Source organism: Nostoc sp. CALU 1950 (genome assembly GCF_051172895.1).
Lineage (GTDB): Bacteria > Cyanobacteriota > Cyanobacteriia > Cyanobacteriales > Nostocaceae > Nostoc > Nostoc edaphicum_A.
Genome location: NZ_JBDNJQ010000035.1, coordinates 1 through 53901 on the forward strand (window position 1 = coordinate 1; position 53901 = coordinate 53901).

Annotated in this window: 44 protein-coding genes; 26 read left to right on the forward strand and 18 right to left on the reverse strand. The window is 42.3% G+C overall.

Translation table 11 applies throughout. From position 1 onward, the window contains the following. Nucleotides 1–108 precede the first annotated feature (108 nt). From ABF638_RS12290 to ABF638_RS12300, 3 genes are all read right to left on the reverse strand, one after another. Nucleotides 109–1605 carry an aldehyde dehydrogenase family protein gene (locus tag ABF638_RS12290; protein WP_435022989.1) on the reverse strand — a complete coding sequence of 499 codons (1497 nt, stop codon included), beginning with the start codon at nucleotides 1603–1605 and terminating at the stop codon, nucleotides 109–111. Between the two features lie 114 nt (nucleotides 1606–1719). Then, nucleotides 1720–2442, reverse strand: a complete 723-nt coding sequence (locus ABF638_RS12295; protein ID WP_435022990.1) for a cyclase family protein — start codon at nucleotides 2440–2442, stop codon at nucleotides 1720–1722. A 283-nt stretch (nucleotides 2443–2725) separates the two neighbouring features. After that, on the reverse strand, nucleotides 2726–6064 hold the full coding sequence (locus tag ABF638_RS12300) for a PAS domain S-box protein (RefSeq protein WP_435022991.1): 3339 nt from the start codon (nucleotides 6062–6064) through the stop codon (nucleotides 2726–2728). Between the two features lie 1113 nt (nucleotides 6065–7177). On the opposite strand from ABF638_RS12300, the gene ABF638_RS12305 reads away from it, so the two are divergent. From ABF638_RS12305 to ABF638_RS12325, 5 genes are all read left to right on the forward strand, one after another. Further along, nucleotides 7178–9721: a proteasome protein gene (locus tag ABF638_RS12305; RefSeq protein WP_435022992.1), complete on the forward strand. Its 2544-nt coding sequence runs from the start codon at nucleotides 7178–7180 to the stop codon at nucleotides 9719–9721. Nucleotides 9722–9774: 53 nt separating this feature from the next. Beyond that, a complete protein-coding gene (locus ABF638_RS12310) occupies nucleotides 9775–10599 on the forward strand; it encodes an Rpn family recombination-promoting nuclease/putative transposase (protein ID WP_435022993.1) in 825 nt (274 codons plus the stop codon). Next, entirely contained in the window at nucleotides 10589–10723 is a 135-nt protein-coding gene (locus ABF638_RS12315) for a hypothetical protein (protein WP_435022994.1), read from the forward strand. Before ABF638_RS12310 ends, ABF638_RS12315 begins: the two co-directional genes overlap by 11 nt. Beyond that, entirely contained in the window at nucleotides 10723–13698 is a 2976-nt protein-coding gene (locus ABF638_RS12320) for a molecular chaperone (protein ID WP_435022995.1), read from the forward strand. Before ABF638_RS12315 ends, ABF638_RS12320 begins: the two co-directional genes overlap by 1 nt. A 176-nt stretch (nucleotides 13699–13874) precedes the next feature. Then, nucleotides 13875–14966 (forward strand): hypothetical protein, encoded by a 1092-nt coding sequence (locus ABF638_RS12325; protein ID WP_435022996.1) that lies wholly within the window; start codon nucleotides 13875–13877, stop codon nucleotides 14964–14966. A gap of 102 nt (nucleotides 14967–15068) precedes the next feature. On the opposite strand, the gene ABF638_RS12330 is transcribed toward ABF638_RS12325, so the two are convergent. Beyond that, nucleotides 15069–15248 (reverse strand): high light inducible protein, encoded by a 180-nt coding sequence (locus ABF638_RS12330; RefSeq protein WP_069071239.1) that lies wholly within the window; start codon nucleotides 15246–15248, stop codon nucleotides 15069–15071. 322 nt (nucleotides 15249–15570) lie between these two features. Further along, nucleotides 15571–16299, reverse strand: coding sequence for a cytochrome b/b6 domain-containing protein (locus ABF638_RS12335; RefSeq protein WP_435022997.1), 729 nt, complete (start codon nucleotides 16297–16299; stop codon nucleotides 15571–15573). Between the two features lie 140 nt (nucleotides 16300–16439). Between ABF638_RS12335 and ABF638_RS12340 the strand changes: the two genes are divergently transcribed. The 3 genes from ABF638_RS12340 to trpD all read left to right on the forward strand — a co-directional run bounded on the left by ABF638_RS12340 (nucleotide 16440) and on the right by trpD (nucleotide 19651). Further along, the gene (locus tag ABF638_RS12340) at nucleotides 16440–17576 is read left to right on the forward strand and encodes a hypothetical protein (protein ID WP_435022998.1); all 1137 of its coding nucleotides are present in this window, start codon (nucleotides 16440–16442) and stop codon (nucleotides 17574–17576) included. 18 nt (nucleotides 17577–17594) lie between these two features. Then, nucleotides 17595–18476, forward strand: coding sequence for a DNA adenine methylase (locus ABF638_RS12345; RefSeq protein ID WP_435022999.1), 882 nt, complete (start codon nucleotides 17595–17597; stop codon nucleotides 18474–18476). 80 nt (nucleotides 18477–18556) lie between these two features. After that, nucleotides 18557–19651, forward strand: coding sequence for an anthranilate phosphoribosyltransferase (trpD, locus tag ABF638_RS12350; protein ID WP_435023000.1), 1095 nt, complete (start codon nucleotides 18557–18559; stop codon nucleotides 19649–19651). Here trpD and ABF638_RS12355 read toward each other — a convergent pair. Then, nucleotides 19581–20627, reverse strand: coding sequence for a retropepsin-like aspartic protease family protein (locus ABF638_RS12355; RefSeq protein ID WP_435023001.1), 1047 nt, complete (start codon nucleotides 20625–20627; stop codon nucleotides 19581–19583). The genes trpD and ABF638_RS12355 overlap by 71 nt on opposite strands. A 221-nt stretch (nucleotides 20628–20848) precedes the next feature. On the opposite strand from ABF638_RS12355, the gene carA reads away from it, so the two are divergent. From carA to ABF638_RS12380, 5 genes are all read left to right on the forward strand, one after another. Then, nucleotides 20849–22012 (forward strand): glutamine-hydrolyzing carbamoyl-phosphate synthase small subunit, encoded by a 1164-nt coding sequence (gene carA / locus ABF638_RS12360; protein WP_435023002.1) that lies wholly within the window; start codon nucleotides 20849–20851, stop codon nucleotides 22010–22012. Nucleotides 22013–22176: 164 nt separating this feature from the next. Next, complete coding sequence (locus tag ABF638_RS12365; protein WP_084227153.1) at nucleotides 22177–22542, forward strand: STAS domain-containing protein; 366 nt, start codon at nucleotides 22177–22179, stop codon at nucleotides 22540–22542. A gap of 580 nt (nucleotides 22543–23122) precedes the next feature. Then, entirely contained in the window at nucleotides 23123–23602 is a 480-nt protein-coding gene (locus tag ABF638_RS12370; protein ID WP_069071246.1) for a Mini-ribonuclease 3, read from the forward strand. A gap of 92 nt (nucleotides 23603–23694) precedes the next feature. Next, nucleotides 23695–24822, forward strand: a complete 1128-nt coding sequence (gene rlmB / locus ABF638_RS12375) for a 23S rRNA (guanosine(2251)-2'-O)-methyltransferase RlmB (RefSeq protein ID WP_435023003.1) — start codon at nucleotides 23695–23697, stop codon at nucleotides 24820–24822. 87 nt (nucleotides 24823–24909) lie between these two features. After that, the gene (locus tag ABF638_RS12380) at nucleotides 24910–25212 is read left to right on the forward strand and encodes a DUF1816 domain-containing protein (protein WP_181929125.1); all 303 of its coding nucleotides are present in this window, start codon (nucleotides 24910–24912) and stop codon (nucleotides 25210–25212) included. A gap of 308 nt (nucleotides 25213–25520) precedes the next feature. Here ABF638_RS12380 and ABF638_RS12385 read toward each other — a convergent pair whose 3' ends face one another. Continuing rightward, nucleotides 25521–26372 carry an alpha/beta fold hydrolase gene (locus ABF638_RS12385; protein WP_435023004.1) on the reverse strand — a complete coding sequence of 284 codons (852 nt, stop codon included), beginning with the start codon at nucleotides 26370–26372 and terminating at the stop codon, nucleotides 25521–25523. Beyond that, nucleotides 26369–27622 carry an aminotransferase class I/II-fold pyridoxal phosphate-dependent enzyme gene (locus ABF638_RS12390; RefSeq protein WP_435023005.1) on the reverse strand — a complete coding sequence of 418 codons (1254 nt, stop codon included), beginning with the start codon at nucleotides 27620–27622 and terminating at the stop codon, nucleotides 26369–26371. Before ABF638_RS12390 ends, ABF638_RS12385 begins: the two co-directional genes overlap by 4 nt. 90 nt (nucleotides 27623–27712) lie before the next feature. Between ABF638_RS12390 and ABF638_RS12395 the strand changes: the two genes are divergently transcribed. Then, the gene (locus ABF638_RS12395; protein ID WP_435023006.1) at nucleotides 27713–28534 is read left to right on the forward strand and encodes an acyl-CoA desaturase; all 822 of its coding nucleotides are present in this window, start codon (nucleotides 27713–27715) and stop codon (nucleotides 28532–28534) included. A gap of 320 nt (nucleotides 28535–28854) precedes the next feature. After that, nucleotides 28855–29907 (forward strand): fatty acid desaturase, encoded by a 1053-nt coding sequence (locus ABF638_RS12400; protein WP_435023007.1) that lies wholly within the window; start codon nucleotides 28855–28857, stop codon nucleotides 29905–29907. Nucleotides 29908–30003: 96 nt separating this feature from the next. On the opposite strand, the gene ABF638_RS12405 is transcribed toward ABF638_RS12400, so the two are convergent. After that, on the reverse strand, nucleotides 30004–30132 hold the full coding sequence (locus ABF638_RS12405; protein ID WP_257798020.1) for a hypothetical protein: 129 nt from the start codon (nucleotides 30130–30132) through the stop codon (nucleotides 30004–30006). On the opposite strand from ABF638_RS12405, the gene ABF638_RS12410 reads away from it, so the two are divergent. From ABF638_RS12410 to ABF638_RS12425, 4 genes are all read left to right on the forward strand, one after another. Then, nucleotides 30126–31205, forward strand: a complete 1080-nt coding sequence (locus ABF638_RS12410) for a fatty acid desaturase (protein ID WP_435023008.1) — start codon at nucleotides 30126–30128, stop codon at nucleotides 31203–31205. The two genes, ABF638_RS12405 and ABF638_RS12410, sit on opposite strands and share 7 nt — an antisense overlap. A 553-nt stretch (nucleotides 31206–31758) precedes the next feature. Beyond that, on the forward strand, nucleotides 31759–32454 hold the full coding sequence (locus ABF638_RS12415; protein ID WP_435023009.1) for an NYN domain-containing protein: 696 nt from the start codon (nucleotides 31759–31761) through the stop codon (nucleotides 32452–32454). Between the two features lie 95 nt (nucleotides 32455–32549). Next, the gene (locus ABF638_RS12420; protein WP_435023010.1) at nucleotides 32550–33260 is read left to right on the forward strand and encodes a response regulator; all 711 of its coding nucleotides are present in this window, start codon (nucleotides 32550–32552) and stop codon (nucleotides 33258–33260) included. A 5-nt stretch (nucleotides 33261–33265) separates the two neighbouring features. Further along, nucleotides 33266–34354, forward strand: a complete 1089-nt coding sequence (locus tag ABF638_RS12425) for a sensor histidine kinase (RefSeq protein ID WP_435023011.1) — start codon at nucleotides 33266–33268, stop codon at nucleotides 34352–34354. 488 nt (nucleotides 34355–34842) lie between these two features. Here ABF638_RS12425 and ABF638_RS12430 read toward each other — a convergent pair whose 3' ends face one another. Both ABF638_RS12430 and ABF638_RS12435 read right to left on the reverse strand, forming a co-directional pair. Next, nucleotides 34843–35724: a succinate--CoA ligase subunit alpha gene (locus ABF638_RS12430; protein WP_435023012.1), complete on the reverse strand. Its 882-nt coding sequence runs from the start codon at nucleotides 35722–35724 to the stop codon at nucleotides 34843–34845. A gap of 297 nt (nucleotides 35725–36021) precedes the next feature. Further along, nucleotides 36022–37248, reverse strand: a complete 1227-nt coding sequence (locus ABF638_RS12435) for an ATP-grasp domain-containing protein (protein WP_435023013.1) — start codon at nucleotides 37246–37248, stop codon at nucleotides 36022–36024. 649 nt (nucleotides 37249–37897) lie between these two features. On the opposite strand from ABF638_RS12435, the gene ABF638_RS12440 reads away from it, so the two are divergent. From ABF638_RS12440 to ABF638_RS12455, 4 genes are all read left to right on the forward strand, one after another. Continuing rightward, nucleotides 37898–39667, forward strand: a complete 1770-nt coding sequence (locus ABF638_RS12440) for a hypothetical protein (protein WP_435023014.1) — start codon at nucleotides 37898–37900, stop codon at nucleotides 39665–39667. 441 nt (nucleotides 39668–40108) lie between these two features. Continuing rightward, nucleotides 40109–40387 (forward strand): hypothetical protein, encoded by a 279-nt coding sequence (locus ABF638_RS12445; protein ID WP_435023015.1) that lies wholly within the window; start codon nucleotides 40109–40111, stop codon nucleotides 40385–40387. A gap of 274 nt (nucleotides 40388–40661) precedes the next feature. Next, nucleotides 40662–40994 (forward strand): hypothetical protein, encoded by a 333-nt coding sequence (locus ABF638_RS12450; RefSeq protein ID WP_435023016.1) that lies wholly within the window; start codon nucleotides 40662–40664, stop codon nucleotides 40992–40994. A 289-nt stretch (nucleotides 40995–41283) separates the two neighbouring features. Further along, nucleotides 41284–43632: a filamentous hemagglutinin N-terminal domain-containing protein gene (locus ABF638_RS12455; protein ID WP_435023017.1), complete on the forward strand. Its 2349-nt coding sequence runs from the start codon at nucleotides 41284–41286 to the stop codon at nucleotides 43630–43632. Nucleotides 43633–43955: 323 nt separating this feature from the next. On the opposite strand, the gene ABF638_RS12460 is transcribed toward ABF638_RS12455, so the two are convergent. Continuing rightward, on the reverse strand, nucleotides 43956–44987 hold the full coding sequence (locus ABF638_RS12460) for a hypothetical protein (protein WP_069071261.1): 1032 nt from the start codon (nucleotides 44985–44987) through the stop codon (nucleotides 43956–43958). Nucleotides 44988–45149: 162 nt separating this feature from the next. On the opposite strand from ABF638_RS12460, the gene moaA reads away from it, so the two are divergent. Further along, a complete protein-coding gene (gene moaA, locus ABF638_RS12465) occupies nucleotides 45150–46136 on the forward strand; it encodes a GTP 3',8-cyclase MoaA (RefSeq protein ID WP_435023018.1) in 987 nt (328 codons plus the stop codon). Between the two features lie 59 nt (nucleotides 46137–46195). On the opposite strand, the gene rpsD is transcribed toward moaA, so the two are convergent. Further along, on the reverse strand, nucleotides 46196–46804 hold the full coding sequence (rpsD, locus tag ABF638_RS12470) for a 30S ribosomal protein S4 (RefSeq protein ID WP_069071263.1): 609 nt from the start codon (nucleotides 46802–46804) through the stop codon (nucleotides 46196–46198). Nucleotides 46805–47267: 463 nt separating this feature from the next. Between rpsD and ABF638_RS12475 the strand changes: the two genes are divergently transcribed. After that, a complete protein-coding gene (locus tag ABF638_RS12475) occupies nucleotides 47268–47906 on the forward strand; it encodes a hypothetical protein (RefSeq protein WP_435023019.1) in 639 nt (212 codons plus the stop codon). Nucleotides 47907–48130: 224 nt separating this feature from the next. Here the strand turns inward: ABF638_RS12475 and ABF638_RS12480 are convergent, their stop codons facing one another. The 3 genes from ABF638_RS12480 to hetR form a co-directional block, all read right to left on the reverse strand. Further along, complete coding sequence (locus ABF638_RS12480; RefSeq protein ID WP_435023020.1) at nucleotides 48131–49228, reverse strand: TIGR03032 family protein; 1098 nt, start codon at nucleotides 49226–49228, stop codon at nucleotides 48131–48133. A 156-nt stretch (nucleotides 49229–49384) separates the two neighbouring features. After that, complete coding sequence (locus ABF638_RS12485) at nucleotides 49385–49450, reverse strand: hypothetical protein (RefSeq protein ID WP_435023024.1); 66 nt, start codon at nucleotides 49448–49450, stop codon at nucleotides 49385–49387. 283 nt (nucleotides 49451–49733) lie between these two features. Continuing rightward, complete coding sequence (gene hetR / locus ABF638_RS12490; protein WP_069071266.1) at nucleotides 49734–50633, reverse strand: heterocyst differentiation master regulator HetR; 900 nt, start codon at nucleotides 50631–50633, stop codon at nucleotides 49734–49736. 77 nt (nucleotides 50634–50710) lie between these two features. Between hetR and ABF638_RS12495 the strand changes: the two genes are divergently transcribed. After that, nucleotides 50711–50989 carry a hypothetical protein gene (locus ABF638_RS12495; RefSeq protein ID WP_435023021.1) on the forward strand — a complete coding sequence of 93 codons (279 nt, stop codon included), beginning with the start codon at nucleotides 50711–50713 and terminating at the stop codon, nucleotides 50987–50989. Nucleotides 50990–52333: 1344 nt separating this feature from the next. Here the strand turns inward: ABF638_RS12495 and ABF638_RS12500 are convergent. Both ABF638_RS12500 and ABF638_RS12505 read right to left on the reverse strand, forming a co-directional pair. Further along, the gene (locus tag ABF638_RS12500; RefSeq protein WP_435023022.1) at nucleotides 52334–52486 is read right to left on the reverse strand and encodes a hypothetical protein; all 153 of its coding nucleotides are present in this window, start codon (nucleotides 52484–52486) and stop codon (nucleotides 52334–52336) included. Next, nucleotides 52487–53901, reverse strand: a 1415-nt coding sequence (locus ABF638_RS12505) for an EamA family transporter (protein ID WP_435023023.1), incomplete at its 5' end; no start/stop codon positions are given.

Here is a 53901-nt window from a genome sequence, read left to right on the forward strand (position 1 = left end):
ACTTCTCGAAGAAGTCGGGGATCTAATTTTTCACGAATGATTTAGGATTGCTATATAGAATTGGTATTAGGAAGGATCAAGCCTTAACCCAAGCGTATTGGCCTATAACTAGCTGCGGTTATCTATCTGAGCGCGTTGCAAACTTCCAGAAAAGTCAACATAAACACTTTTCCACTCTGTAAAAACATCCAAAGCAGTAGTTCCAGCTTCGCGGTGTCCGTTACCTGTTTGTTTCACACCACCAAAGGGCAAATGTACCTCTGCACCAATAGTAGGGCCGTTAATATAAGTGATACCTGCTTCGATATCGCGCATGGCAGTAAAAGCTCGGTTGATATCGCGGGTATAAACTGAAGAAGAAAGACCATAATTGCTATCGTTGAGAATTGCGATCGCATCCTCAAAGGAGCTAACCTCAATTAATGCCACTACTGGCCCAAATATCTCTTCACGGGCGACGCGCATATCAGGAGTTACATCATCCAAAATAGTTGGTTGAAAGAAGTAACCGTTTTTCAGTGAGCCTTCACTGGCAATTTCTCCACCAATTAAAACTTTTGCTCCTTCCTCACGAGCGATATCTAAATACTTCCTCACCTGTTGGAGTTGTTTTTCATTGACTATCGGGCCAATATCTGAATTTGGGTCGGTGCCAGCACCCAAGCGTAACTTACTAGTCCGCTCATAAAGCATGGCGGTAAATTTTTCTTTGATATCACGATGCAAAATCAAGCGACTGGTAGCCGTACATCGTTGACCGGTTGTCCCAAATGCTCCCCACACTGCCCCATCAAGAGCAAGTTCTAAATCGGCATCTTCCATCACCACTTGAGCGTTTTTACCACCCATTTCCAAACAGACACGCTTGTGAGTGCGTCCGCAAGTAGCACCGACAAAAGCACCCGTTTCTGAAGAACCGGTAAACGATACCAAATCGACATTGGGATGCTCAACTAAAGCTTTTCCCGCCTCTTCTCCCACACCATGCACCAAGTTAATTACTCCTGGTGGTAAACCTGCTTGTTGGAAAATTTCAATCAATTTAGTTGCACAGGCGGAAGTATCTTCGGCAGGTTTGAGAATAACTGTATTACCACATACCAAGGCTGGCATAGCTTTCCAGCAAGGAATTGCCACCGGAAAATTCCAGGGAGTAATTAAGGCACAAACTCCTATGGGCATCCGCACTGTCATGGCGAATTTATTGGACATTTCCGAGGGTGTGGTTTGCCCAAATAATCGCCTTCCTTCGCCAGCACTGTAAAAGGCACAATCAATACCTTCTTGGACATCCCCTCTAGCTTCTGTCAAGGGTTTACCCATTTCCCGACTGATTAACTGGGCAAGTTCTTCCTTATGCTGGAGTAATATTTCCCCGACACGAAAGATGTATTCTGCCCTAGCTGGGGCGGGGACTGTGCGCCAACTGCGGTAGGCTTTACGGGCGGCGGCTACTGCTGTATCTACATCTTTACCTTGAGAACGGGGAAATGTGGCAACCACTTCGGTTTTGTCAGCAGGGTTGCGACTTTCTAGGGTTGCTTCTCCTCCAGCACTCAACCATTGGCCATCTATATAATTGCGGCAAGATAGCGGAGTTGTCATTTTGAAAATCTCCGGCTGATGATCTACTGAAACTTTGTGTATTAAGTTTGCTTGCTTTCTAGGTTATCCTCAAGTTTAGGAAATTGGTATGATCACCAAATATCGATATAAAAATTAAGGGACGAACGCCAACACCCCCACAGGAGAACCAGAACCACCACGCAATCTTAGAGGTGCGATCGCTAGAGTAGTACCTTTAGGTGGTAGTTGATCCAAATTTGTCAGATTTTCCAAGACAATGCGCGGTTGTTCTAAAACTAGGCGATTAATCGCAAAACTGTTATCCTGTCCAGGATCTACACCATGAGTATCAATTCCTACCCCAGCGATTTGCCGTTCATCCAGTAAAAATTGGGTTGCATCGCTGCCAAATCCGGGAAAGTGGGGAATACCTTGAGCATCATGATTGAGGAATGCACTTTTATCCAACCACTTTTTTTGCCAACCAGTATTCAGTAAAACTACGCAGCCAGAAGAAATTTCACCGTATTCTTCTTCCCAAGCCAAAACATCAGCAATAGTCAGGGCATAATCAGGATTAACCGCTGTGGCTTGGCAAATATTGATGACCACCGCAGGTACAACTAAAGATTGGGCTGGGTATTGGTCAATTCCCACGGCAGAACTATAAAAACTGTTAGGGGCATTGATATGGGTAGCGCTATGCTCCCCCAAGGAGAAACGCCGCAGGTAATAGCCATCATTATTTAGTTCAGCCACAGTTTCAAATTCTACTATGGGATCTCCAGACCATTGGGGAATGTCTATGTCAATTACATGACTTAGGTGGATAACCTGTGTGTAGGTGATACTATTTTGACTTTGGGGTTGTATCATCCCAGCCTTCTATTATTTGTACTCAGGGATTTTTTTCAAAGGTGCGATGCCTGGGTTGGGCTACGCCTACGCAAAGATAGTACTACCATTACAAAGTTTTTAAATCAATTTTCCTGCAACACTTTACTCTTAATTCCCTATATTATGAGAAATAATCCCCCCAATCCCTGAAATTTTCAGGTTTTTTGGGGGGGTTCAAATGTTGCAGCAAAAAGTGAATTAATCTTAGTTAACAACCAATAGGTTAGCTTTTGATTAAGTTTAGGTTAAGGTTTTGTAATATCTACGTTGAGGGTTGCTCCTGTAGTGGAATCATAACCACAAACTCAGAACCTTGTCCTGGTGATGAAATACACTGGATTTGACCACCATGTTTGTTGACAACAATCTGGTAGCTAATTGACAAACCCATGCCCGTGCCTTTACCCACAGGTTTTGTAGTGAAGAAGGGGTCAAATAGGCGTTTGCGTACTTCCTCAGTCATGCCTGGGCCATTGTCGGCAATGCTAATGATTACACGGTCTTCTTGAATAAAGCTGCGAATGCGAATTGTGGGAATGGGGCATTGGGCATTGGGCATTGGGCATGGGGCATTGGGTATTTGGAAAACTTTTCCCCATTCCCCAGTCCCTAGTCCCCAGCCCCCAATCCCCAGTCCCTCTTCTAAAACATCGATCGCATTTGTCAACAGATTCATAAATACCTGATTCATCTGTCCAGCGTGACAGACTATTGGTGGCAGGTTGCCGTACTCTCGGATTACTTGGATTTCGGGATTTCCTGGTTTGGCTTTCAGGCGATTTTGCAATAGCAGCAAGGTACTATCAATACCTTCATGAATATCCACTGCCTTTGTGCCGTCTTCATCATGGCGAGAAAAATTGCGTAAAGACAGAACAATCTGCCGAATGCGTTCGGCTCCCATGTTCATAGAATCCAGAATTTTGGGCAAATCTTGCTTGAGAAAGTCTAAATCAATGGTGTGGATTTGTTGGTGAATTTCTGGTGTTGGTGGGCAGTAACTCTGTTGATAAAGGTCTACTAAGTACAGCAAATCCTTAGTATATTCACGGGCGTGGGTAATATTGCCGTAAATAAAATTGACAGGATTATTGATTTCATGGGCAATACCTGCAACCAATTGTCCCAAACTGGACATTTTTTCAGTTTGAATCAGTTGCGCTTGAGTTTGTTGAAGTTTTAGCAGCGCCGCTTCTAATTGCTGGGCTTTATCTTGGGCAGTTTGGGCGGCCATACGACTTTGGGTGTAAAGTTTAGCTTGGTCAATGGCGATCGCTAGTTGAACTGTAACTGCTTGTAATAATTCTACTTCGTTGTCCAGCCAAGACCGGAAGCCGCTGCAATAACCACAGCTAAATGTGCCAATTTCACCAGATTGAGTGTGTACGGGCAGTGACATAAAGGCAGTGAAACCAAAATCCTGCAAAAAATGTCTTGCTATGGAATCGCCCACAGTCTCTACATCATTAATACGGATGATTTCTCCGTTCAAAGTTTTAGCTGCGATTAGTTCGATTTCTGCATTAGTTGCTTCTTGGTCGTTAAGTAGACAGGGTAAAAAGGAACTTTTCGCCTCATATACTTTATCCCAGTATGGTACATCGGCATCTTGCCGATACCAAAAGAAGGCGCAGCGATCGATTTGGAATAAGTTGTGAATCTCCTGCACTGCTGTTTCCACAATGTAATTGAGATCCAAGGAAGCTCGAATCTGATTAGAAAGACGATTAAGTAGTGCTTCCCGTTGGGCACTTTCTTTGAGTGCAATTTCTGCTTGTTTGCGCTTAATGCCAATAGCAATCTCCTGGGCGGCAAATTCCAGCGCGGTAAAAGTTGATTCTGCGACTGTTTGGTGGGAAAACATGGCTATCACCCCTACAGTTTCATCTTCAACAATTAAGGGATAGCCAGCGAAGGCAACCATACCCTCTCGCTGCGCCCACTCTTTGTTACCCACGCGGGGATCTGTCTGTACAGAGTTAGTGAGGTGGGGTTTGCCCTCTTCGGCAATCAAACCAATTTTGAATTGACCGACTGGCACACATTGATGGGGCCCATTGATATGGGTGTACATCCCCGAACTGACTTGTAACTCCAATACATTATCTTGTTTGTTCAGTATCCAGATCCGAGCAAAGGCTGCATCAAGATGTTCAACTAAAGCATCGGTGCAGCGGCGCATCATGTTCTGTAAGCTGTCACTCTGGGTAAGGGCCGCATCTACATCGGCACGAAAATTTGCTAAACGTGCCCGTTCTGCTAAAGCTTCCTCTGCTTGTTTGCGGTCAGTAGTGTCATAGCAAATACCAACGAAGTTTACAATATTACCATTGGCGTCTCTAATAGCAGATAAGTTGCTTGTATGCCATCGCCAACTACCATTTTTGTGTTTTACTCGATATTCAATTGCGTCTTGTTTTTCGCTTGTTGTCAAAAGTCTTTGTAAATAATCTGCACAAATTGGCAGGTCATCAGGATGTACAAGAGGAATAAAGGATTTACCTTCAACCTCTCCAACCTCATGCCCTAAAATATCAGTCCAGTTAGGAGAAACGTAGGAAAATATCCCCTCAATGGTCAGCGCAAAAATAATATCATGGGCGTTTTCGACAATGCTGCGAAACTTGGCATCGCTTTCTATTAATGCTGCTTGAGTTTTGTCGCAGATGTCGCGGACAAGAACTATAATTTGCTGGTCTGGTAATGGTAATAACCTAGCTTCAAAAATATTGTTTTTTTCTGGTAGCGGTAAGGTATATTCAAAACTGACTTCATATTGAGTTTCAAGTACTTGAGTTATTGCTTGCTGGAAGCGATCGCCTACACCAGTCGGTAAACATTCTCGCAAACTCTTGCCCTGACAATCTCCTGGTGGAATATATAGACTCTGATTCTTTCCTGGCTTGTAATCTAGGATAATTCCATCAGCATTGAGACGAAAGTAAAAATCAGGAAGCACTTGCAAAATTGCTGCCAACTCTGATGTTTTTTGGCTTAACTGTGCTTCAACTGCTTGGCGTTTTGTAGTTTCAGCTTCCAGTTGTTCTAGTGCTTTTGCTAATTCTGCTGCTTGTTTCTTTTGTGTAATTTTACGTAAGCGGCGAGAGGAATTCGTAGATGGCGAGTAGCTTTCTGTTAGGGAAGGTTGACATACCACTCTCGGCACTTCTGTTAGGTCAATACAATAACCGATATAACCAACAAAGCTACCATCTGCTGCAAATCTTGGCGCGGCTGTATCTAAAATCCAGTGATATTCGCCATCAGCCCGACGCAAGCGATATTGCCTCTGGAAGGAATCATGTACAGCAAATGCTTTTAGGTATATATCTTCACATCGCTGTCTATCTTCTGGATGGACACTACAAGTCCAGAGATTGCCTATCTCCTCTCCTTGCCCAAATGCAGATGTACCTGTTGTTGTGCCAGTAAACTCCAGCCAATTGGAATTGAAGTAACAGTAAAGTGCATTGTATCCAGACATCCAAATCATCAGAGGAGCGGTATCCGCCTGCTGGTAAAATACTTTTTCATCCTGTTGTATTTCTGATGGGGCAATGATGATTTGGTTAATGTAGCTCTGCACCTTTTTAGAAAACACTTTTGCCTGCCTGCTCTGCCTAAATTATGAAGTTAATAGTCTGAAAATATGATTTCTTAATACATGGATATAATCTTTTTCATGCCAACCTGCTAACGATCTTAATACTTTATTTATTTTTATATGTGCAGCAATTCCTCTTTTACTGTAAATAAATTTAAAAAATGCTGAAGTTATCATTAAGATTAAGTTGAGCATTTTTGGTGAATTTTAAACTCTATATGTCAGGAAGGTTGTTTGACTTTGTTTCTTCTTAAAATCACCGATAAATTCATCTTAGCTATGCAATTTCGTTGCTGAAAAACCCGATTGAGCTTCACTAAAACTACATGATTCTCTGTCAGGCGTTTATGTCTTTACAAGAAATTCACAATACTCCAAAATTTCATACAAAATAAATATTGATTTTTTATCGAGAAGAATTCAGCATGAATTAGAGTCATGGCAATACTTGTCGGTTAAGGGGAAAAGGGGAAGGTGGGGCCCCCTCTGGGGATAAGGGGCGGGGGAAAGGGGAAAGAAAAAACCTTTAACCTTTACCCTTTAACCTTTTCCCCAAACCCAATTCCGAGTTAAAAATCCAAAACCCGAGCAGTATTGAGAGTCATGGCGACTAAAAGCCGCGGCTAAACAGGCAAAACCCACCTCTGTAGGTTTAAAACTTTTTGCTTAGGCGGATTTGGCTTGTGTAGTAGCGAATTATATTCTAATACCCTTGGGTTAGCGCCAAAAGCCTTGTATCTTAAGGACTTATGCAAAAATTGTCTAAAACTCTTATTCCTTAAATCATGTGTATAAAAGGGTTTAATACCCACATCTTTACTAGGCAGTCTTTAATCATTTGGTGGTATAAAACCCCACTTTGCTGATTCTTACTCCTGTTAGCGGTAGCGGGGCGTTTAGCCCATTCTGACTTCTGAATTCTTTTTTATTTTTCCTAACAAAACCCAATGTTTCAAAATTGTCTTGACCGTTGAAAATGCTTCATCCCACAATCGCAAGTTAAATGAGAGAAATGCTAAATGTAATATCAACAGGTTGCAACAATGGCTATAAATCACGTTTTATATGTTATAAAGCTCACAGAAATTAATGTTAGGCGGAAACTACTCTATGGAACCAGATAAACTGGGCCGTTTTAAGGAGTACGGCGAATTCATCCTCCGAAAGATAGATTCTGTGCCCCAGTACCCTTCTAAACAAGAAGATTGGGTTCCAGCTAGTCTTGATGAGTGTCTCCTGCATCTGCGGTCAGCTGCCCAGAAAACTGTAGACCTGGCAACTTCGCCTGTGAAAATTGGTGTGATGGGGGAATTCAGTAGTGGAAAAACTCTACTTTTAGGCAGTCTAATTGGATATGCTGATGCTTTGCCAGTCAGTGAAAATCCCACTACAGGTAATGTTACCGCCATACATATTATCCCGCAAGACGATTTCGCAACTACACAATTAAGTAATTTTACGGTAGAGTATCTTTCTCATGAAGGAGTACATGAGTGTCTGCGCTTCATGTTAGGGGAAGCCAATAAACGAACAACAGCAGCAGGGCTTCCTCCGATACCAGTATCAAAACTCAACTCTGGCAACGATATTATTGGCTGGTGTGAAGAAGCATGGAATAGCAGTAACAATTTAGAGCTACGTTATTTACTCCGGGAGTTGGTATTATTCCTGCGGGCTTATCAAGCTTATGGGGAAGTTATGTGTGGTGGGCACTACCAGATTGATGCTATCACCGCCCGCGAGGGGCTACAGCTAGTCGAACAGCCAATGGCAATCCAAACTCTGAAATTTGAGGATTTACCCCCAGCGCATATCCGATTACCGAGTCCACCCCAAAGGCTACCAACAAAGTTATTGCAAAACAGTTTCCCACTCATCCGCCGCGTAGATATCGATGTGAAAATCTCACGGGAAATTTGGGATTTTGCAGGTGCAGCCAAATTTATTCTCATCGACTTCCCAGGGTTGGGGGCTGCTAATTCGGGGGCTAGGGATACCTTTTTGTCACTGCGAGAATTGGCAGAAGTGCAGACAATTTTGGTATTGCTAAATGGTAAATCGCCGGGGAGCGATCGCGCCAATAAAATCTTTACCATGATGCAGCAGCAGCGACCAGGACAAGACCTGAAAGATTTAATTCTCGTAGGTGTGGGTCGATTTGATCAACTACCCCTAGACAGCGAGGGTGGCGAAAGAGAACTTGACCAACTGATTGAAGATAGCCCACATTTCTACGAAGAAACGGTTTTCCAAAAACTCAAAGTTCTGCAAACTACCATTGACGGTGCAGAGGCGTTTACAACCCAAAAAGACCGGATCGTTTTACTATCGCCACTGTTGGGATTGGCTGAATTAGCAAAACGTTCTACTACAGTCAAAGCAGGATCACCAGATTTTTTGGCTAACTTGGATTATCCTGATTATCTAGATCGGTCTAAACGGCTACAAGATAAATGGGGACGCTTAAGTCAACGACTACTAGATGCTGATCCCCGTAGCTCTTTGGGCAAACAGGTAGGTTACTTTGGTCAAGATGGGGGTCTTAGTAAACTGCGGGAATTGATTCAAACCCATGTAGCTACTCATGGTTTAAAGCAACTGTATGAAGATACTCGCAGAGCTGCTGATGTGGTGAGCCAGCAACAAGATCACTTGAAAGACATCATAGATGAAATTCACGAGCAAGGCATTCCCACAGGAGACAGTCCCGCATTTATTGAGTTGCGCTCTGTGGTCGAAAGCTTGGATAAAATCTACAGAAATTTTCAAAAAGATTTAGGAACAGAACCACTGAAAGACCGGCGCGGTGTTGTCGTCAGCGATGTAGTTAAAGACGAACTCACTTTTAGAATCCTCAATTGGAACCAGTGGACTTTACTCTTCAACAAAGCCAACAATGGAGCGATCGCTCTGGCAGAATCTAAAGGTGCAGCCGGGAAATTATTTGATCGGGGAAACCGTGTAAATACTTCCCTTCCGACTAAAAGCGATGATTTTTATCCAGTTTTTGAGAAAACCGTTAAAGAAGTAGAAGATTTTGCCCGCGATCGCATTCATCAAGCAGTGGTAGATTTGTTAAACCAACTGTCAAATTATGTCGCTCCAGAACGCGAACAATTGCAGATATTTTTTCATCCAGAAATGGAGCAAGAAATCGAAGATAAATTTGGTTTTGAAGATGCTGATCTCTTTTACAAATTATTACTAGGATGCGATCCGAATGAATGGAAAGAAGCAATCATCTCGGAAATCAGTAGTAAAGACAAAACCGTTGCACCTGAAACCATCTTTCCTCTAGCGCGTCAAGACGAGAAACACAACGTTGGTCAAATCTTTGACTGGGCACCAGAAAAAAGCCAAGGTTTACCCAGATCGAGCAATCATCAACTTTTAGTCCTGCGGCTACGAGATGAAATCACCGCTAGCGCTAGCCTTCATCTTGTGCAGTATGTTAGCGAAGTTAATCAGCAAATTAATTCCGAATTAGAAGGTATTTTGGATCAAATTATTCCGAGTTTGCAAAACCTTTCCAAAAAAGAAACTTTGCTCAGATATCTAGCGGCTGGGGAATTAGCACCTGAGATCGCAATTCCTACTTGGTTGCAGATTATTTCAGAACTTGCTGCTGTTTCTTATTTAGATGATTTGAGATGAGCTAACTGAAAAAATGACTGATTGCGATCGGCTACGGAGATGAGGATGTATTTGTGAGACGTGATGCGATTTTTTATACAATTTTCAAGCGTGTCCCAGGATTGTTTTTCGAGTTAGTAGAACAGCCACCAGCCGAAGCTAGTAGCTATCGCTTTGAATCAGTTGAAGTTAAAGAACCAACGTTTCGGATTGATGGGGTATTTTTACCTCCACCTGATGCAACATCTCAGATGATCTTTTTTGCTGAGGTGCAATTCCAAAAGGATGAGTTACTGTACCATCGCTTTTTCACCGAATCCATGCTGTATATGTATCGCAACCCGTCGCTTTACGATGACTGGTATGGGGTCATTATTTTACAGTCTCGCAACTTGGAACCGGAAAACACGACTATTCACAGATCGTTACTGAACAGTTCCCAAGTACAACGAATTTATTTGGATGAGTTAGGTAATCCTGATGAGCAAAAAGTAGGTATCAGTTTGATGCAGTTGACTATTGCCTCAGAGACTCAAATGGTGCAAGAAGCGAAACGTTTAATTGAGCGGGTGCAGCAAGAACAGATAACTGTTTTAGCTAAGAAAGAGATAATAGATGTAATCACAACTATCGCTGTTTATAAATTTGCCAACTTAAGTCGTGAAGAGGTAGAGGCAATGTTAGGAGTTAAGTTAGAAGAAACTAGAGTTTATCAAGAAGCTAAACAAGAGGGGATGGAACTAGGATTAGAAATAGGAATCCAACAAGGACGAGAGCTAGCAAAACTTGAACTTGTACCTCAGTTCTTAGCTCGCGGTATGTCGATGGAAGAGGTTGCTAAATTACTTGATTTAACTATCGAACAAATCGAACAAATAAGACTGGCAAGTGAGCAATAATCTTCAACAGAAACTTAGTAACTGGTGGAATTTTCATAGCGATGCCTACGCTTTTTCATATAAAAGCGTAGGCATCTCCCTAGATAAAAAAGCGATCGCTCAACAGAATCATTTGATACTATAATGAACCCTTTTAAATTGAACAACTATACCGATCAAGAACCAAGCGAGAAACCACAAAAAAGATTTCCGGGATGGTTTGCTTTAGATTTTGGTACGTCAAACTCCACAGTTACACTCTTCGATCCAATTGAAGTACCGATCGCAGAAATTCTCCCCAAAGAACAAGAGATGCGGTTGCGCGATCGCTTATCACAATGGCTGAGTTCTCCCGCTTCAGTCGCTTTACCAGATGTCAGCGATGATGATTGGGCAAAGTTTATCATCGAAATTAGCAAAAATCTGGAGATAGAACCCAGCCGATTGAGTGAAGTATTTGAAAGTGACAATAAAGAGCGATTTTTGGAAGCAATTCGCCAAATTGAGCTTTCTTTAGGAAACAGCGAGAGGTTTCGCCGTGCTGTCAGCAAAAAACTTTACCAAATCTATCATGAGGTATTCCGCGTCCCTACCCTAGAGTCGCAAAATCTGATCCCAGTTGTGCTGGATATCGATCGCCGCGATACGGAAATTCCTAGCGAATTGGAAATTTCGCAGTTAGGGGACTTAAAACTGCGGATGGGTAGGGAAGCTAGAGATAACCGCAAAAAAGCGATCGCTCAAGGTACAAGCAGTTCTTTAAAGGAAATTATCAGCAGATTTCACCATTCACCCAAACGTTATTTTGGTCAGGAGCGATCGTTTTCAATTATTTTGGATGGTGAAGAAGAAATAATTACTGCTAATCAACTAATCCAATCTGCTTGGGCGCATTTAATCGAGTTAACTGAAGATTACCGCCAACGCGCCCAACGCAGATTTTCAGAAGGAACTTTTTTAACAGCAGTTGTCACTTACCCCACTGTCGCCCCACCAGTTGTTCGCAAGGAAGTTAAAGAATTTGTTGAGCAATTGGGGATCGATGATGTCCAAACTGCTTATGATGAAGCCGTTTCCGTGGCAATATTCTTTTTATGGCGAGAATTTGGCGGTAATCTGAATATTGGCATTGAGTCATTCAAAACTCGTTGCCGTCAAGTAGGAAATAAATGGTCACAAAATGTCCTAGTTTTGGATATCGGCGGCGGAACCACAGACTTAGCTTTAATTGAACTGACTTTAGAAGATAAAACTCCTACCTTTGCCGATTATGAAGACCGAGGTTTAGGAGGACGTTACTATAAACTTACTCCCAAACTATTAGGTTCATCCGGTCATTTACAATTAGGTGGTGAGTTAATTACACTGCGAATTTTTAGATTATTAAAAGTTGCGATCGCAGACTTTTTATTGACAGCAGTAACAATAGGTGATCTTGAAAGCGAAAAGCTAGAAGATTTAATTAGTTCTGAATTAAACGAGCGCTTTTTAGAACAAGGCCAATTCAAAACTGGTAGTCTTTTAAAATGTATAGATAAAGAGAATCCAGAAGGCGATATCGCTTACAAAGATGCCTTAGATACTGCCGAGAAAGTATTACCCACCCGTTGGCAACAAGCACCCCAACGCCTGCAATCATTTTATATCCTTTGGGATTATGCAGAAGCCGCTAAACTTAAACTTGGGCAAAAAGCACCAGCAGATAATTCTCTATTAACCTTCACACTTACTGAGCAGCAAATTTCCGAACTACTTACCCAAAGTACCGTTAAATTGCAAGTTCAAGATCCAAATAACATCTGCGTCACCCTAGACAACCATCAATTTGAACGAGCCGCCGTTGCAGGAATTAAAGAAGCGATCGGTATTGCTAAAGGATTGATGGAAAGTCGTTTGCGTCCCGATGATCTCACCAAAGATTCTTGGAATTCCCAAAAAGTTGATTGGTTAATTCTGTCTGGAAAAACTTGTAATTTAGACATAGTGCAGCGCCAAATTTACCAAGAATTTAGTAAGTCTCCATATTTTGTCTGGAATCCAGAACGAATTACCTTTGTCTTAGAATTTACCAAATTAGCTACCTCTGCCGGTGCTTGCTATGCCGAGAAACTGCGAAGATTAAGGTTCGATCCAGAAGAGTCTAAAAGCTTGCTGCGTAAGGGAGCCAACCAGCTAGAAATAGATGTTAAAAACCTGTTTTATTATTTGCCTTGTAACTTCAAACGCAAAACCCAAAGTAACGATTTACTTACCATATTTAAAGCTGGACAAGAACTCTATCAACTCGCACCTTGGGAAACTGTCGCCAAAGTTCGGACTGCATGGCAAGGGATACAATTAACTAATATTATTTACCGTCAAGACTACGAGGATGGAGATTTACGGCTATGGGGTAGCTTTGACGGCAAAAACCTCATGAATAAACTGGGAATGCAAGAAGCAGAGTTTCTGAAAAAAATTAAAGTCCAGTTTGAGATTGACCAAACCCTTGAGTTTAATGTGTTGCTTTGTCAAGGAAATCCCCATTATTTAATTGATATTCCTGGCATTGATTTGGAATCGGTAGTTTCAGAATATTCAGCGCTATTTACTGATGGTAAATTGAACTGGAATATTGCTGTGCAAGGCTTCAATAAAGACTTAAATGATGGTGATATTGCCGTCAATGTTATTGAGTCCGCAACTGTTGATCAACCAGATGCTTATCATCTTGTATTTGAAGTAGGAAATGATGGTAGTAAATTGTTCCAAAAATTTCACTATCTGCGCGATGGTGTGACGGAACCAGGAATTGGGTTAATTAGTAATCCCTTACCTCCTTTCCCGCAAACTGGCCAGCACACTTTCTATGTTTATCAAACAGATTCAGAAACCAACAGCAAAAAATGGATAAGAATTGGCGCACTCACCAAACCAGATGTGACAACAGATTACCCTTGCCAATATCGGGTAACTCTTGATGATCAAGGCATTCTGCGGATGCACGCTGGTGAAGTACCTTACTGGACATCAAACAGTCAGGAATGTCTAAAAGAAGAGGGATGCGTTTATCTTGCTGAATTAGAATTGCAACCCAATGAAGTTGATAAAGAACGCGATCCATTTTGCGGGATACATTAAACCTCTGTGTTCCTCTGCGCTAACCTTCTCTGCGAGACGCTTCGCGAATGCGTTCCTCTGCGTTGAAAAAAATTAAGATTTTTAAACGCAAAGGGGCGCGGAGTAAACGCAAAGATACGCAGAGGTTTGCCAAGTTAATTCGCTTCACATACAGGTAATATTTGGAGGTGATATTCATGCAGCACTTGCGTCAATTATTAGAGGTAGAAAACTCAGAGTTAGCCCGGTTACTGCGGTTTAGTTTGTATGGACTAGAGGCTACTTTAAATCAGGCTCGCACAGAATTTCCACTAGATCCTGGATCTGAAATATGCGATGAGGTGCTGCAAGAACTTCATAACCTGTTGCAACCTGAACCCCCACAGCAAAATATTGGTTGGGAAGATGCGCCAGCTGATTTAAAACTCAGTCACCTGCGGGAAGCTTTTAATTCTGACTCAGAACTTAATTATTATCTGGGTAATTCTCAACTGCAAAGCACAACGGATTCTGATTTGTGGAATGAAATTCAACGTAAACTGCTGCGAGTCCCAGAGGATTTGGCTACAACTTGGCGATCGCGCACCTTGGATTTAGCTCAAGAAGTTGGTGCGATCGCAGATAATTCTAACCTCTTTCAACTTCCCTTTATCCGTGATGAAATTATCTACCCTGGACTTAGTGGTACTGTTCAAACTCAGGGGCTGAGATTGTATCAACAAGCACTTTCAAATTCTCAAAATACCCAAGGGAATGCATCCGATTTACCAGCGGCATTCCTATTTTTATATATGAATTTTATCGAAATAGACCCAGATTTACATCATGCTTTAAAGAGCGTTTTTGGCTTTGATGTCGTTTCCTTACACTCCAAACCAGAACAACGACATCAATATATTGATGCTTTAAGCGATCGCTTCCAACGCACCCAAAAAGCTGAAAAAAACACTGATCCCCTGTCAATTCTCCGTGCTTGGATTGACATGGACGAAGCCATACATTCCCTAGTATTCGTACCACCAGCTGAACGCTATTCTTGGTGGGGTAAGCTACAGCACGAATCACGACGCATTCTGAAGAAAGTCACTGATGAAGCGATTAATGCAGGTAATGAAGTGCGAATTCGCCAATTATCGGGACTTTATGCAGATATCTGTGCTTCATCTAAGGATGACTTACAACTAGATTGTGGTGGTATTCCAGGCGAAGTCTTAACTTGTCTCCGAGTATATACGCGAATTAATCAAGAAGAATCTCCTGGTCGTGTAATATTTCGCTCATCACGGTAGTTGCTGGCGAGTTTTCTAATTCTTGAGATTATGAGGCAAGGCAGACAATTTTACTAGTCCTCGCCTTGCCTCATAATCTAATGAAGGTAAAAACGTTTAAATTTAAAGGATGCCCCAGAAGTGTAAAATCCCTTGACCAGAAAATACTTCAAGTGCAACGGCGGATAAAAAACCAATCATTGCAAAACGACCGTTCCAGTTTTCGCTCTGAGGAGTAAAGCCCCAGCGCAAAGCATTAGGATCTTCTGAAACTGAAGGCGTAGTCTTCTTAACGTCTGCCATAAATAATACTCCGAGCTTTATGTTGTAACAGTTATAACTGCATGTAAAGTAATGTAACAGATTTTTACGAGAATGCAACATAAAATCAAGTTAAAATTCAGCAGCATATATTACGGGTACGTAGTTTTATCTTAACAAGTTTGCGATCCCTACGGCGGCAAGCTACGCAGCAACAGCCAATTACCTATGACTCAATACAGTTCAGATAAGACCAAAAAACTTGTAGAGACGACGATTTATCGCGTCTTATAGAAACGGCGATTTATCGCGTCTCGAAAACCCACAATTTTGTACAATTCGCCCTTAACCCAAGCGTATTGACCTATGACTCACTACCGGGAAAAAATACAGGTAAGACAAACGCCGTCAGAATTCCACCCAGTACAATCACCTCAATAATTCTGAGGTAAAAATTGTTTTGCATAAAATTATTCATTCCCGCACCCAAGTTAGTTTGTAAACTAGTCAACCAAGCACGGAAACGACTAGACCATTCAGCAGGGCTATCTTCTGGGCGAAACTTCCGCGAAAACATAGAGAGTAACAACGGCGCACCACCCACCTTGGTAGACATCAAAACATGAATCGCCACACAGCCAACCATCACAACCCAAGCACAAAGGTGGAGTGAGTACCAAATATGATGTAGCTGTCCTGCTGGAAGCCACTCTTCCTTCATCATCCTGCCAGAGTTCACAGCCAAAATAGCGGCGATAAGCATGAGAGTATTTGCCAGACGTTGCAAGCTAACCCACCAAATCGGCTTGCCAACCTGGGTTAGTTGCCGCCAAGAATCAGATTGAACAAGGCGCTTTTGTCCAGCATGAAAACTATAGAGGGCAAAAGCAGGCAGAACAAGCAAAAAACATAATGCAAAAGTGCCGTGAATGCCCTGAATATCGCCAATTTGAGGAAATGGGATTCTGCCAAATCTGCGATCGTAAGTGTTGTAAACTAGAAACCCGGTAATAATTGCTGCGATAACTAAAATTCCACTTAAGCCGTGAAGAATTCGCAAGAACAAAGGTTGATAGGGTGCAGAACGGGGCATAAAATGAGCCTTGGTAGCTTACTTCAGAAAATTGTAGCCATTCAGGAGAAAATTAACTCTTGCTTGGTCATTTCTATGCTTTAATAGCCAATGCTGAACTAAACTATGGCAAAGAGAAATATTAAGAAAAATTTGAATATATGGCAGAAGTTCTGCATTTTACAGGATTTATCAAAGGAGTGACCTATAAAACTTACTTGGATGATAATTTAAGTAGGATTAGTTTAGATGTATTTGATGTCAATAAAGAAAGGGGTTATGGATTAATCAAATCACCTACAACTGAAATTGCTTATTCAAAATGGGTATCACCTAAGAGAACCCGAAGTTATCCATTTGCCAGAATTTATAATACATATAATTCATCGAAAGTTATAACTATTATCCCGGTGATTAAAGATGAAGGCAAAGATGGCGATATAGATAAAATTCAATACTCTACAATTTCTTGGATGAATTTGCTTAATATCTATATAGTACTTGCTTATTACGAAACAGCAAAAAAAAGTACTAAAAAAGGGCAAAGTAATAAGAATAAGTTGAGTGATCAGAAATTTGCTAATGATTTTGTTAAATTTCAAATCAGCGAGATATTAGCATATCGCCAAAGCGCACTTCATTGGAATAAGAATCTATTTGAAGAAAGATTTACACAAACTTTTGAAAAAGCTCTAGATTCTTATGATTCTATTTTTCATCAAACTGGAGTAATAATTCACTCACGAGAAGGATTAGATAAATATTTACATAAAATCAGAGAAGAGTTTGAGGAATTTAAGAATATTTCTCTTAAAGGTTCTCAGAGTGCTAGTAAGAGAGAAGCACTGACTTCTCATAAACTAGAATATTTAGTAGATGGATTAAAAGCAACTTTTAGTATTGAAAACTATCTTGGCGGAATTTACTATTTGACTCCTGATGAGATAATATTCGAGAACAACATGTATATCATACAAGAGTCAAAAAATACTTCAACAGCATCTTTGCCAAAGCTCCCTGATATTCAAGATGGTTTATTCAAGCTAATTTTATTTTCTAATTTAGATTCTTTAATATTGAATGATCAGGAAGTATCATTTGTTACAAAGCTCAAGCTTACAGGTAACAATGTTATTGGTTCTATTGTCTTTCCAGATGCATCACTAGAAGAACTAGAATATTTTTTAGAAGTTAATATTAAGATTTTTAATACCAATCAAAAACTAATTATCAAAAAATTGGCTTTAGAAGCTCAAAATAATCAGAGACTTAAAATAGAAGTATCCAGTAATTTTTAAACATTATAATTCTTGGTTATGATTAAAAGTCCTTTACGATATCCTGGCGGTAAGTCAAAAGCAATAAATCAAATAGCTGAATACTTGCCAGAGAGCTTTTCAGAATTTCGAGAGCCTTTTGTGGGTGGTGGTTCTGTATTTATCTATTTAAGACAAAAGTTTCCTCATCTCAAAATTTGGATTAACGATTTAAACCGCGAACTCTTTTTGTTCTGGAAGTCTGCCCAATCTGAGCTACCTCAATTAGTTCAAGAAATTCGACATATTAAAGTCAAATATACAGATGGTAAACTACTCTTTACAGAATTAACTAGTGTAGATGTCAATAATTTATCTGATTTAGAAAGAGCGGTTAGGTTTTTCGTACTCAATAGAATTACTTTTTCAGGAACTGTAGAATCAGGTGGTTTTTCCCAAGAAGCTTTTCATAAGAGATTTACTAATTCTTCAATAGAACGACTAGAAAAGCTAGAAAATATTCTATCAGAAAACGTCCAAATTACTAATTTGGATTACAGCCACCTATTAAAATCAGAAGGAGAAGATGTATTTTTATTTTTAGATCCACCATATTTTAGTGCTACTAAATCAAAGCTATATGGTAAAGATGGTGACTTACACACTTCTTTTGAACATCAGAGATTTGCTGAACTTTTGCAACAATGTCATCATCGCTGGCTAATTACCTACGATAACTCAACGCAAATTCGAGAAAATTTTCAATGGGCTAATATTTCAGAGTGGGAATTGCAGTATGGCATGAATAACTATAAACAGAGTGGTGCAGCTAAAGGTAAAGAATTATTCATTACTAATTACGAAGTTAAACTTTATTTGGAGAAAAAATCACAAGTTCAGAATCTTGCTAATCCAGCTTTGCAATTGAGTCTGGAGATTTAAACCTAATTTTGATAGCTTTCAATTTTCCGGTAGGATAACCCCATAGCTCTCAATATAGCTACAACATACAAACCTTAGCTATGACAATTTCCCCAATCCCTGCTCAAGAATCCTCTGCTAGCTGGTATATCCTGCTGCAACAATTAATAGATGGTCAATCCTTGTCTCGTACTCAAGCTGCTGAATTGATGCAAGGATGGCTCAGTGAAGCGGTTCCCCCAGAGTTATCAGGAGCAATTTTAACAGCGCTGAACTTTAGAGGGATTTCTGCCGACGAATTGACTGGTATGGCTGAAGTATTACAATCCCAATCAAAACTGGGGACTGGTGACTGGGGACTGGGGACTGGGCAAGAATCTACCCAATCCCCAATCCCTCTAATTGATACCTGTGGCACTGGTGGAGATGGTTCTTCAACCTTTAATATTTCTACAGCGGTTGCTTTTGTCGCCGCAGCATCTGGTGTACCTGTGGCCAAACACGGCAATCGTTCAGCTTCAAGTCTCACAGGAAGCGCAGATGTATTGGAAGCCTTGGGTGTAAACTTGAGTGCATCCAGTGACAAGGTGCAAGCCGCACTGCAAGAGGTGGGGATCACTTTCTTGTTTGCCCCTGGTTGGCATCCAGCACTTAAGGCGGTTGCTTCATTACGGCGAACTCTCAGGGTACGAACAGTGTTTAATTTGCTTGGGCCGTTAGTAAATCCCTTGCGTCCAACTGGGCAAGTGGTGGGCTTATTTACTCCCAAACTTTTGGCAACTGTTGCCCAAGCTTTACAGAATTTGGGCAAGGAAAAGGCAATTGTGCTGCATGGGCGAGAAAAACTCGATGAGGCTGGGTTAGGAGATGAAACTGATTTGGCGGTGTTATCAGATGGAGAAGTGCAGTTAACTACCATTAATCCCCTAGATTTGGATTTAACACCTGCTCCCATCGGTATGCTTCGGGGTGGCGATGTCCAAGAGAATGCGGTGATTCTCAAGGCGGTACTCCAAGGTAAGGGAACTCAAGCACAACAAGATGCAGTAGCGTTGAATGCGTCGTTAGCGCTGCAAGTAGCGGGTACGATCGCACTGCTAGATCACGCCGAGGGGATTAAAATCGCTAAGGATATCCTACAAAGTGGGGCTGCTTGGACGAAATTGGAGCAGTTAGTTGAGTTTCTGGGGAATTGATTTGCGATCGCAATTGCGGACGAAATTCTACGATATTACGTTTGATGGTGACATCGTAATTGCCAAAAAAGTCATGTCCTAGAAGTCCAATTTCTAGTTCCGCACCTGCGATCGCTACTGGTACTTTATTCACTATCACCCCAGCAACTGCCATCGAATTAACATAACCCACGGGAAATTCTACAGCTCTAGCACTAGCGGTATTTGCCTTCGCTTTCCCTACTGCCACTATTCTCAAGGTATTTGCCATCTCTTGGGTGATTACAGTGCCACTGGCTCCCGTATCCACAATCATCTCAAATTTCTCCTGGCCATTGAAAGTAACTTCCACAATTGGCGTCCCACCAGCCCGCCTTTTAATTGGGGCTGTAAATACTGCTTGATCTGGAATCAGCATTACTGATGAAGGGAAACCTGAGTCTGCTGGTAAAGGTTTTGTGGCTATACGAGGTGAGGTGAACTTTGGTGCGGTTGCTATCTGGGGAACGGTAACAACTATTCTCTTCCGAGGTTCGGCAATTGGCAACGGTACAGGGCGAGGAGTAGCTTTCTGTTTGGCATATTTGATTTGGCGCTGATATTCTGTGATTTTGGATTGAGCAAAGGCAAATTCTGGGGTTTGTCGCCGGACTTTTTGCATCAGCGCGATCGCATCCTGGTATTGACTCGCCACCAATTTCCAATCATCTGAAGATTGAGCCGATTGGCTGATACTCCAAGCGCCAACGGCTTTATCTAGCCCCATCTCAAAAACACTGGGTTCACTTTCAGAAGTATCTAGTGGCTGTGTTGGGGTAGCTGCTGGTGTTGCTGGTTCGACGGCAGGCTGTACTGATGCCAGATCCCCAATTGGCGTGGGTTGCTCATTGCCACCAGTTGCAGTGTTTCGTTTGTCTTGACTACAGCCAACACACAAAACCGCTAGAGTGCTTGAGACAAAAATTAGGGTTGCACGGGATAAAAAGGACTGAAGCATAATTAATTTTAACTGCCCAAGCTTTGCCAAATCCAATCCAGCTACTTTAATTCTCTTTTAATTTTAATTAACCATTTTAAAAACTCCCAATTGCCCAACTCATGGGATAATTAGCAATCGCAGTATTGGGGAGTAAGGAATAGGGAATAGGGAATAGAGAAGAGTTTTCCCAATGCCCAATGCCCACTCCCCGATCCCCACTCCCCACTCCCCAATTTACTATGCCCCTGTCTGACGCAATACCTGCTTTACTAGTCTTGGCAGATGGAACCACTTATCGCGGTTGGTCTTTCGGTGCAACGGGAACCGCGATCGGAGAAGTGGTGTTCAACACTGGCATGACCGGCTATCAAGAAGTCCTGACTGATCCTAGTTACTGTGGTCAAATAGTCATTTTTACCTATCCGGAATTAGGCAATACTGGCATTAATCCTGAAGATGAAGAATCAGATGGCCCCCAAGTGCGGGGTGCGATCGCACGCAATATTTGTCAACGACCGAGTAACTGGCGATCGACACAATCTTTACCTGACTACCTTAAACAAAACCAAATACCAGGAATCTACGGCATCGATACCCGCGCCCTCACCCGCAAAATTCGGATGTTCGGAGCCATGAATGGTGGCATTTCTACAACCATTCTTGATGAAGCGGAATTGCTAGAGCAGGTACTAGCGGCTCCCAACATGGCAGGATTAAATCTGGTTCGTGAAGTCACCACCCCAACGGCTTATGAATGGTCAGATCCCACCATTCCAGCTTGGCAATTCAATTCTGAAGCTGCGGAAAATCTTGGGGAAGCCTTTACCGTTGTTGCCCTTGACTTTGGCATAAAACGTAATATCTTGCGTCGCCTAGTAAGTTACGGTTGTCGGGTGATTGTTGTACCTGCTGATACACCACCAGAGGAAATTCTCAAATACAATCCAGATGGTGTGTTTCTTTCTAATGGGCCTGGCGACCCTGCTGCTGTCACTGAAGGGATTGCAACTGCAAAAGCCCTCCTGTTAAGTGAAAAACCCATTTTTGGTATTTGTATGGGACACCAAATTTTAGGTCATGCACTAGGGGCAGAAACCTATAAACTAAAATTTGGTCATCGTGGTTTAAATCAGCCGGCAGGATTACAACAACGGGTAGAAATTACTAGCCAAAACCATAGTTTTGCTATTGATCCAGATTCTTTACCTACGGCAGTTGTAGAAATCAGCCACCTGAACTTAAACGATCGCACCATTGCCGGGGTACGTCACAAATCTCTACCTGTATTCTCCGTACAGTATCATCCAGAAGCCAGTCCTGGCCCCCACGATGCTGATTACTTATTTGAGCAATTTGTCCAATCCATGAGAACAGCACGTCAAGCTGTGGCTGAGGTGAGGTAAAAATGAGGAATGGGGATTGGGGACTGGGGAATAGGGAAGAGTTTTTCAATGCCCAATGCCCAATGCCCAATGCCCAATGCCCAATCCCCTATTCCAACAGATTGTAGACAATTTGCTCAAAAACCATCTATACTTGAGCGTTCACTTTAACTCATGAGGAGGGAATTATTGCTGAGCCACTAAATCTAACCGTTAGCCTGAGAGGCACTCGTGAAGTCCGGGATAACTGTCAGCTATTCCGCCTCACAGGTTTGTTAGATGCTTTTTCTGAGCCGACATTTCGCAAGACACTTGGCAGCAAGATTGACGAGGGCCCTAAGCATATTATTTTGGATCTCTCACAAATTGACTTTGTTGATAGCTCTGGCTTGGGTGCTCTGGTGCAGCTCGCCAAGCAAGCTCAAACTGCTGATGGCACTTTGCAAATTGTCACGAATGCCCGCGTAACTCAAACGGTCAAGCTTGTTCGCCTAGAGAAGTTTCTCTCCCTGCAAAAATCAGTTGAAGACGCTCTAGAAAACGTCAAGTAGTCTTGATTGCTCGACCTGAGAGTTCAATTTAGCTATCCAGATTCAACATCGGATAGCTTAATTTTTAAAACTTCTGGCAAAAAACCTCTCTCCTTGTGGGAGAGGGACAAAGCCAGTTGAGCTATTATGTTTAAAGTTGAGCAATAACTTAAAGATATAAACACCCAGTTATTGGGTATGTAATCGTTGGCTAGAATATTGGATAAGCAATCAAGTGTGAGAAATTTGTAAGAAATACAAAGCTAACAGATTTTTCTATAGGTAGACTTGACTTAATACTGTATAGTGGGAAATTGTCGCTTACTAAGTAAGTATGGCAATGCTATTGAGTAGAAGGGTGAATTTGATGTCAGAATTTTACCCTATATTAAGCAAACACCACAAGAAGTAGGCGAAATTTGGTTTACAGGCGTTGACATTAGGGTGATTTAAAGTGCCAACTCTCAATCAAAAAGATGAAATTAGGAAGTAACTTTGATAGTATTGATTATGCTAAGTATACTATCACGGCATACTTCAGAAAAATCAGTCTTTGCGAAGAATGCCTACCAAATAGAGCCAGTGAAGGAATGATTTATTTGTGAAGTCACAGGAGGAAGAGCTATTAGATGGACAAGATAAAACTCCCAAACAGAGTTTATCTTGGAATCAAGCACTCTTGGCAACCACAGCGCCATTCCAACAGATTTCCCTCTCACAAGTGCAACAAATTTCTCCTAGTGCTTTAGCATATTTGGGGGATGCAATTTATGAGTTGTATGTTAGAATCTTCTATCTGCTGCCATTGCAGCGGTCAGGAATTTACCATCGTCTGGTAGTGGAGCAGGTAAGAGCGGAAACACAAGCGCTACATTTGCGATCGCTGATTCCTCATCTCAGGGATACCGAATTAGAAATTGTCCGACGGGGTAGAAACGCCGCTACAGGACGCCCTAAGCGACTTAATCCCGAAATTTATCAACAGGCAACTAGTTTAGAAACCTTAGTTGGCTACTTATATCTCACTGATTACCAGCGTCTAACCGAACTGTTGCAAATACTTCATATAGAAAAAGAGTGAAAACTCAATTTCACAGTAGCTACAGCAGCAGATTAGGTTCAAGAAATTGAGGTAATCGAGATTGTCGACCATACGCTATATCCATAACTAAAATGCAGAATAAACCAAGAAAAGTTAATACTTCTAGCGAACCAAATCGTGGACAACCCGTAAAACTTAAAGGTAAGCGTGTTGTTACTAATCCCACTCGTAATCCTCGGAAAATAGATAGCAAACCCACCTCTGTTGCGAATCCGACTCACAACCCCAGGAAAGTAGATGGCAAACCCTCCTCTGTTGCTAATCCGACTCACAACCCCAGGAAAGTAGATGGCAACACCATCTCTGTTGTTAATCCGACTCGCAATCCTCGGAAAATAGATAGCAACCCTAGTTATGGCAACTCCCGACAACGAAATAACAACTTCTCCCAGGCGTCTGTATCTACAGAATCGACAGAAGATAGCGATCTCATCTACGGTCGCCATCCAGTATTGAGTGCGTTGCAAAATCAGCGCAATCTGAACCGTCTCTGGATTACTACCCGTCTGCGCTACGATCCCAGCTTTCACCATTTTCTCTTGCAAGCAAAGGAAAATGGCACAGTGATTGATGAGGTTGAACCCAAGCGTTTAGACCATCTCACCAACGGGGCTAATCACCAAGGTGTGGCGGCACAAATTGCTCCCTACGCCTACATCGAATTACCCGATCTACTGGAAAAAGCCAAATCTGTAACCGATCCCGTAATTGTCGTGGCTGATGGAATTACTGATCCCCACAACTTGGGAGCAATTATTCGTACCGCCGAAGCAATAGGCGCTCAAGGATTGGTGATTCCCCAAAGAAGGGCATCTGGGATCACTTCCACTGTCATGAAAGTGGCAGCAGGTGCTTTAGAAAATTTTGCTGTAGCTAGAGTTGTCAACCTCAGCCGCGCCTTAGAAGAATTAAAAGAAGCTGGCTTTTGGATTTACGGCACCGCTGCAAGTGGGAGCGAACCCGTGCATACAGTCAATTTTACTGGCCCAATCGTTTTGGTAATCGGCTCAGAAGGCGAAGGTCTGGGTATGTTGACTCAACGCTCTTGTGATTTCTTAGTATCGATTCCTCTACAAGGTAAGACTCCCAGCCTCAATGCCTCGGTAGCAGCGGGTATGGCGCTTTATGAAATTTATCGTCAGCGATCGCAAAATACGCTGCACTTAGATAGATTACAAAAAATCTCTTTGAAAAAATAACAGTAACAGAGTATAAAGAAATGTAAAAGATAATAAAGCACGATATCGTTTAACACCCTGTAGCACGTTTATAAATCGGAAAAAACCATGAAAACCATTTGGCGTAACCTCAAGGAAGTGTTAATTAACACATTCGACTACATCGGCTTGGCTTGGTGGGTAGAGATTGTGACGCAGAATCCCCGCTGCACGTACTACTTCGGGCCATTTCTGAATTCTTCTGATGCCAAATTGTCAAGCATTGGATATATAGAAGATTTGGAGACAGAAGGAGCACAGGGAATTGTTGTGCATATCAAACGCTGTAAACCTAATACCTTAACCATCGCTGAAGACTTGGGGGAAAGATTTGACCGCAAAGTACAGCCTGCCTTTGGCGGTCAAATTTAATTTAGGCCAGAGAATGAATAGGACGCAAAGATGTAAAGACATGGAGACACAGATAATTCTTTGACTGCGTTACCAAGTCTTTTTCACTCACCGCGTCACCACATATTCCCTCTCCATTTCTTCTTCGTCAACAGTCAAAATTTTTAACTAATTCTGGGGGTTTAATTCCCCTGCTTTTTCATAGGCAAGTTTTGTGGCTCTTTCTAAATCCCCGTTACAAAACTTAATTACGTTAGCGGTAGCGTTCGCGCAGCGTCTCGTAGAGAGGAAAGAGCGTCCGTAGGAGCGTAATTACGAATTAGTAATTATTATTGACTACCAATTACCTGCGGATGTTCTTCCAGCCAATGGTCAATGTCCCTGAGCATCAGTTGGGGAACTTCCCACGGGAAAAGATGGGCGGTGTTGGGATAGCACTGCCACTGGGAATTTTGGAGGTGTTGAGCAGTTTGTAAGCTGGAATCAGATGTGATGTGGCGGTCTTTTTCACCAGCAAGTACTAAACTAGGACATTGAATTTGTTGCAAATCTAGAAGTCGGTTGTATCCCGATTGAATTGCAGTATAGAGAGCGCGAGTAGCAGCAGGAGAGGTTTGCAAATAAGCTGGCACTGCTTCCTTGGCGATGTAGTTGTAACTGGTAGATGTATGTTGTTGGATTAAGTATCGGAAAAGCGATCGCTTACCAAAAGTTTCAATATTCCATTGCCAACTTGGTTTTATATAGTTAAGTAGGGCAGCAACACCAGTATATAAATTATCCTGCCAAGTTATAGGTGGATGACTGCCACGGGGTTTTGCGGCTGTCGCCACCAAAATCAGCCCAGTAATCCGCTCTGGCAAACGTAATGCCAACTCCATTGCTAGAATGCCGCCAAGTGACCATCCCAATACTAGGCACTTTTCAATCTCCAAGCGGTCTAGCAGCGCTTCTAAATCAGTCAAATGATCATTCATCTCAAAATTGCTATTGCAGCGACTTTTGCCGTATCCACGTAAATCAGGGGCAAAAGTTTTATAGCGTTGTGATAAATGATTGGTAAAGACAGAAAGACTACGACCAGAGCCAGGATGACCGTGTAAGCCCAAAATCGGAAATCCTTGACCTTGGATGTAGACATTCAGGCGTCTAGCAGTAGTACGATTATAGCGATCGCTCATTCCTTACGATTCTCCTGTCTGTCGATACTGCCAATTGCATCGATTGCAGCCTCCAGTGCGATCGCCACATGAGTCCAATGAGTCCCCCCCTGGCAATAAACCACATACGGTTCACGCAAAGGCCCATCGGCTGATAATTCCAAAGTACTCCCTTCAATAAATGTCCCCCCAGCCATGACTACCTTGCTCTCATACCCCGGCATTTCATCTGGAATAGGGTCTAAGTAAGAACCAATGGGAGAATGCTGTTGTATTGCTTTACAGAAAGCAATTAGCTTTTCGGCAGAACCAAGTTTAATCGCCTGAATTACATCTCCACGGGGAGCCAGGGGAGCGGGATTTACTGGATAACCGAGTTGATCAAATACATAACCAGTTAGATAAGTCCCTTTCATCGCCTCTCCCACCATTTGCGGCGCTAGAAATAAGCCTTGGAACAACAGGCGATTTTGGTCAAAAGTAGCACCGCCATAACTCCCGATACCAGGAGCAGTGAGGCGACAGGCAGATGCTTCTACTAAGTCGGCGCGACCGGCAACATAACCGCCAGCGCTGACAATAGTACCACCAGGATTTTTAATCAATGACCCCGCCATTAAATCAGCACCTACGGCTGTAGGTTCCTTTGTTTCAATAAATTCGCCGTAGCAGTTATCCACAAAGCAAACGGTGTTAGGGTTTTGCTGTTTGACTAAGTGAACGATTTTTTCTATATCGGCAACAGATAAACTAGGACGCCAAGAATAGCCACAAGAGCGCTGAATTAAGACTAAACGAGTGTTTTCAGCCACACTAGTACTTAAAGCTTGCCAATCTATAGTTCCTTCTGGGGTTAGCTCCAATTGGCGGTAATTTATGCCAAACTCAATAAGTGAGCCTTGACCTTGACCCCGTAAACCAATGACTTCTTCAAGCGTATCGTAGGGAGAACCGACCACTGCTAACATTTCATCTCCGGGACGGAGAACACCAAACAAAGCACAAGCGATCGCATGAGTTCCCGAAACGAACTGAACTCGCACCGCCGCAGCTTCAGCACCCATAACTTCGGCAAAAACTTTATCTAAAGTTTCTCGTCCTAAATCATCGTGACCATAGCCACTTACACCAGCAAAGTGGTGTGCGCCTACACGGTGATTACGAAAAGCATCCAGCACTCGTTTTAGATTATGCTTGACCTGAGTGTCAATTCCAGAAAAAATTTCTAATAGTGCCTGTTCTGCTTGCCGCAGCTGTTCTAAGCTGTTCATCAGTTCCTCGTTCAAAAAAAATTAAATTATAGATATGCGGATTTTAAGATCCCACATACTAGGCTGGAAAATTCAAATTCAGGTTACTGCATGACAATTGCTACTTCAACCAAACCTCAAATTAACTGGGTTAATACCCTGTTTTTCATTGGACTGCACATCGGCGCTTTATTTGCCTTTGTTCCTGGTAACTTTAGCTGGACGGCAGTTGGTGTGGGTTTCTTGCTGTACTGGGTAACAGGTGGTTTAGGAGTTACTCTAGGATTTCACCGCCTTGTCACCCACCGCAGTTTTCAAACTCCCAAGTGGCTAGAGTATCTCTTGGTTTTCTTCGGCACACTCTCGTGTCAAGGAGGCCCAATTGAGTGGGTCGGGACACATCGCATTCATCATTTAAACTCTGATACTGACACAGATCCCCATGATTCCAATAAAGGCTTCTGGTGGAGCCACATGGGTTGGCTGACTCATTATTGTCCCGCTCACGCTGATGTTCCTCGTTTCACCAAAGACATTGCCGAAGACCCAGTTTATCAGTTTTTAGAAAAATATTTCATTTTGATCCAGGTTGCTCTGGGAGTATTACTTTTGCTTCTGGGTGGCTGGCCGTTTGTTATTTGGGGTATTTTTGTTCGCATTGTCTGGGTTTATCACTGCACTTGGTTGGTGAACAGCGCCACTCACAAATTTGGCTATCAGAGCTATGATTCTGGTGATAAATCGACTAATTGCTGGTGGGTAGCCGTACTAGTTTTCGGTGAAGGCTGGCATAATAACCATCATGCTTTTCAATACTCAGCTCGTCATGGGCTGGAATGGTGGGAAATCGATTTAACCTGGATGACAGTTCAATTGCTACAAGCAGTTGGTCTGGCTACTAATGTAAAGTTGGCCCCAACAAAAACTAGTTAGGAGCTAGGAGCTAGGAGTTTGGAGTTTGGAGTTACGTGAGGGTGTGAATCAGGCGTTGAAATGTTTATGTTGCCGTCGATTTATATGAGACAAGGAGCGTTTCTAATTCACATCAGGCGTGAGTTAAGAATCTAAACTCCTAACTCATCACTCCTCACTCATCACTCCTAACCCTTAACTCCTCACTTTTCAAAAGTTTATTTACGGGTGCGCTTGTGTCGGTTAGGTTGCTATAATCCGAAGCGCTAATATTAAGAAATTTTGCGGCGAGCCACTTTTTGAGTGACTTGGTGTAGGAGTTTGTTGTTTTTCAGGTGTTCATGACTACATCAATAATTAATAGCCAGAAACTAAGTGACGAGCCTGGTAATTCCGACTTCCGGCTCAAAGATATTGTCAAAACCCTGCCACGGGAATGTTTTCAGCAGAGCCGTCGCAAAGCTTGGACACAAGCATTGCTCAGTGTCTTGGCAGTTGCCTTGGGTTATTACAGCTTGATTATCACTCCTTGGTTTCTTTTGCCCCTAGCTTGGATTTTTACGGGCACTGCTTTAACAGGCTTTTTTGTAATTGGCCATGATTGTGGTCACAGGTCTTTTGCCAAACGTCGTTGGGTAAATGATTTGGTGGGGCACTTCTTCATGATGCCGTTAATTTACCCCTTTCACAGTTGGCGCATTAAGCATAATTATCACCATACTCATACCAACAAGCTGGATGAGGACAACGCTTGGCATCCAATCAGACCAGAAGTGTTTGAAAACTGGGATACAACCCGGCAGTCTGCTTTTAAGTTGTTCATGCGTAAACGCCTCTGGTGGGTAGGTTCCATTGGACATTGGGCTGTGGTGCATTTTGATTGGCGGAACTTCAAAACTAAAGACCAATCGAGTATCAAGCTTTCTGTGGCTGTAGTAGTTGTGTTTGCTGCGATCGCTTTCCCGCTTCTGGTCGCTACAACTGGTATCTGGGGATTTGTCAAGTTCTGGCTAGTGCCCTGGATGATTTACCATTTTTGGATGAGTACTTTTACTATTGTTCACCATACTGCCGCAGATGTTCCTTTTGCGACAGCGAACAAGTGGAACGAGGCTCTAGCACAACTATCTGGCACTATTCATTGCGATTATCCGCGTTGGGTAGAAGTCTTGTGTCACGATATCAATGTTCATGTCCCTCATCATATTTCCACAGCTATTCCTTCTTATAATTTGCGGTTAGCTTACAGCAGCATCAAAGAGAATTGGCAGCCTTATCTCCATGATGAGTGTCAGTTTTCTTGGCCTTTAATGAAGCAAATTACAGACCAGTGTCAACTGTACACAACTGATGTTGGTTATAAGACTTTCAACGAACATTACACAGAGCAATAAATAGCGCTGTGATTACACTCACGCTCTTGAACCAACGAGAGCGTTTATCATGCTGTGTTTAAATAGAATCTGGCAATTGTTTAATGACTAAAATTGTTAGGTAAATTGCCAGAAATTATCCTCTTTTGTGTTAGCGATCGCTAGTTTCGTGGGCATTCTAGAGGTGAGATTATTTTGTCTCAAATCAAGTTCCGATTTATATCTAACAAAAGAATCCAGTGCCATTAGATACCATCACATTCAATAATCCTCCTGGCGGCGAAACGTCTGAGGATGCGACTAAATTGCCTTTTACTCTTCAAGATTTAAAAGCTGCAATCCCTGCTGAATGCTTTCAGCCCAATGTGACAAAATCACTTTTTTACTTCTTTCGTGACATCCTGATTATTGGTCTGCTTTATGCAGTTGCTTCTTACCTGGATTCTTGGCTTTTCTTCCCGATTTTCTGGCTAATGCAAGGAACGATGTTTTGGGCTTTGTTTGTAGTCGGACATGACTGCGGACACCAATCTTTTTCTAAGCAAAAATGGCTGAATGATTTGATTGGACATCTTTCTCACACACCAATACTTGTTCCTTATCATGGTTGGCGGATTAGTCACAGAACTCATCACAAAAATACTGGCAATATCGATAACGATGAAAGCTGGTATCCTGTGACCGAATCACAATATAAGGAGATGCCTTTAGCCCAAAAGATCGGCAGGTATTATGTTTTTCTCTTGGCTTATCCTGTGTATTTGTTTAAGCGTTCTCCTAATAAAGAAGGCTCCCACTTTTTGCCCAGTAGTTCTCTTTTCAAGCCATCGGAAAAATGGGATGTCCTCACTAGTACTGTACTTTTGATTGGCATGATAGGTTTACTCGGTTTCCTCACCTACCAATGGGGTTGGATGTGGTTGCTGAAATATTATGCTGTACCCTACCTTGTGTTTATAATTTGGCTCGATTTGGTGACATTTTTGCATCACACTGAGCCAGAGCTTCCCTGGTATCGTGGAGAAGATTGGACTTTCCTGAAAGGCGCGATTTCTAGTATTGACCGTGATTATGGTTTGGTTAATCATATCCATCACGATATTGGTACTCATGTTGCTCACCACATATTCCTTAACATCCCTCACTACAATTTGCTGAAGGCAACTGAGGCAATAAAACCAGTGATGGGTGAGTATTTCCACAAATCCGAAGAACCCATTTGGAAGTCATTATGGAATTCATGTGTCAGCTGCCATTTTGTACCTGATACGGGTAGTAAGGTTTACTACACATCTAACAACAAGTTAGCTAAAGACTAAGATTTAGAATCCCGACTTCTTTAAAGAAGTCGGGATTCTGGTATTTTCGTCAGTGCTGATCACATTAAAGATTACTTAAATACCTGAGTACAACCTAACTTTTGAGGTGCATTGGCGTAACCCGCCGCAGGCATCGCATATTACATTATTAGTACTTCTAACTTTGTCAGTATTTGAGCGTCCTGAGCCTGTGTTAAATCTCAACTTACTGACTGCAAGGTTATTAAAATACAGAGGTAAAATAAAATATAGATAGATGACGTTCGCGGATCTTTTCCCCTATCCTGACAAAAAGATTTATTTTCTCCAGACTCTTGCTGTCTTGGTGGGTAAAGATTAACATATTTGTGGACAGAGGCAACATCTCGTTAAACCATCCCTGGGAAAAGTGACAAACTCTTGGGCTGTCTACTTTGAATTTTATTCAGCGCCAGTTAAGTTTATCTGCATGTAGTGACTTAAGACCATTACCTGCTGGGTTTGTAAATCAGCACATACTATACTATAGAGAATTTACCCAAAAATTTTTCTAGCTTTAAAATCAGAGGTATCAATGATTATAACTAATTTTAGCAAACAAAGAAATGAATTTAAGGAATCTAAAGTACTCAAAGCTAAACCCCATTGGCAAGGGCAGAATTTGAGCGATACTGCTGTCAAAGGTAAAGATACCAAGATGCGAGATCCTGCACCTGATAGTTTGATTTTTAATAGTTTAAATCGTGGTCGAGTTGCTATTTTTATTGATGGCTTAAGTCTGTTTCATACAGCTTTGCAACTGGGCATAGAAATTGACTATGTTAAATTGCTTTGTCATTTAACCAACGGTTCAAGACTGTTGCGTGCTTTCTTCTATACTGGGGTTGATCTCAGCAATGAAAAGCAACAGGGCTTTTTGTTGTGGATGCGTCGTAATGGCTATCGTGTAGTGGCAAAAGAGCTTGTCCTGGCAGCAGAGAATTTCAAAAAATCAAATCTAAATGTAGAAATTGCTGTAGATATGATAACTTTAGCTCCTTATTATGATACTGCGGTTTTAGTCAGTGGGGATGGAGATTTAGCTTATGCTGTAAACGCTGTCAGCAGAATGGGTGTTCGAGTGGAAGTGGTGAGTCTGCAAACAACGACTAGTGAAAGTTTGATTGATGTTGCCGACTGCTTTATTGACCTCGATAGTATTAAAACACACATTCAAAAAGATTCTAATCTTGGCTATAGTTATCGAACAGCGTCAAATTCAAACCTTTAATTAATAACGAAGATGTAGTGATACAAAGAGGCATTCAAAGAAGATGCGTCTTTGTGTCTTCTTCAGTCTTTCCATTTTGCTCAACCTGAATTTAAATGGATATTTTAATAGTTGAAGATGAACCAGAAATTTCTCATTTAATCGAACTCTCTTTACAAAAAGAAGGATTTTTTTGTCGCATTAGCCGCGATGGTCTGAATGCTTTGCAGATGTTTCAGGATCAACCACCTGATTTAATCATTCTAGATTTAATGATTCCGGGTTTGGATGGGTTGGAAGTTTGTGCCAGAATTCGCCAGAAACCAGGTGCAAAAGATCCTTACATTTTGATGCTCACGGCTAAGGGTGAAGAAATCGATCGCGTCATTGGTTTGTCTACTGGTGCTGATGATTACATGGTAAAACCCTTTAGCCCCAGAGAATTGGTAGCTAGAGTGCGGGCACTATTAAGGCGTAGCCTCCGCCAAGGAGGACAACATCAAATCAATCGTACCCAACATTTTATTGTCGATGTAGACCAGCGCACTGCCAGTCGCCAGATGAATTCTCAGGAAGTTGAAATTTTGGACTTAACTACCCTAGAATTTAATTTGCTAACCACCTTTGTCAGCAATCCTGGTCGAGTTTGGAATCGCACCCAACTAATTGATAAACTTTGGGGAGATAACTTTTTTGGCGATGAACGAGTGGTGGATACTCATGTAGCTCGGTTGCGAAAAAAGATTGAACCTGATCCGGCCAATCCCACTTTTATTAAAACTGTTGTTGGGGTGGGCTATAAATTTGAAGATCCTCTGGTGGCGTAAATCTTATGAAGATGGGGCTGAGAGGACGCCTATTTTTCTCCCACTTAGTAGTAATGATCGTGGGAGTAGCGAGTCTGGTGAGCATCAGTAAAATCTCTTCCCCCCACTTGTTTGTCTTGCATTTGGAACGATTAGAAAACCGGGGATTCGACTTAATCAATATCCGCACTGAATTGGTTACAGGATTTGAATTTGCTTGGCAACGAAGCACTATTTGGTCAGTCTTAGTGGGCACAACCGCCGCCGGAGGATTGAGTTTCTGGGTATCCAGACGGATTATGCAGCGGTTGACTGAGATGGAACAAATCACCCAAAAATTTGCTGCTGGTCAGATGGATGCACGACTACCTGTATCTGACATTCCTGAACTCAGTGGACTGAGTGCTAGTTTCAACCGGATGGCAGCCAGTTTAGAAGGGGTTGAAGCGCGGCGGCGAGAAGTGATTGGAGATATGACCCATGAATTACGAACACCGTTAACCGTGATGCGCGGTTACTTGGAAGAACTGGCTGATGGTGAAATTGAAGCGTCTCCTGAAATCTATCGGCGTTTAGCTAAAGAAACTAGGCGCTTAGAACGGTTGGTGAATGATTTACAAGAACTATCTAAGGCAGAAGCAGGTTATTTGCCAATTAATATCCAACGGGTAAATCTGCGTCCGTTGTTAGAGTCATTAGTGGAGAAATTTACCGACCAACTGCTGGAAGATGGGCCAGTTCTGCTCTTAAAATGTCCATCTATCCTACCTTCTGTATTGGCAGATGTTGACCGTACAGAACAGGTGTTGGTTAATCTGCTAGGTAATGCAGTGCGTTACACTAACGAAGGTTCAATTACCATTAGTGTTGGGACTGAAGCATCTCAACTGTGGATTGCAGTTGTGGATACAGGCATTGGTATTGCTCCAGAAAATTTGCCTCATGTGTTTGAACGCTTCTGGCGAGCCGACCAATCGCGCGATCGCCATTCGGGAGGTACTGGTATTGGTTTAACTATTTCCCGTCGTTTGATTGAACTACAAGGCGGTCAAATTCAGGTAGAAAGCGAATTGGGAGTTGGTAGTACGTTTCGGTTTTTTCTACCTTTGGCTTGAGTGAGGGTGAAGAAGGCAGGAGGCAGGAGGCAGGAGGTAGGAGGTAGGGGTTGAAATTTATCTGTTGTCTCTCAAACCCATTTAATTCCAAGCTACCAAATTAGAGATTTGCTGCTCTTGACTTAAAGCCTTGAGATACAAGGTATTGACATAAGGTAGTCATGGCTATGTCATAGCCAATTGCTAATTTGAAACTATCCAAAATCTTGGTTTGTTGATGAATGCCGAGATTTTGGAAGTGCGTAGAGTGTAATAATTATGTCTACTTTTGTCCTGGCTGCTTTTTTGGTTAGTTTACTCAGTGTTTCGGGTTACGCTGCGATCGCCTACTTGTTCCCTCAAAATCGCTCATTAAAATAATTCGTAATGACGCTCCTGCGTCGCTACCGCTTCGCTAACGTAATTCGTAATTCGTAGTTAAGAATTGAATTACGAACTTGTACTGAGCGTAGCCGTTGGCGCAGCCTCTCGTAGAGAAGTATTAGTAATTAGTTAATTTCCTTTCTCAATAATTCTGGAATCTGAGAAGGGCGTTCAGCTACCGGAACTTGCGCTTCTTTGAAAGCAGCTAATTTACTTTGGGCTGTGCCAAAATTAGGATCGCGTCCGATAACCGTTGCTAAAGTCCCAGTTTGACGCCAAGTTTTTCCTGGTGGTGCTTGTCGGCCGGCAATGTAGGCAATTACTGGTTTATCAATTGCTTCAGTAATGTATCGGGCTGCTGCTTCTTCACTACCACCACCAGGTTGACCGACTAAAACGATCGCCTGTGTGGTTTCATCCTCATCGAGAATTTGCAGCCATTGCAGAAATGAGGAACCAACGATCGCATCACTACCAATACTGACACTAATCGATTGTCCTAAACCTGCTTTTGTTAATTCGTAGGCGATTTCGTAAGTAAGAGTACTGCTACGACTAACGATCCCCACTGTCCCAGGGGTATAAAATTCACTAGGTTGAGTCCCTAAGAGAATTTTTCCCGGTACAATGATCCCCGGACTATTTGGCCCGATTACCAAAGTTTCACAGGCTTCGGCTTTGCGGAGTAATTGCACCATATCCAAAGGCGGCACGCCAGCGGTGATAATAATGATCTGGCGAATATTAGATGCGATCGCTTCTAATGCCGCATCTAACACGTCGTAAGGATCTACACAAATAATCGTCGTGTCAATTGCCCCAAATTGTTCTATTACTTCCTCTACTAAATCAAATACTGGCAGTCCATGCAATTCCTGTCCGCCGCATCCAGGATTGACACCAGCTACTAAATTTGTGCCATAAGCTTTCATTTGAGCAACATGAGTGCTTGATATAAATTCACAAAAGCCTTGAATTAAGACTTTACTTTCTGGCGTTAGGTTCATAAAAAATTACCGTAAGTTTGGCAACCCAGTGCCTAAAAGCACTTGGCATAGAAACGACACTTTCACAGTGTTGTATTGATTCAATTTTTACTGAAATTCCAAAAACCATTCTTGAGGTTGAGTATTCCAAAAGTGGTAAAATCCGCTTCTAGCTAGGAATATTCAGTTTGAATGTACTATATAATTTAATCCCAGGAAGCAAAGCTGTACTTGGTTTCAGCATCAAATTCAAAAATTTATGCCCTGCGGTCAAAATTATTAATTTTTGATTTTTGAATTGAAAAAAAATGACATTCACTACTTCTTATTAACCGTTGGTTTAGCAAGAAGAACTGCCGCCGCCACTGCCTCATCTAAATTTTCTACCACGAGGAGCGCATCAGTGTGGGTTTTTAGTGTTGCTAAATATTTTCTAGCAGCCTTAAATTCAGAACCAGCAAGACGGACAACCAAGGGTGTAAAATTTCGCTCTCGGCTATTTTTACTGCCATTAGAATGTACAACCTGTGATTGAAGTTCGCTATTTTCCTGCTGCACAAATCTGGCTATAACTTCAGTCACTTCCTCAATTTGAGGAATGCTACCCAGAAAGTTAATTAGTATTACTTGAATACTTTTGTCAGCCTCCAGGATTTTTAGACTTGTCTCCAAGCGATCGCGGAAGGTAGTTGGTGTAGTATCTGTAAGGAAAGCATGACGTAGATTCAAACAAACGCCTGGATTGCCACCAGCATTAGCAACTAAATCTAAAGTTGCCATCACTGAACCAGTACCATTACCTAAAATACCGATTTTTCCGTGCATCTTTACACCATTCCAGTTGCCTAAAATACTGTTGATTTCAGTACTGCTATGACGACTGATAATTTTTGCCGCCATCTCGGCGAGATCGGGATGACGCTTGATCGCCCGTTCGTTGACCCTGACTTTACCATTAAGAGCCATAACTTGACTAGTAGCGCTGACTGCCAAGGGATTAATTTCGACTAAATCTAGGTCTTTTTGGATAAATAACTGGTACATTTTTTCCACAACGCTGCTTACCGACTGCATCAGCGTTCCTTGCAAACCCATTTTTAAAGCCAATCGTCGGGCATAAAATGGCGAGAATTCTTGTTCTACGACAACATGGTGCATTCTTTCCCCAGCGGATTCCCAATCGATGTCTGCTTCTTTGCAACCTAAAAGTACTGGTCGGCAGACAGCGGTATCTAAAACTACTGCGAGATAAAATTCTTGGTTGGCGTCGTATTTAGATTCTGCCAGCACAACTTCCGGCAATTCGCCCCATATTGGTAAACTAAAGATATTTTGAGCAGCTGCGATCGCATCGATAGTCGTTTGGGCAAACCTGACTCCACCTGCTTTTGCCCGTTCTGCACCATGTACTTGAGATTTCAGTACAATTGGAAAGCGAATTTTTAAACGTTTCAAATCTGTAGGATGATCAATTCGTTGGGAAGGCAATACCGGAATGCCTATCTTCCCAAACCATTCTTTAACTTGGTACTCTAATAAATCCATTGATACACCTTAGTATTGACACTTTCCAAGCTTTTGGTTATTGCTGTCTTAATATTTTGCAGCACCCTTATTACATAATTAAGCTTTTGGCAGCTATAAAAACTTATTTTTCACGGATCAACTTTATCGAATTCAGCAAATGAGGTACATTAATTTCGATAGCCAACCTGTTTGTGCCAGAGCCACAACACTTAATTAATCTCTTCAGTAGGTTTCCCAGCATAGAAGATAACTAGCATTTCTGTCAAAACCCTCTGACATAGCATCATTTTCTTAACCTCTGGATAATTTGGTAACAACTGCTTTGCAACTAGAATTTTGCAAAGCAGTTGCTTCTGTGAATTTTATTATCGCGAAATAATGCAGTGATAATACTCAAAAATTCTATTATTCCCATTTTTTATTTGTAATTTATACCTGAAGACAGATTATTTAATTTTGCATCTAGCGCTATGAAAATGTAGCGATGCAAACAATAACTGCTTTTTAATTTTTGGTGAAAAGTCAGAATTTGTGTTAGAAAGTTGGTCGTTCAGATTTTCAGGCTGTGGTTGGTTAAACTGTGCATTTGCATTCAATAAACCGAGAAAGTTCGTTTCATCCTCTTAAAAATAATCAAAACAATATAGAAATTCAGCGGGAAAGCTGTATGAAAGTAGCAGTCCAGCAGGAAGATTTGCAGCTTTTAGCCAAAACTTTGCAGGAACAATTACTTGTAGAAGTCTCAACGGCTGAAGTCTTCGAGGTTAAGTGTGCCGTCAATAAAGACGAGTTAATGATTTTAACGCAACACGCATCAGATGTAATAGTTGATGCTCAACTAATTTTTGCAGTCATTGAGGAAGTACTTCAGTCTCTAGCACCCCGCAAAGAGCAGCGAGTGCAATGTTTCCTCAGAGTTTTTGGTGAACAACTCCCTTATGCCAAATGCTTCGTAGCTCTGAAGCAGACGGAGGAATGGGGGGATAGGGAGATGGGGAGATGGGGAGATGGGGGAGTAGGAGAAGATGAGGAAGCAATATCTTATTCATCCTCATCGGCTCTGACATATTTTCCATCAATCGATGAGACTGAAGAAGAGGAACTGTTTGATCCGTTTGCAGATGTGCCGAATTTGTCGGCTTCAAGGCCAGGATTCCAAGTCAAACCTGTACTACTGGGTGCAGTGTTGGTGGGAATTGTCGTTTTAGGTAGTGGTACTTACTTGTTGACTCGCCCTTGTGTGATGTCTGAGTGTAAAGAAATACAAAATGCTGCACAATTAAAAACAAAATCTCCGCAACTGATGCGCCGCGCCAAGTCTGAAAAAGAATTAGTTGCTGTACAACAGAAACTTGCAGCAGCCAGTGCGGCCCTGAATGTAATTCCTAGTTGGTCGCCCCGTCACCAGATGTCAGAAGAACTAAAAGTAAGTTTGTCTGGGCGGTCAGAAAAAATCAACCAGGTGGTCAAGGCTTTGCAGACAGCATCTTTGGCGATACAAAAAGTTCAAACTCCTGCATCTAGTCTAGAGGAATTACAGGCTAGACAACACTTATGGCGACAGGCTATAGCCCCACTAGAAGCTGTAAGTTCCAGTAGTGAACTCTATGGACTGGTACAGGGTAAATTACTTAATTATCGTGTCCGTTTGCACGCTGTAAATCAGCAGATAGCTACTGAGGAAAAATGGCTGAAAAAAATAACAGCAGCAAAAGCTGTTGCTGTTGCAGCCGAAAAGCGGGAAGCTACTGCTAAATCTTTGAATGACTGGCAAAAGGTGCAGTCTACTTGGCTGGTGGTAGTTAATACCTTGAATACCATTCCCCGGACTAGTGCTGGATACCAAGATGCCCAAAAGCTGATGGTAGATTATAAACCTAAGTTAGTAGTAGCACGCGATCGCGCTACTAAAGAACGATTAGCTGTTAAAAGCTACCAACAAGCCCTTAGCACCGCCAACCAAGCCAAAGTATATCAGCAACAAAACCAATGGCAAGCTGCGGCGACCTACTGGGATCAGGCTTTGCAAACTGCTAAACAGATTTCGGAAGATAGCTTGTACTACACTCAGGCTCAGTCTCTCATCGAACCCTACTCAGCAGCCCTCAAGCAAGCACAAGAAAAAGTACAAGTTGTTAGTAGTTTCCAACAAACCCGCACTGACTTAGATAAAACCTGTATTAATGGAATTCGGATTTGCACTTTTAGCATGGACAATGCAGGAATTATTGTCCGGCTAACCCCTGAGTATGACCAAATCAGGCAAAATAACTTGGCTAATCCTTATTCTGAGAACTCGGATACTGCTGTTGACGTTACCAATCACTTGCAAATCTTACGGGAAGCCTTAGCTGTAATTAGTGACAATGCCAATGTGTCCCTTTTTCTCTATGATTCTCAAGGTCAGGTAATTTATACACGGACTTTAGGCGGGTAAGTAAAAAAGTTAGGAATTAGGAGTGAGGAGTTAGGAATAGATTCGCTCTTTGTATAAAATTCAGGTGTCGGTGCGTTGGCATAGCCCACCGTAACCCTACGGGGAAGCAAGCTATGCGTAGCGTCTCGCAGAGAAGGTATTGCTTGTTTTACTCAATCCTCTTGAGTGAACATCGGTCAGTAGCCAGATTCATCAACGCTTTAAGGAAATCCGGCAGAAATATATGAAGTTTTGTTACGTAATGCGTAATTATAACTAGCCAAGCTGAAGTGATAATTATGGGAGTTCGCAAGAGCTTTAGAAACCGAATGCTTTCGTGCCACTCTAGACTCTGTATCCTTAATTCCTTCGTTGCCAAACTGTACTAATCAAAGTCACGTTAATTTAGTACATCACAAAATAAGTTCACACATTTACCAGTCTGCAAGGAGAGCAAAATTCATGGAATCTCAAAACATACAACAGTTAACAAATGATATTCAGAACGAAGCCAGTAATAGCTTGAATAAGTCGCAATCTGAAGTTGCAGTCCAAAATGATAGCGGATTAGGAGATAATTCTCAAGAATTGCAAAGTAGTATAGACATTAATAAAACTGAATTGAATGATGTTGTTGGAGAGAAAGAGGTTGAGCATTTTGCTGAAGGAATTCCACCTATGAAAAAAAAGCTACAGCAGACTTGCTGGGTGGATGAAGATGGTAATAGGGTGTGTATCTAAATCTTAACAAGATTGTCAATTTAATTATTATGATCTTAATTAAGTTGAGTTAAAAAGTAATAACGTTGTTTTTAGTTGTGTGTAATACCAGTTTTTCTTAGGGGGTACAACATTATTGTACCCTAACTAAGTATTGTTTAAAAATGTGCGCCTTTATAAATTTAGGTAAACAGTAAAATGTAGATTACTATTTTCGATATATCCTATCTAGGATTGGTACAGGTTCACTGCTGTTCAATGACTATCACTTAATTTGAAAAGGTACAATGCAAGTATGAGTAATCTTTTGTGCTGGGTTAAAGGTTTAGGAGTCGTAATATTTGGTGCAATAGCTTTCTCTGGAAACTCTGCTATTGCCAAAATTAACCAGGATACTACTCTACCTAATAATGACTTGAATACATCTAACTTCAGTACGGTGCTTGAAAAGCATAATATCTCAGGAGATAATGCCCTGAAATTTAATTACAGTATCGACCAAATTCAAATTCAAGATAGAAATGCCATAGAGAAGCAAAAAGTTCAGAATTTTGCAGAAGTATTTCACTTTAAACTCGCGGAGACTTGCTGGATAGATGATGACGGTAATATGGTGTGTAAGCCTTAACAGTATTGTCAAATTAATTTTTCTCATCTTAATAAGTTGAAATGAGAGTTAATAGCGCCATTTTTAATTGTGTGAAACACAGTTTTAAAAAAGGGGCACAACACTTTTTTGTGCCCTAACTGTATATTGTTTCCAAATGTTAAACGCCATAAGGTTTGGTAAATGGCAAAACGCAAATTACTGATTACATTCCGATGCACTCTAAATTATCGCAAGTTAATACAGGTTGAGCGTTACTCGTCACTATAGTTCAACAATTAATGTTTTTTATAGCGGTATAATATCAAACATGAGTAATCTGTGGGTCTGGTTTAAAAGTCTAGGATTTGCACTATGTAGTGCAATAGCCTTCTGTGGAAACTCCGCTATTGCCCAAATTACCCAGGATGGTACTCTACCTACTAATTCTCAGGTTACACCACAAGGGAATATCACAATTATTCAAGGTGGAACCAGAGCAGGAAACAATTTGTTCCACAGTTTTGAGCAATTTTCTGTACCTACAGGGATTACGGCTCACTTTCAAAACCCTACAGATATTCAAAACATTATTAGCCGGGTAACAGGTAAGTCTATTTCTAATATTGATGGCATCCTGAAAGCAGACAGTACAGCTAATCTATTTCTAATTAATCCCAATGGGATTATTTTTGGTAACAATGCTTCTTTACAAATTGGCGGTTCATTTGTGGCGAGTACTGCAAGTAGTTTGAACTTTGCTGATGGTACAAGGTTTAGTGCCACAGATCCCCAAACTACACCCCTGCTAACAGTAAGTGTACCCACTGGGTTACAATTCGGAGCAACTGCGGCTCCCATTCGTAATCAGTCCCAAGCAAATCCAAATGGGGCGCGTAACCCTGTTGGTCTACAAGTGCAGCCAGATCAAACCTTGGCACTTGTAGGCGGCGACATAACTCTGGAAGGCGGAAATTTAACCGCAATATCTGGACGAATTGAGCTAGGAAGTGTCGCTGCTAATAGTTTGGTTAGTCTGAACCCAACAAACCAAGGTTGGGTTTTGGGATATAAAGATGTCCAAAATTTCCAGAATATTCAACTAATCCGGCGAAGTGTTAACGGTTCTGATATTCCATCTCAGGTAGATGCTAGTAACAGAGATGGCAGTGGAGGCAACATCCAGGTGCAGGGTAACACCATTGAACTAAAAGGTTATCTTGTTCGCTTAAGAACCCAGGTTACAGGTGCAAAAGATGGCGGAGACCTAACGATTAATGCCAAGAAATTAATTGTTCGGGATGGCGCAGCAGTATCTACTATTACTAGGGGACAGGGTAATGGGGGAAAGTTGACCGTGAACGCCTCCGAGTCCGTGGAGGTAATTGGTAGCTTTACCGACCCCAATACTAAGTCAATTACGTCTAGTGGATTATTTAGTTCAACTGTTGTTGCCGGAAAAGCAGGTGACATAACGATCAATACCGGAAGGTTGCGTATCCAAGATGGCGGACAGGTGGCAACAGACTCTATTGCATCGAGTCAGAACTCACAACTTATACCAGGTACAGGAGCAGGAGGTGATTTGATTGTGAACGCCTCCGAATCTGTTGAACTAATTGGAACCTCAACAAGCAATCTAAATGTTATTAGCGGCTTGTTTGCTTCGACTAACACTTCTGGAAATGCCGGAAAAGTGACAATTACCACAGGAAAATTGATTATCCAGGATAGGGCTGAAGTCACTGTAAGCAGTCAATTAGCCCAGGGTTACATATACCCAAAAGATACAATACTAGGTCAAGCTGGCGATCTAAATGTAACAGCCCGCTCCATACTTCTGGACACCAAAGGAAAACTCACATCTAATAGTGAGTCAGGTAAGGGCGGGAATATTGGGCTACAGGTACGGAACTTATTACTGATGCGCCGCAATAGTCAAATCTCTACTAATGCAGCAGCTAATGGAGATGGCGGTAAAATCACCATTTATGCACCAGATGGCTTCCTTGTCGCCACTCCCTTTGGAAATAACGATATCACCGCCAACGCTAACTTCGGCTCTGGTGGTAAAATCACAATCACTGCTAAGAACATCTTTGGTTTTGTGCCCCGCACTCGTGCAAACCTAGAGAGGCTGTTGAACCCTAAAGAGCCACTAGACCCAAGTAGGCTACGAACAAGTGACATCACCGCATTTTCTCAGCAAAACCCTTCATTGAGTGGCACTGTACAAATCAACTCACCAGATGCTGACCCCAGTAAGGGATTAGTGGAATTACCCGTAAATCTGGTTGATGGTTCGCAGCAAATTGCTTCTGGTTGTGATTCTGGTGAAAGAATAGCCAGAAGTTCATTTATTGCTACTGGGCGTGGAGGATTAGTAGCCGATCCCACGCAGCCATTGATAGCTGAGGATGCAGTGCTGGCAGATTGGATCACACTCTCTCCAGAGAGTCAGAAACGTGCTAGCGGTATTCAGACAAAAGCGGTTGTTCAGGCGCAGCGAAACACAGAAGAAAAATCACAGAAAGCTAATTCTGTCAATGAACCTACTCAAATTGTAGAAGCCCAAGGGTGGGTTACAGATGCCAATGGTAATGTGGTTCTGGTTGCTCAAGTACCCACTGCATCGCCCGATAATTCCTCGCTCACTGCTACATCTTGCGCTGCTAATTAGAAGATGAACAGTCAACTAGAGCCAAGGCGAATGGAATTCGCGGCTACACAAACAAAGTCCGCCTCCGCGGAATCTAAGGAAAAACGTGGGTTCGATGAACCTCTCCCTCCCAGCCTCCCTCTCCGAAACGGAAAGGGAGGAGCAAGGAAAAATTCAGCTTTTTGCTCCCCTCTCCGTGTCGGAGAGGGGTTGGGGGAGAGGTCAAATAAGACTTGTCGAACTCACGTTAAGGAAAAATTGAGGGTTTGAAACCCACGGAGGAGAGGAGAGCAGAGCGAGAATAACTCCTAACTCTTGTACAGACGCGATTAATCGCGTCTCTCCTAACTCGTCTCCTGAATTTGCAAACGAACAGTGTGTTCAGTCGCACCACTAAGTTGCAATTCCATGATTTCACCACCCAGAGGTTCCAAGCAAGTGAGGAGCGATCGCAAGTTGGGTGTACTTGCACCAGTATCTACATATAATCTATCTGCCAAATTGCCGATTCGTTTCCAAGTCATGTACAATTTGGCGATCGTTTGTTCAATCTGCGATGCTTGATTTACCAAATCAGCAGCAATGCTCAAACAGCCTACTCTTTGCGCTTCTTCTAAGGCTGTTTCAATATCAACATTTTCCTGCGTTAGCGCCTGAACTTGAGCCGCCCCTTTGAGATATTTCGCCAAGTTACGCGCTTCGGTAGTTACCTGTTTCAGCGTATCCACATCAGGATTAGCAGCAATTTCTTTCTGGATAAACTTTTGATGCGATTCTGGCAGTTTTTCCATTTCCTTCACCAGTGGGGCGATGTAGCGCGGGGGAAGGGTGTTATCTGCTGCTTTTTCCTTGACTGCTTCGGGTAATAAATCTGAGGACATGGCTGTCCATTCATCGCTGAGTTGTCGCACTTCCCGCCTGGTGATGCGATCGCCTTTTTGGGCGGCTTCGCTCACCATCTGTTGCACTTCTGGCGATGCTTTGGAGGTTTCCACAAATGCCCGTTTACTGAAATTGTTCACAGAACCGGGGTCAAGTTTACCGTCTTCGATCAGACTATCAGCACTATTCGCCAGTTGAATCCAGGAGTATGCTTGACTTTTGCTGATTTCTCGCTCTTTTAGCCATCGCAGAAAACCAGTACCGCGTCCGTCGCCACCAACTTTCTCTCTGTCGCGGATAGCCCGTAAAATTCGCCCCCGCCAGATTTCAGTTTGCAAATCAAAGCGATCGCATACCTGCCAAGCTATTTCGAGCTGCTGTTGAAAATCTGACTCTAAAATCTGTTCATCTTCTGGATCGGGCAGTTCAAAGCTGATATCTGCTGGCTGTAGTAACGCAGCAGCAAGGTCGTTGATGGAGTCGGTATCTTGCACGATTGATGACTAACTAGTGGATGCGATCGGCTTATTATGCCATAATCTGCGGACTCTCACTTAAGGGGGAGTACGGTATTTTGAATTACAACAAATATAGTAGGAAGGGGTAACCCACCTCAGTGAGGTCTTTCCTTGATCAGAGAGAATAAAAATAAAACGATGAACCAGGTAGACTACCTCCGCATTAGTTTAATCGATCGCTGTAACTTTCGTTGTCAATACTGTATGCCAGAGGGAGTAGAACTGGACTATATTCTCAAGCAACAGCTGTTGACTGATGAGGAGTTGCTCACCTTAATTCAAGAAGTATTTATTCCAGTAGGCTTTAATCGGTTTCGTTTGACTGGGGGTGAACCCTTATTGCGTCCGCGTGTAGTGGATTTGGTAAGTGCGATCGCATCTTTTCCCCAAACTGAAGACCTTTCAATGACCACCAACGGTTTTTTGCTGGCTCCGATGGCGAAAAACCTCTACAATGCTGGTCTGCGACGAATTAATATTAGTCTGGACTCTCTTGACCCTGACATTTTTGACCAAATTATCGGTAATCAGGGCCGTTCTCGTTGGCAACAAGTTTGGCAGGGAATTCAAGCTGCCCATCAAGTTGGATTCGACCCACTGAAGCTGAATGTGGTGGTGATTCCAGGCGTTAATGACCACGAAATTCTAGATTTAGCCGCCTTAACAATTGAAAAACAGTGGCACGTTCGATTTATTGAATTTATGCCCATTGGCAATGTGCATTTATTTGGCGATCGCGGTTGGGTATCTTCAGCCGATTTACGGCAACAAATCCGCGATCGCTGGGGCTTGACAGAATCACAAGTTCGTGGTTTTGGCCCTGCTGATGTCTTTAAAATTCCCGGTGCGAAGGGGACACTGGGATTTATTAGTCAAATGTCAGAATGTTTTTGCGATCGCTGTAATCGGATGCGCCTGAGTGCCGATGGCTGGCTGCGTCCCTGTTTATTAAATGAAACTGGTCAAATAGATTTAAAAACTGCTCTGCGTTCTGGCACTAGCACCGCTCAATTACAAGAGCAGGTGAGGCATTTACTCGGAATCAAGCCAGAAATTAACTTTAAAGGGCGCGATTCTGGCATTTTAGGTACATATACCCGCACCATGTCGCAAATTGGCGGATAGTAATTGGTCATTTGTCCCTTGCAAATAACTAAGGACAAATGACTAAGGACAAATGACGATTACGCTTGTCGTGAGTAGTACTCAACCACAAGTAGTTCATTAACTTGTAATGCCACCCATTCCCGTTCAATAACGCTGTTGACTTTACCAACCAACTTATTTTTGTCAAACTCCAAATGACTGGGGAGGTTTGCCAAACCGGGATATTGCAAGTTAGCTTCCACCAACTTCCGTGATTGTGCCCGATCCCTGACTGCAATTGTTTCACCAGGACGGCATTGGTAGCTGGCAATATTCACCACACGACCGTTAACAGTTACGTGACCGTGATTCACCAGTTGGCGAGCCGCTGGGATAGTCGGGGCTATACCCAAACGGAAAACGGTATTATCCAAACGCATTTCTAGCAATTGCAGCAACACTTGTCCGGTAGAACCAGTAACACGTCTGGCTTTCCGCACATAACGTAGCAATTGCTTTTCAGTCAAACCGTAATTGAAGCGGAGTTTTTGCTTTTCCTCTAGACGGATAGCATACTCAGAGCGCTTTTTACGGTTCTGACCATGCTGACCAGGTGGGTAAGCGCGTCTAGCGCTTTTACGAGTCAATCCTGGTAAATCGCCTAAGCGGCGTACAATTCTGAGGCGGGGCCCTCTATATCGGGACATGAGTTTCCTTAATCTAATCCTGTTTAAACTTTACCGAAACATTCAATTTTGACACTCCCCTGATTAAACATCAGGGGATTCTTGGTTTTTTGAAGCTGCTTACCGAGGTAAGACGTATCTCACCAAGGTAGACGCATCGATTTTTGCGCCAGTTGCTTTTAATCGGTAAACCCGACAAACTAGCCTCCAAGCCTGAATTCCGACCTGTCACGCCGTACTCCTGCCCATAACTTTTTTGTGTTTATTTAGTTTCGTAGGCTACTCAATCATTAGATTGGTTTACGTAGTATTCTTAACTTTGAAATACTTTTTACGTTGCCTACTTATCTTTCAAACAGTTATATTAACACAATTTCCGCCATAATTAATTATGTCTATACCTTGCTCCCGCTGAAATTCTTTAATTGCAGAGGATTTTTAAAAGATTTAAGTTAGCATAACTTTGGGTGTTTGGAGAATGGCAATGTCAATGAGCAAAAAAGTGGTTAACAGAGGGAAGAACAAACAAGCTAGTTCGACCTTCAGGAATTTAACAATACCAGTTTTGGCTATAGCTGGATGGTTGACAACGATCTTACCCAATACAGCGATCGCAGCTTCCTACAGCAATGATTATAGTGTCTGTGCTGGTCGCCTTTTGAGCGTGGGTATAACGGCAGAAGCAGCATCAGAAGGTTGTGCAGCAGCACTGCGTCCCAGGGATTTGGCTGCTTGCGTGGTTAAAATTGATAAGGAAACCGAAATTGCTGCCACAGATGCGCTTTCTTCTTGTGGGAAGGCCCGGCGTCCTGAAGAGTTAGCTACCTGTGTAGTTGGCGTCAGCTTAAATACTAAGGAAGAAGCTAATCCGGCAGTTTTAGAGTACTGTGGACGTAGTTTGTTACCCGTGCGCTTTGGCCAGTGTGTGGTTGGCTTGCGTAGTCAAATCGACTTTCCCGCTACTCAAGCGCTAGATACCTGTATCAGTGCTGATGATAGTGTTATCGGTGCTTCATCTTCATCTACACCGCCTACCGTAATTCCTGCGGGATCAAATCCAAGTATCGAGAATACCCCATTTCCGACGCAACCGCTTGTTCCAGCGCAACCCGGCACTAATTAAATTGACAGTGCTTTGTGTAATTGATTGAAAATACAGGTTGAATATAGAGTTGGCTATTTGCCAACCCAATTCAGGCACTACCAAAACATAAATCATCTGATCTACTACTATTTCTCAGATACAAGGTTGGGTTGAGCAACAGCGAAACCCAACCTTATATATTACAAAGCTTCCAACTGACTGGGTAATTTACCTTTGCTGACTATATAGCAAAGATTAGGTAATTACGGGATCACCGCACTCGGTCGCAGCCAGTAGTTCAACTCTGGTGCTGTAAATGCTTGGCGGATTTCTTTTCGTTCCTGATTCAAAACCATCGGACGCTGTACACCAGCAAGAAACTGCACATCATAAAGTTCTTGAGTGCCTGTGGTGAACTTCAGCATTCCAACCTGCTGTCCATTTCGCAAATCTACGACTGCCACACCACAAAGCAACTGCTCAAACCGTTGAGTAATGGGCAACCCTCCAAAAATATGCCGTTCCCGAATCTGGCATAGTCCCACTAGGGCGTAATACCCGACGCAGCACAATCCCCGCAGAAATCCAGGGAGTACACAGACTACCTGTTTGTCTCCTGATTCTGGATGAATGCGCCATACTTCCCCAGCACCAGAGTTGAGTAACCATAAAAACCCGTCATGCCAAATTGGGGAATGGGGCATTGATAATCCATCTAAAATAATTTCATTACTCTCTACTTCCACCACCACGCCACCATTGGCTTTACCCGGCCGCCATCCCCCGACGGTATCTGTCGTACCTAGGGCAGTCACATACTTGGGTTTGCCATCTAACATCGCTAACCCATTCAGGTGACAGCGGTCTTCTGGCACTACTTCGGAAATAAATTTGGGATGCCAGCGGGGTACAAAGCTGAAGTCTGGACTCAAGGCAGAAAGACAGGAAAAACGGGTGTTGACAATCCACAGCCCTTCTCTGCCAAATTCCAGGTCGTGAATATTGAGGTCGCCTGTAAAATATGTCATCCGTGGCAGATAAAGGGCATCGTACCGTCCGGGCTGGTCTTCTAAAAACTCATAAGCTAAGGCGGGGGCATTGGCTAATAAACAGACTTCGTGATGGCTAGCCAGTGCTAAACGTGAACCATTCACTGCCAATCCCATTGGTTTGGAAAATTGGCGTAACAGCATGGTAATCTGTTGCCCATTCCAGCCTACTAGTGCTAGTTTCCCGGCTTGGTAGGTGGTGATGGCAACTGAACCTCCGGCTTGACTCAGCCAGGAGATAAATCCCTGATCGGCATCACACTGAATTAAGTTATTCTCTTCTGGGGCAGTAGTAGTAGAGGTGGTTAACATAAATCAAATTTTGTTGGGGCAATAATGTTATGGTTTAGACCTAGCCAAGTATAAAAACGGTTAAACAAAACTAAATCTATTAAGAAGTAAAATTGGTTACCAATAAAAAACCTGTAGCAGCAACAACACCGAAAGGAATCGCCCGCTGATAACAGGTCACGCCGCATCAAGCTGCAATGTATCGAACCTTGCAGACATTTTGAGCTTAGTTGTTTTTATAATGTTTTACTGGTAAGTATTGTTTGGGTGACTAATGTATGATAGTGACTTTTTATTTAAAACAAATCAGTATATATATTGAAGATAAGTTTAGTCAAAACTTGAATTATTTGCAATAAACAATACAATAGGGGCGCACACCTGTGCGCCCCTATTGGTGATTCTGATTCAAATAAATGAAAAATTCTATAATACTCCTCTCCAACACGGAGAGGAGTTGGAGAGAGTTTGGTCGAAGTCACGTTAATTGATCGCCTTTGGTAATTTGGAATTTTGCACAGTCGTACTAATCTTCTCTTTCGCCAAAAGCTGTCTGTAAAACCACTGCAATCCCTCCATCTTGGTGATATTTATCTGCCCAGGCACGAATAACTTCATCCAATTCTTCCATAGCTTGCTCCATTTTTTCTGGAAGAATATCAAGTTCTTCCAACAAGCGCATGGCATTTCGTCGCCGTTCTGCCCAATTTTTCATCATGCGGAAATACCGAGCGGTATCTTCTACCATGATGTAAGTACGTTCTTGGTCGTCTGCTGGAGCATAAAAAGGACGGGTAAGAGCGTAGAAGGGCATTCCCCAAGGAGAATCAATGCGGGTTACTGTTCCTGAATAGAGCAGACGGCGCTTGATATGCTCACCCAAAGCTTCACTCAAAGGCATTTGGTGTTCGGGTGGCAAGTCTTCTTGCGATCGCCTGTGCAAAAACTCAATCAAATCCAGAAACTCAAAAGAGCTAACTAACTGGGCATCTGGTAGATTACTGGGCAGTTTTTGCTCAATTTGTCTTTTTTCTTCACTTGTCAGACTGCTACCAGGAACGCGCGATCGCCCCGGTTGCCAAGGATATTTTTCTAGCCAGACATAAGGCAATTGAATCAAATAGCGAGGTTCTTGAGAACCCAACATTTTTAACAGTTTGCCTTCTGTTAGCGCCTGTCTGACTTCTTCTACAATAATTTTTACCCGTTTCGGCTCCAAGTGGTGCAAATGCCCTGTCATTCGCAGGTTTTGTCCCTGCTCTAGATAGGTCATGTAAATTGCACACTTTGCTGCTGTTGCGGCTGCGTCTAAAAATGCCCCATGCCTGTGCCCACTCGTCCGCATGGCACTAAAAGCCAGATAAAGCATGATCTGATCCATCGCACTGGGGTCAAGACGTTTGATCAGATCTATGTCGTTACTCATATTACAGACAATTGAATAGCACGTTTACAGAATTTTTAATCGAGTGAAAATAGGTAGTATACACCTGGCTGAAGGCGATGTCTTTACTTCAGACTATATTAGTATGCGATAACTATGAGATCAGTAGTAGTCCAAACTACCATTTTCGCATATTTTATGGTACAAAAGCAGATTCGGTGGTTGTGACTATAACTGTCTCTGCATCTGACCAGAAAATTACATACATCACCAAGTTCAGCTTGACGGCGGTTAGATCCCAAAAGTCAAATGTGTTGCAAATAATCTACAAAGCTTTTCAGTTCTCTGAGGTTTTTCCCATCTTTCAAGAGCAACAACGTCAAGCTGCTTACGCCTAATTATGGCATTATGCCGACTCGGAGTAAAAACTAGTTTGCGCGGTTCATCTGGGATATCTGTTACTCGAAAAAGATGATTTTTTCAGCTTTGGCGAATTATTTTGTAGTACACAAGGTGACTAAAAATAATTGGGAGTGGTCTAATAAAGAAATCGCTTACCAGGTGTAGTTAGCCACATTTAGAGGTTGAGCTATACGGCTCGTTGTGAACTATTATCGCGTTCACAACCTCCAGTGATGTCTTGGCAGTATCAGCCGTTGGCTTAAGGAAAGATAGTAGACATTAAGTAGAGCAAATAATTCCAATTTCAAAATGCCTGTTGTGTTTTCAAATATTGTTCCTTATCATATCATTGTTTTTTGCTTTTGGAATAAAATTATGTATTTTAAAGTTTATAAATCATGCGTATTTAAATATTTTATATTCTGCTTAAATCAAGGTTTGATGATATTTTTATTTTGACTAATAAATCAAGTCTGTTTTCTCCTTTTGTGTTGATGATTGGACACAGAAAGCCGCGATTTAGTTTGAATTAATCGCGTAGCCATAAGGCTTTGTTGAGCTTGCTAATAACCAAGAAATTAGTGACTAGCCATACATATAATAAAACATATTGGATTCCATCTGATGATTATTTAGAGATTTCTTTTCAATGAATTTATATTTTTTTCATGAAAGAATTTTAAATTTCCATGATTTAACTAATTCATTGGCTAGTTTCAAGTATGTTTTTACCTCGCTGTTTTATGTATTTGAGAGACTTAAATTACGTAGATACTTTGTTGCTATAAAAGGAGGATACTCTGTAGCAGGCTATGATCTAAGCTTCGTTATCTGGGCATCTGGGCGATACCTGCGGCGGGCTACGCCTACGCAGACTAAATTGACATTTTCCAGATTGCCAGAAATCAAGATACCATCTCATCAAACACAAGAGCATGGAAATGAGGATTTTTGAATTTGGCGTTACTCGCAGAGGTTTTCGTAGAATAAAGGTATTAGCTGTTTCACTGGCGATCGCTCCATATATTCATGTCGCTAAAATAGTCTCCCACGCTTAAAAAACTGATTACTCTAAACACTTCTGCTACTTTCTTTATCTCCTAGTTCCAAAACGTACTGCAATGGTCTTAAATCTTTGCCAGTCTCCTCTCTGAGCAAGTACTCGTACTCAATTGCTGGAGTCAGTACTACTCATGCTGCTTATATATACGTGTTTTCCCTATCTGTATCAGGCTAAATCCCTAAAAATATATTACAAGTCAAGTTATTCTGATTACTGGTCGCTCGTCTCTGAAGTGTTATATCCACCCATACAACAGTCCTAAATCATTCGTAAAAACTTAAATCCCCGACTTCTCAAAGAAGTCGGGGATCTTGTTTGTCACAGATGATTTAGAGAAGTTAGGAGTGGGCGTATTAGCGTCAGAATTTATGCTGAGAGTGATGGGAGGTAAAGTCGCTCCCATCACATCTAAACTGATTGAACTCGCCATTTAATTCGTGGGATTAGAGGGTTTAACCTGATTTCGCATTGTTTCAAAGCTGAAAGCAGCCGCACCAAAGGTTACTAACAACACTCCCAGAATTTGCACAATCTCCAAATTCTCTTGAATGATTAACCCAGCGAAAATCACCGTTAAAACTGGGATAGTACCACCAATGAGCGCCGCTCGCGAGCCACCTAGTTTACTAATACCAACATTGTTGAGCAAATAGCCGCCAAGAGTCAGCACACCCAAAATAAACGCGCTTAAAACCAGTTCTAGCATCTTAGAACTGTCAACTACCAAGTTCCAAAAAGGTAGCATCAAGCAGATAAAGCTCAACAACAACATGGTAGCGAAGTTAATTAAAGTAAAAGTCACGGGATGCAGTTTGCTAGCACAAACCCTTGTCAGAATTATGTAAGCCGCAAAAGCCACGCCTGAAAGCAGGGCGGTGCTACTTCCCGTTGAAGTATTACCCATAGCTATGGCGGGAGAGCCTCCCAAAACCAGTAATTCACCGCAGCAAATCGCGGCGATCGCACCGATGCGGAATATTGTAGGGCGATCGCGAAACAGAAACCACGACAATAGACCACTAACCATTGGATAGATAAAGAACAGTGCGATCGCCATTCCAGTTGTGACTTGAGCGATCGCAATGTAAATTAGCACCTGAGACAAAAACAAAAAGCAGCCACTCACAATCGATAACACCAAAATCTGCTTTGTAGCTGCATTAGTAGGTGTAGGATTGCCTCGGACTGAAGCGGCCAAGTTTTCCAAGTCTTGCCACAGTCTTGGATGCAATATAGGAGACAACAGTACCATCAGTGGTACTACTACCATAAACCGTAGCGTCAAAATTAACAGAGTATTGCCCAAAGTCGGTGGTAGCAACTGTTCTACTTCTAATACTCCAAAAATCTGGGAACCTTGGTGGAAAATTATCTTGATGGCTACGTTGTAAAGCGACGATACTACTGCCGATAAAACAATCAACAAGAAACCAATTTGAATCGGCGATAAACCGGAGGAATTACGCGATCGCGATTGCGGGGGTTTTGCTTCCGGCTGTGGTTCTAGCGCAGTGGTTGATGGGGATTGAGCTTTGTTCTGTGATACATCCTTGCGGAGGACAGAAATTGGTTCAGTAGTATTTAGCCTTAGAGAAGGGCGCTTCATTCTCGGCTGTGACACAGGTGCAGTCGGAGGATCTGATGTCGTTTCGTTTTCCGGTAAGTCCTGATTCAGGACAGAAGTTGGTTCTGTGACATTATCCTTTGGTGATGGAACGACAGCAGTAGGAGATTCTGATGTCGTTTCCCTTTGCGACAAATCTTTGGCGGGGACAGAAATTGGGTTCGCGGCGTTTTCTCTAACAACAGTCGCCTCTGATGTTGTTTCCCTTTGCGACAAATCTT

Excerpts from the sequence above, each read along its gene's own strand:
- ABF638_RS12330 (WP_069071239.1), bottom strand. The coding sequence starts at position 15,248 with ATGGCAGACGTTAAGAAGACTACGCCTTCAGTTTCAGAAGATCCTAAT.
- ABF638_RS12305 (WP_435022992.1), top strand. The coding sequence starts at position 7,178 with ATGGAACCAGATAAACTGGGCCGTTTTAAGGAGTACGGCGAATTCATC.
- ABF638_RS12500 (WP_435023022.1), bottom strand. The coding sequence starts at position 52,486 with ATGGCGAGTTCAATCAGTTTAGATGTGATGGGAGCGACTTTACCTCCC.
- ABF638_RS12335 (WP_435022997.1), bottom strand. The coding sequence starts at position 16,299 with ATGCCCCGTTCTGCACCCTATCAACCTTTGTTCTTGCGAATTCTTCAC.
- ABF638_RS12415 (WP_435023009.1), top strand. The coding sequence starts at position 31,759 with ATGATTATAACTAATTTTAGCAAACAAAGAAATGAATTTAAGGAATCT.
- ABF638_RS12475 (WP_435023019.1), top strand. The coding sequence starts at position 47,268 with ATGTCAATGAGCAAAAAAGTGGTTAACAGAGGGAAGAACAAACAAGCT.
- carA (WP_435023002.1), top strand. The coding sequence starts at position 20,849 with ATGCCCCTGTCTGACGCAATACCTGCTTTACTAGTCTTGGCAGATGGA.
- ABF638_RS12395 (WP_435023006.1), top strand. The coding sequence starts at position 27,713 with ATGACAATTGCTACTTCAACCAAACCTCAAATTAACTGGGTTAATACC.
- ABF638_RS12400 (WP_435023007.1), top strand. The coding sequence starts at position 28,855 with ATGACTACATCAATAATTAATAGCCAGAAACTAAGTGACGAGCCTGGT.
- ABF638_RS12325 (WP_435022996.1), top strand. The coding sequence starts at position 13,875 with ATGCAGCACTTGCGTCAATTATTAGAGGTAGAAAACTCAGAGTTAGCC.
- ABF638_RS12295 (WP_435022990.1), bottom strand. The coding sequence starts at position 2,442 with ATGATACAACCCCAAAGTCAAAATAGTATCACCTACACACAGGTTATC.
- ABF638_RS12425 (WP_435023011.1), top strand. The coding sequence starts at position 33,266 with ATGAAGATGGGGCTGAGAGGACGCCTATTTTTCTCCCACTTAGTAGTA.
- ABF638_RS12440 (WP_435023014.1), top strand. The coding sequence starts at position 37,898 with ATGAAAGTAGCAGTCCAGCAGGAAGATTTGCAGCTTTTAGCCAAAACT.
- ABF638_RS12345 (WP_435022999.1), top strand. The coding sequence starts at position 17,595 with ATGATTAAAAGTCCTTTACGATATCCTGGCGGTAAGTCAAAAGCAATA.
- hetR (WP_069071266.1), bottom strand. The coding sequence starts at position 50,633 with ATGAGTAACGACATAGATCTGATCAAACGTCTTGACCCCAGTGCGATG.
- ABF638_RS12380 (WP_181929125.1), top strand. The coding sequence starts at position 24,910 with ATGAAAACCATTTGGCGTAACCTCAAGGAAGTGTTAATTAACACATTC.
- ABF638_RS12320 (WP_435022995.1), top strand. The coding sequence starts at position 10,723 with ATGAACCCTTTTAAATTGAACAACTATACCGATCAAGAACCAAGCGAG.
- ABF638_RS12430 (WP_435023012.1), bottom strand. The coding sequence starts at position 35,724 with ATGAACCTAACGCCAGAAAGTAAAGTCTTAATTCAAGGCTTTTGTGAA.
- ABF638_RS12495 (WP_435023021.1), top strand. The coding sequence starts at position 50,711 with ATGTCTTTACTTCAGACTATATTAGTATGCGATAACTATGAGATCAGT.
- ABF638_RS12455 (WP_435023017.1), top strand. The coding sequence starts at position 41,284 with ATGAGTAATCTGTGGGTCTGGTTTAAAAGTCTAGGATTTGCACTATGT.
- ABF638_RS12385 (WP_435023004.1), bottom strand. The coding sequence starts at position 26,372 with ATGAGCGATCGCTATAATCGTACTACTGCTAGACGCCTGAATGTCTAC.
- ABF638_RS12435 (WP_435023013.1), bottom strand. The coding sequence starts at position 37,248 with ATGGATTTATTAGAGTACCAAGTTAAAGAATGGTTTGGGAAGATAGGC.
- ABF638_RS12340 (WP_435022998.1), top strand. The coding sequence starts at position 16,440 with ATGGCAGAAGTTCTGCATTTTACAGGATTTATCAAAGGAGTGACCTAT.
- ABF638_RS12445 (WP_435023015.1), top strand. The coding sequence starts at position 40,109 with ATGGAATCTCAAAACATACAACAGTTAACAAATGATATTCAGAACGAA.
- ABF638_RS12355 (WP_435023001.1), bottom strand. The coding sequence starts at position 20,627 with ATGCTTCAGTCCTTTTTATCCCGTGCAACCCTAATTTTTGTCTCAAGC.
- ABF638_RS12390 (WP_435023005.1), bottom strand. The coding sequence starts at position 27,622 with ATGAACAGCTTAGAACAGCTGCGGCAAGCAGAACAGGCACTATTAGAA.
- ABF638_RS12405 (WP_257798020.1), bottom strand. The coding sequence starts at position 30,132 with ATGGCACTGGATTCTTTTGTTAGATATAAATCGGAACTTGATTTGAGA.
- rlmB (WP_435023003.1), top strand. The coding sequence starts at position 23,695 with ATGCAGAATAAACCAAGAAAAGTTAATACTTCTAGCGAACCAAATCGT.
- rpsD (WP_069071263.1), bottom strand. The coding sequence starts at position 46,804 with ATGTCCCGATATAGAGGGCCCCGCCTCAGAATTGTACGCCGCTTAGGC.
- trpD (WP_435023000.1), top strand. The coding sequence starts at position 18,557 with ATGACAATTTCCCCAATCCCTGCTCAAGAATCCTCTGCTAGCTGGTAT.
- ABF638_RS12480 (WP_435023020.1), bottom strand. The coding sequence starts at position 49,228 with ATGTTAACCACCTCTACTACTACTGCCCCAGAAGAGAATAACTTAATT.
- ABF638_RS12450 (WP_435023016.1), top strand. The coding sequence starts at position 40,662 with ATGAGTAATCTTTTGTGCTGGGTTAAAGGTTTAGGAGTCGTAATATTT.
- moaA (WP_435023018.1), top strand. The coding sequence starts at position 45,150 with ATGAACCAGGTAGACTACCTCCGCATTAGTTTAATCGATCGCTGTAAC.
- ABF638_RS12290 (WP_435022989.1), bottom strand. The coding sequence starts at position 1,605 with ATGACAACTCCGCTATCTTGCCGCAATTATATAGATGGCCAATGGTTG.
- ABF638_RS12420 (WP_435023010.1), top strand. The coding sequence starts at position 32,550 with ATGGATATTTTAATAGTTGAAGATGAACCAGAAATTTCTCATTTAATC.